This window comes from Sporosarcina sp. P34, assembly GCF_002743375.1.
Taxonomy (GTDB): Bacteria; Bacillota; Bacilli; order Bacillales_A; family Planococcaceae; genus Sporosarcina.
Genome location: NZ_PDZC01000015.1, coordinates 1 through 57,671, shown reverse-complemented (window position 1 = coordinate 57,671; position 57,671 = coordinate 1). Strand labels below are relative to the sequence as shown.

At 42.2% G+C, this 57,671-nt stretch carries 45 protein-coding genes and 1 riboswitch (1 of these 46 running past the window's edge); of the genes, 17 read left to right on the top strand and 28 right to left on the bottom strand.

The features are described 5' to 3' along the window. A protein-coding gene (locus CSV63_RS15600; protein WP_099696635.1) for an ABC transporter substrate-binding protein crosses the window boundary here: on the top strand, window positions 1–493 show its 3' portion. 548 nt of this gene lie to the left of the window's left edge; the window shows 493 of its 1,041 coding nt (coding positions 549–1,041); the start codon falls outside the window, past its left edge; its stop codon occupies window positions 491–493. Window positions 494–560: 67 nt separating this feature from the next. Here the strand turns inward: CSV63_RS15600 and CSV63_RS15595 are convergent, their stop codons facing one another. After that, a complete protein-coding gene (locus CSV63_RS15595) occupies window positions 561–2,075 on the bottom strand; it encodes a S8 family peptidase (protein WP_099696634.1) in 1,515 nt (504 codons plus the stop codon). 286 nt (window positions 2,076–2,361) lie between these two features. On the opposite strand from CSV63_RS15595, the gene CSV63_RS15590 reads away from it, so the two are divergent. After that, window positions 2,362–3,435 (top strand): YARHG domain-containing protein, encoded by a 1,074-nt coding sequence (locus CSV63_RS15590; RefSeq protein ID WP_099696633.1) that lies wholly within the window; start codon window positions 2,362–2,364, stop codon window positions 3,433–3,435. A gap of 341 nt (window positions 3,436–3,776) precedes the next feature. Here CSV63_RS15590 and CSV63_RS15585 read toward each other — a convergent pair whose 3' ends face one another. Together CSV63_RS15585 and grpE are read right to left on the bottom strand one after the other, a co-directional pair. After that, complete coding sequence (locus tag CSV63_RS15585) at window positions 3,777–4,994, bottom strand: tetratricopeptide repeat protein (protein ID WP_099696632.1); 1,218 nt, start codon at window positions 4,992–4,994, stop codon at window positions 3,777–3,779. A gap of 84 nt (window positions 4,995–5,078) precedes the next feature. Further along, window positions 5,079–5,669 (bottom strand): nucleotide exchange factor GrpE, encoded by a 591-nt coding sequence (gene grpE, locus CSV63_RS15580; RefSeq protein ID WP_158233186.1) that lies wholly within the window; start codon window positions 5,667–5,669, stop codon window positions 5,079–5,081. A 287-nt stretch (window positions 5,670–5,956) separates the two neighbouring features. Further along, window positions 5,957–6,134: riboswitch (Lysine riboswitch) on the top strand. A gap of 115 nt (window positions 6,135–6,249) precedes the next feature. Here grpE and dapA point away from each other — a divergent pair. From dapA to CSV63_RS15555, 5 genes are all read left to right on the top strand, one after another. Further along, on the top strand, window positions 6,250–7,143 hold the full coding sequence (gene dapA / locus CSV63_RS15575; RefSeq protein WP_099696631.1) for a 4-hydroxy-tetrahydrodipicolinate synthase: 894 nt from the start codon (window positions 6,250–6,252) through the stop codon (window positions 7,141–7,143). Window positions 7,144–7,706: 563 nt separating this feature from the next. Continuing rightward, complete coding sequence (locus CSV63_RS15570) at window positions 7,707–9,428, top strand: sigma-54-dependent Fis family transcriptional regulator (RefSeq protein WP_099696630.1); 1,722 nt, start codon at window positions 7,707–7,709, stop codon at window positions 9,426–9,428. 122 nt (window positions 9,429–9,550) lie between these two features. Beyond that, on the top strand, window positions 9,551–10,726 hold the full coding sequence (locus tag CSV63_RS15565; RefSeq protein WP_099696629.1) for an iron-containing alcohol dehydrogenase: 1,176 nt from the start codon (window positions 9,551–9,553) through the stop codon (window positions 10,724–10,726). A gap of 33 nt (window positions 10,727–10,759) precedes the next feature. Then, on the top strand, window positions 10,760–12,220 hold the full coding sequence (locus CSV63_RS15560) for a CoA-acylating methylmalonate-semialdehyde dehydrogenase (protein WP_099696628.1): 1,461 nt from the start codon (window positions 10,760–10,762) through the stop codon (window positions 12,218–12,220). Window positions 12,221–12,473: 253 nt separating this feature from the next. After that, window positions 12,474–13,079, top strand: a complete 606-nt coding sequence (locus CSV63_RS15555; protein ID WP_099696627.1) for a transposase — start codon at window positions 12,474–12,476, stop codon at window positions 13,077–13,079. 329 nt (window positions 13,080–13,408) lie between these two features. Here CSV63_RS15555 and CSV63_RS15550 read toward each other — a convergent pair whose 3' ends face one another. The 3 genes from CSV63_RS15550 to CSV63_RS15540 form a co-directional block, all read right to left on the bottom strand. Further along, window positions 13,409–14,692 (bottom strand): GntP family permease, encoded by a 1,284-nt coding sequence (locus CSV63_RS15550; RefSeq protein WP_099696626.1) that lies wholly within the window; start codon window positions 14,690–14,692, stop codon window positions 13,409–13,411. 108 nt (window positions 14,693–14,800) lie between these two features. After that, a complete protein-coding gene (locus CSV63_RS15545) occupies window positions 14,801–16,315 on the bottom strand; it encodes a CoA-acylating methylmalonate-semialdehyde dehydrogenase (RefSeq protein WP_099696625.1) in 1,515 nt (504 codons plus the stop codon). 33 nt (window positions 16,316–16,348) lie between these two features. Next, window positions 16,349–17,257: an NAD(P)-dependent oxidoreductase gene (locus CSV63_RS15540; RefSeq protein WP_158233979.1), complete on the bottom strand. Its 909-nt coding sequence runs from the start codon at window positions 17,255–17,257 to the stop codon at window positions 16,349–16,351. A gap of 249 nt (window positions 17,258–17,506) precedes the next feature. Between CSV63_RS15540 and CSV63_RS15535 the strand changes: the two genes are divergently transcribed. From CSV63_RS15535 to CSV63_RS15520, 4 genes are all read left to right on the top strand, one after another. Beyond that, the gene (locus CSV63_RS15535; RefSeq protein ID WP_099696623.1) at window positions 17,507–18,115 is read left to right on the top strand and encodes a TetR/AcrR family transcriptional regulator; all 609 of its coding nucleotides are present in this window, start codon (window positions 17,507–17,509) and stop codon (window positions 18,113–18,115) included. Between the two features lie 224 nt (window positions 18,116–18,339). After that, complete coding sequence (gene adhP, locus CSV63_RS15530; protein WP_099696642.1) at window positions 18,340–19,353, top strand: alcohol dehydrogenase AdhP; 1,014 nt, start codon at window positions 18,340–18,342, stop codon at window positions 19,351–19,353. Window positions 19,354–19,570: 217 nt separating this feature from the next. Further along, complete coding sequence (locus CSV63_RS15525) at window positions 19,571–19,801, top strand: hypothetical protein (protein WP_099637407.1); 231 nt, start codon at window positions 19,571–19,573, stop codon at window positions 19,799–19,801. A 183-nt stretch (window positions 19,802–19,984) separates the two neighbouring features. After that, entirely contained in the window at window positions 19,985–21,376 is a 1,392-nt protein-coding gene (locus CSV63_RS15520) for an SGNH/GDSL hydrolase family protein (RefSeq protein WP_099696622.1), read from the top strand. A gap of 176 nt (window positions 21,377–21,552) precedes the next feature. Here the strand turns inward: CSV63_RS15520 and CSV63_RS15515 are convergent, their stop codons facing one another. The 7 genes from CSV63_RS15515 to CSV63_RS15485 all read right to left on the bottom strand — a co-directional run bounded on the left by CSV63_RS15515 (window position 21,553) and on the right by CSV63_RS15485 (window position 28,346). After that, window positions 21,553–21,939, bottom strand: a complete 387-nt coding sequence (locus tag CSV63_RS15515) for an STAS domain-containing protein (protein WP_099696621.1) — start codon at window positions 21,937–21,939, stop codon at window positions 21,553–21,555. Between the two features lie 14 nt (window positions 21,940–21,953). Beyond that, window positions 21,954–23,648 (bottom strand): methyl-accepting chemotaxis protein, encoded by a 1,695-nt coding sequence (locus CSV63_RS15510; protein WP_099696620.1) that lies wholly within the window; start codon window positions 23,646–23,648, stop codon window positions 21,954–21,956. Continuing rightward, a complete protein-coding gene (locus tag CSV63_RS15505; RefSeq protein ID WP_099696619.1) occupies window positions 23,645–24,073 on the bottom strand; it encodes an ATP-binding protein in 429 nt (142 codons plus the stop codon). The genes CSV63_RS15510 and CSV63_RS15505 overlap by 4 nt, the downstream gene beginning before the upstream one ends. A 15-nt stretch (window positions 24,074–24,088) precedes the next feature. Next, window positions 24,089–25,210 (bottom strand): PP2C family protein-serine/threonine phosphatase, encoded by a 1,122-nt coding sequence (locus CSV63_RS15500; RefSeq protein ID WP_099696618.1) that lies wholly within the window; start codon window positions 25,208–25,210, stop codon window positions 24,089–24,091. Window positions 25,211–25,419: 209 nt separating this feature from the next. Further along, window positions 25,420–26,394, bottom strand: a complete 975-nt coding sequence (locus CSV63_RS15495) for a sensor domain-containing diguanylate cyclase (protein ID WP_099696617.1) — start codon at window positions 26,392–26,394, stop codon at window positions 25,420–25,422. After that, a complete protein-coding gene (locus CSV63_RS15490) occupies window positions 26,387–27,217 on the bottom strand; it encodes an alpha/beta fold hydrolase (RefSeq protein ID WP_099696616.1) in 831 nt (276 codons plus the stop codon). Before CSV63_RS15490 ends, CSV63_RS15495 begins: the two co-directional genes overlap by 8 nt. 328 nt (window positions 27,218–27,545) lie before the next feature. After that, complete coding sequence (locus CSV63_RS15485; protein ID WP_369823871.1) at window positions 27,546–28,346, bottom strand: DUF2935 domain-containing protein; 801 nt, start codon at window positions 28,344–28,346, stop codon at window positions 27,546–27,548. Window positions 28,347–28,774: 428 nt separating this feature from the next. Here CSV63_RS15485 and CSV63_RS16825 point away from each other — a divergent pair, with 428 nt between their 5' ends. Beyond that, window positions 28,775–29,050: a YqhV family protein gene (locus CSV63_RS16825; RefSeq protein WP_233192159.1), complete on the top strand. Its 276-nt coding sequence runs from the start codon at window positions 28,775–28,777 to the stop codon at window positions 29,048–29,050. A 67-nt stretch (window positions 29,051–29,117) separates the two neighbouring features. Here the strand turns inward: CSV63_RS16825 and CSV63_RS15475 are convergent, their stop codons facing one another. Together CSV63_RS15475 and CSV63_RS15470 are read right to left on the bottom strand one after the other, a co-directional pair. After that, complete coding sequence (locus CSV63_RS15475; protein ID WP_099696615.1) at window positions 29,118–30,350, bottom strand: MFS transporter; 1,233 nt, start codon at window positions 30,348–30,350, stop codon at window positions 29,118–29,120. Window positions 30,351–30,490: 140 nt separating this feature from the next. After that, complete coding sequence (locus CSV63_RS15470) at window positions 30,491–31,117, bottom strand: LysE family transporter (RefSeq protein WP_099631322.1); 627 nt, start codon at window positions 31,115–31,117, stop codon at window positions 30,491–30,493. 243 nt (window positions 31,118–31,360) lie between these two features. Between CSV63_RS15470 and CSV63_RS15465 the strand changes: the two genes are divergently transcribed. The 3 genes from CSV63_RS15465 (at window position 31,361) to CSV63_RS15455 (ending at window position 33,949) form a co-directional block, all read left to right on the top strand. Further along, a complete protein-coding gene (locus CSV63_RS15465) occupies window positions 31,361–32,221 on the top strand; it encodes an MBL fold metallo-hydrolase (protein ID WP_099696614.1) in 861 nt (286 codons plus the stop codon). Between the two features lie 207 nt (window positions 32,222–32,428). Then, complete coding sequence (locus tag CSV63_RS15460) at window positions 32,429–32,872, top strand: hypothetical protein (protein ID WP_099696613.1); 444 nt, start codon at window positions 32,429–32,431, stop codon at window positions 32,870–32,872. A 252-nt stretch (window positions 32,873–33,124) separates the two neighbouring features. After that, the gene (locus tag CSV63_RS15455; RefSeq protein ID WP_099696612.1) at window positions 33,125–33,949 is read left to right on the top strand and encodes a conserved phage C-terminal domain-containing protein; all 825 of its coding nucleotides are present in this window, start codon (window positions 33,125–33,127) and stop codon (window positions 33,947–33,949) included. A gap of 411 nt (window positions 33,950–34,360) precedes the next feature. On the opposite strand, the gene darG is transcribed toward CSV63_RS15455, so the two are convergent. Further along, window positions 34,361–35,395 (bottom strand): type II toxin-antitoxin system antitoxin DNA ADP-ribosyl glycohydrolase DarG, encoded by a 1,035-nt coding sequence (gene darG / locus CSV63_RS15450; protein WP_083035009.1) that lies wholly within the window; start codon window positions 35,393–35,395, stop codon window positions 34,361–34,363. Between the two features lie 11 nt (window positions 35,396–35,406). Next, window positions 35,407–35,997, bottom strand: a complete 591-nt coding sequence (darT, locus tag CSV63_RS15445) for a type II toxin-antitoxin system toxin DNA ADP-ribosyl transferase DarT (protein ID WP_233192158.1) — start codon at window positions 35,995–35,997, stop codon at window positions 35,407–35,409. Between the two features lie 267 nt (window positions 35,998–36,264). Here darT and CSV63_RS16565 point away from each other — a divergent pair, with 267 nt between their 5' ends. Continuing rightward, entirely contained in the window at window positions 36,265–36,405 is a 141-nt protein-coding gene (locus CSV63_RS16565; RefSeq protein WP_158233977.1) for a hypothetical protein, read from the top strand. Between the two features lie 270 nt (window positions 36,406–36,675). On the opposite strand, the gene CSV63_RS15440 is transcribed toward CSV63_RS16565, so the two are convergent. From CSV63_RS15440 to CSV63_RS15425, 4 genes are all read right to left on the bottom strand, one after another. Next, window positions 36,676–38,562 (bottom strand): hypothetical protein, encoded by a 1,887-nt coding sequence (locus tag CSV63_RS15440; RefSeq protein ID WP_099696610.1) that lies wholly within the window; start codon window positions 38,560–38,562, stop codon window positions 36,676–36,678. Then, window positions 38,483–39,157: an Ig-like domain-containing domain gene (locus CSV63_RS15435; RefSeq protein WP_099696609.1), complete on the bottom strand. Its 675-nt coding sequence runs from the start codon at window positions 39,155–39,157 to the stop codon at window positions 38,483–38,485. Before CSV63_RS15435 ends, CSV63_RS15440 begins: the two co-directional genes overlap by 80 nt. A 715-nt stretch (window positions 39,158–39,872) precedes the next feature. Next, window positions 39,873–40,259, bottom strand: coding sequence for a hypothetical protein (locus tag CSV63_RS15430; protein WP_099696608.1), 387 nt, complete (start codon window positions 40,257–40,259; stop codon window positions 39,873–39,875). Window positions 40,260–40,874: 615 nt separating this feature from the next. Next, the gene (locus CSV63_RS15425) at window positions 40,875–41,165 is read right to left on the bottom strand and encodes a hypothetical protein (RefSeq protein WP_099696607.1); all 291 of its coding nucleotides are present in this window, start codon (window positions 41,163–41,165) and stop codon (window positions 40,875–40,877) included. A gap of 453 nt (window positions 41,166–41,618) precedes the next feature. Here CSV63_RS15425 and CSV63_RS15420 point away from each other — a divergent pair, with 453 nt between their 5' ends. After that, window positions 41,619–42,725 carry an integrase core domain-containing protein gene (locus CSV63_RS15420; RefSeq protein ID WP_099696606.1) on the top strand — a complete coding sequence of 369 codons (1,107 nt, stop codon included), beginning with the start codon at window positions 41,619–41,621 and terminating at the stop codon, window positions 42,723–42,725. 531 nt (window positions 42,726–43,256) lie between these two features. On the opposite strand, the gene CSV63_RS15415 is transcribed toward CSV63_RS15420, so the two are convergent. From CSV63_RS15415 to CSV63_RS15380, 7 genes are all read right to left on the bottom strand, one after another. Further along, window positions 43,257–45,635, bottom strand: coding sequence for a pectate lyase-like adhesive domain-containing protein (locus tag CSV63_RS15415; RefSeq protein ID WP_099696605.1), 2,379 nt, complete (start codon window positions 45,633–45,635; stop codon window positions 43,257–43,259). A gap of 81 nt (window positions 45,636–45,716) precedes the next feature. Continuing rightward, on the bottom strand, window positions 45,717–49,169 hold the full coding sequence (locus tag CSV63_RS15410) for an S-layer homology domain-containing protein (RefSeq protein WP_099696604.1): 3,453 nt from the start codon (window positions 49,167–49,169) through the stop codon (window positions 45,717–45,719). 898 nt (window positions 49,170–50,067) lie between these two features. Then, entirely contained in the window at window positions 50,068–50,778 is a 711-nt protein-coding gene (locus tag CSV63_RS15405) for a WecB/TagA/CpsF family glycosyltransferase (protein ID WP_099696603.1), read from the bottom strand. Beyond that, entirely contained in the window at window positions 50,775–52,067 is a 1,293-nt protein-coding gene (locus CSV63_RS15400) for a nucleotide sugar dehydrogenase (RefSeq protein WP_099696602.1), read from the bottom strand. The genes CSV63_RS15405 and CSV63_RS15400 overlap by 4 nt, the downstream gene beginning before the upstream one ends. 685 nt (window positions 52,068–52,752) lie before the next feature. Further along, window positions 52,753–53,940 (bottom strand): S41 family peptidase, encoded by a 1,188-nt coding sequence (locus tag CSV63_RS15395; protein WP_099696601.1) that lies wholly within the window; start codon window positions 53,938–53,940, stop codon window positions 52,753–52,755. A gap of 89 nt (window positions 53,941–54,029) precedes the next feature. After that, window positions 54,030–55,301 carry a CAP and S-layer homology domain-containing protein gene (locus CSV63_RS15390; RefSeq protein WP_099696600.1) on the bottom strand — a complete coding sequence of 424 codons (1,272 nt, stop codon included), beginning with the start codon at window positions 55,299–55,301 and terminating at the stop codon, window positions 54,030–54,032. Between the two features lie 892 nt (window positions 55,302–56,193). Continuing rightward, window positions 56,194–57,081, bottom strand: coding sequence for a nuclease-related domain-containing protein (locus tag CSV63_RS15380; RefSeq protein ID WP_255408951.1), 888 nt, complete (start codon window positions 57,079–57,081; stop codon window positions 56,194–56,196). Between the last annotated feature and the right edge of the window lie 590 nt (window positions 57,082–57,671).

The window sequence follows — 57,671 nt, the reverse complement described above, 5'->3', positions numbered from 1 at the left end:
CGTTTCAAAACGCGTCGATGCCGTGACAGGAACATTTATTAACCACGAAGTGCCTGTCATGGACTCCAAAGGATTCAAAACGCGCTACTTTAATCCAGTAGACTATGGCGTGCCGAATTATAGTGAAATCGTGTTATTGACGAGTAATGATACATGGGATAAAGAACAAGACGCAATCCAGGCTTTCTGGCGAGCAGCACAAAAGGGCTATGAATTTATGGTAGAACAGCCCGAAGAAGCCCTCGATCTCTTGCTGAACAACCAAGATCAAGCAAACTTCCCGTTAGACAAAGCAATCGAAACGGAAAGCTTACAAATTCTATTGCCTAAGATGGATACAAACGGTGAAGCATTTGGCGCTCTGGATGAAACATCGTGGGAAGATGTGCGGGACTGGCTCCATGAAATGGAAATGATTAAGACGAAACCTGAAGTGGACGATATGATCTTAGATGTTAGTACGGATGAAATGTTTTCTAAAGTAACGAAGTAAAGTACTCAAAAGGCTATTGCGAGAGTCTCCATGACTGATCGCAATAGCCTTTTTCGATTGTATGGGATTAGTCAGCATATACAGTAAACTTCACAGCAAAGGACTTCTTCATCGCAATCCCATTTTTATTCTGTAGCCCTCGATCCACCCGTAAATAATGAACACCTGGCTGCCATTCTGTAGTTGGTGTAATGAATAATTGCTTACTATTCATAGTATCCACTCTCGCTGTAAAACTTTCGATACGTTCTGCACTATTTGGCGTACGGGTAATAAAAATATGTGAAGCTTGCTCTTTTCCAATTGGTAATTCGCTTGTAAATTTGATGGTGAATACTTTATTCGGTAGTACCTCCAATTCTGGAAAATCACCGGTAAATTCATTAGGTGGAGCAGGTGTAGTGACAGCAGGCAGCGCGTTGCTAAGTCGTTCTATATTGACTAAACCTGCACCGAAATACATATCTTTACCCGGTGTCCCTAAGTCCGTCGCTGTCATTTCAAGTAGGCGACTAATTTCCGCAGGCGTTGCTTCAGGTTTCAAAGACCTCACTAAAGCCGCGGCACCTGCTACCATAGGTCCTGAAAAAGAGGTTCCACTGACTGATAGATAACTATTCTTGATTGAAGTCGTATAGATGGCTGCGCCCGGAGCAACTAAGCTCACGTGAGAGTTATAGTTTGAAAAGGAAGCGCGTTGATTATCTCTTTCCGTTGCCCCAACTGAAATGACAGATGGATAAGAAGCGGGAAACATAGTGGCATTCCCCTTCGTTGCATCGTTTCCTGCTGACGCAACGACCGTGATACCCGATTCCACTGCACGCTGAATCGCTCTCTCCTCAAATTGGGAGTATTGGCTACCGCCGTAACTCATATTGATCACATCGACTTGCTTTAAGATGGCGTAATCAATCGCCTTGATGCTATCAGACACTTTACTAAGACCGTCCAGGTGCGAGATTTTCAACGGCAATACGTTGGTGTCAAATCCTCCCGCAATTCCCACTCCCCCTAAATTATTCCCAGCCCTAGAGGCAATGACTCCCGCGACAGCCGTTCCATGACCGTTGACGTCCTGAACATTTGAATTATCTGCGTAGAAATTATAACCGCCTGGCTGAATTCGCTCCTGTAAGTCTTCATGATACAGATCAATGCCAGAATCAATGACGGCTACGACAGTCTTTTTCTTTTGCTCTTTCACCCGAGACCACATCAACTGCGGCTTCATTTGTGGAATCCACCACTGCTTCACAAGAATAGGATCGTTGAATTGGACATGCGAATAACGCGCATGATTCGTTTCAACATGCAAGACGTTTGGATCTTCAAGAAGTTGTTCTTTCATTAATAGCATCTCAGCTGAATCTGTGAAACTCCATAACTCTACATCGTCTGTGATCGATTCACGACTTTCTACACCTGGTAAGTTTCCGTCTACCGAAAATGACTGACGAGTTTCTTCATACTCTACCAATAACTCATGTGAAACGGCTTCTGCACTGACGATCCCTTGAAATCCAAGTACCGCCAGCAAACCAATACATACCGTCAAAAATATACGATGCTGTCCTTTCATTCGCGCCTCTTTTCTTCCCTGTCACACTTTAGCAATATGGGAATCTTTTAAACCATTATAACTTACCATTTACCATCTTCATACATCCTATACGTTATATAGGACTATTTTATATGACGAATCTTGAATAATCCACTTTCCTGCATATTCAGTGCTCCACTTCCTTTACGCCACAACCCTCCTTACATCTAGAATAATCCCGTCAGTCATAGTATAATCTTGACTACATTGGTATCTATACTTGCATTCAAAAGATAGAACCGTAGCATGAAGTAGGAGAATTCACATGAAAAAATGTCCGATATGTAATGAATTGAATAGAAACCAGCAAGAGTACTGTACAAACTGCAAAACGTTTCTCGTATCACGTAATTTGAATAAAAAACGGTCGTTACTGAAAACCCCATTGTATCCGATTGTATTACTAGTTATTGTGCTAGCCGCGATTTCGAGCTATTACGCTATGGAAACGAAATACGGTCGAAAGGCAACAACAGAGCACTTCATTTCAGCGCTGATCGAGCAAGATCAAGACGCATTGCATGAATTGATTGTGCCGAAAGATAGTCGTATTTCAATTAACGCAGAAAGTATCGGAGCATTACTTACGTTGGTTGAGAAAAATCCTTCTATCGTTCAAGTAATAGAAACCAATTTAAAAGAAAAGACCGACGAAGGCATGTTCTCAATGCATGTAACAGGAAAGCGTTTCGGCCTCTTCCCCCACTATACGATTAATCCGGCGGGCTATATTCTCAAAGTGAAATCTATCGGGGAGGAAACCGTACTATCGATCCACGATACAGAGATAGGCTATATTAAAAAAAGTAATGAACAAGCGGAATTTGGCCCGTATATGGCAGGAATTTATCCTATCAAAATGACCACAACTTTACAGGACGAAAGCGTACGTGAAGAAATTCAAGCGAACGTATTCGGCGCAAAGCAATCGGTTCATCTCGCTTTTGATTCCATCAAAGAATTGGCCATCGCAACCAACGTGGAAACCGACAATGATTTGCCAGTTGTACAAAACGACGTCGTGAAGGAAGAACCTGTCGAAACCGTTATTGTCAAAGAAGTAATTAAAGAAGTTCCAGCTAACGAGTCCAACGACCAGTTCATCATCTCGTATAGCGGTGACGTGTTCCTCGATACATCCGATCTAAAAGGACTGTCAAAAGAGGAATTGCGTCTAGCCCGCAATGAAATCTATGCACGGCACGGCTATGTATTCAAATCTAAAGAACTGCAAAACTACTTTGGCTCACAGTCTTGGTACGAACCGAACCCGTCTTTTGACGGAAAGATGACCAAGTGGGAGAAACATAATATTGAATTGATTCAATCACTGGAATAACAGAAGGAGCAATCCGCGAAGTCAGTTGACTTCGTGGATTGCTCCTGTTTTTTTGTGGTTTAGGTGGGTTGGCGCGGTTTGGCGTGGAAATTGCGCAGTTCGGATGCACAATGGCGCGGTATGGACGCGCAATTGCGCGGTCCGCCCTAACTTTCGCGCGGTCTGAACACACAATGGCGCGGTGTAGACGCACAATAGCGCGGTCTGCTCCGACTTTTGCGCGGTGTGAACACACAATGGCGCGGTCCGCCCTGACTTTGGCGCGGTGTATACGCACAATTGCGCGGTGCGTACACACAATAGCGCGGTATTCACACTCAATCCCCCAACCCAAAGCCAACTCAGCTAGCGGCCTCGTCGTCCTCTCCACTCTCACCATCCACTACCAACTTCTTCATAGCCCTCGCTTCATACGTCACCCAATCTTCATTCGACTTATGAATCAATTCATCCAGAATCGACACGGCTTGAGTCTCCTTACCTAGCTGCCACAAAGCGCGGCTTTCTTGAAGACGGATGCCTTCTCGATAAGGTGATTCCAGATAATTCACGTCTTGTTCTTTATGGAAAGCTTTCGCGATTTCCACTACATCTTCATATTTCTGCTCGCGCAAATAACTTGAAGCTAGGAAGTACGAGGCATCATCTGTGAAGTAATCACTTTCTTCCGTACGCACAGCATATTCAAAGTACGCAACAGCTGCTGGGAAGTCTTCTTTTAAAAATTGCCTGTAGCCTTCATTATAATATGTTTTCGCCGCTTCATTTGAAACGAATTCAAGCGTGGCTTCCTCTTTAGGTTTTGTGACTACCTTTTCAACCGGCTTGTCTTTCTTCGGCACAGTCTCCGTCATAACGGGCTTTTTCACCGGTGCTGGAGTTGGCGACTCCGTAGCGGTTTCAGGCTGTGCTAGGAGATTGGCTAGTAGCCAGACGACGGATACCAAGAGGACGGTCGCAACACTAGCAAGGAATACTACCGCCTCTTTTTTCAGCTTGCGCTTTCGCTTAGGCTTTGGAACCGGGCGTGGGATATCTGGACGCGGAGGCTCTGCCGCCACGACACGTTTAATTGTCGAATCATCGAGCGCATACAAAGGTAACCCCGCCGTATAGCGAGATAATATGCCGCTTTCATAACGTGCCAACAAGATCGTTTTCATACGATATAATTCAATCGGGATGGGCAATTTTCCTTCTAGTTGCATCGCGTGATCTATGATATGTAATGCTTTTTCGCCAAATCCTAGCTGAATTTCCGATACTGCATCGTTATATTTAGCGATGATCTGCGTGTACGTATCCCAATTGTCGGTAATCGTTTGTTGTAACTTGACGGCATGTAGCTCATCGCTATCTAGTTCCTTCAAGTAGGCCAATGCCACATGCAAATTTCCGACCTTGCTCTCAAGCAATGCTTTATGCCACAGAATCTGCTTGCGGCTCACATTTAGCTTTTCCAGTTCACGTATCGTATCAAGCGCTAATGTATAACGTTTCTGTCGTATTTCTTGTTGCATTTGTTGAACTAACATGGGAACGTTAGTGAATGAACTCATTGAATCACCTCCACCTACTAAACGGGCTTGCGTAGTGACTCACCCATTGATCAATTGTTATGCTCGTCATACACGTTCCCCCTTTTACGAAACCGTTTTCACTAGTGCATCTTGAATGACTTGACCTTCGATTGAAAAGGCTCTGCGGAATACAGCCGCCACTTTAAAACGCTCAATCCCTTGCGCTTCTTCTTCGGGGATTGTGCCAACCGCTTCCATATAGCTTTCATCGAAATACTCATCGTACACCGGCAGCTCTGTTATGCCGATTTCTTCCAGTAATAAATGCGCTTGATCCAACACTGCATCCAACTGTGCGATCAAATCGACCGATTCGGGATCAACCGTTTGACGTACATCTTCAAATAAACTAAAGATCTGCACTGCACGTTTAGCCATTTGAACACGGTCTTCCTGTGCTTCATCTTGCAAACGCGTGATTGCCTCGTCTACGGGCAAAACGGCTTGATTGCTCTCAAACAATTCTTCTAGAGAGCGGAAACTCGTCGAGGTAAATTGCTGAAATTGCTTTAAATCTTCTTGCGTGACAGGCTTCTCGATAGGATCTACTTCGAAATCATCAATCGTAATTTTCTCCAACTGTAATAATTCTTTGTCTAGTATACGCTGTAACTCTTCCGGCCTGTTATTCGCGGACTCATGTATAGTACTCATCGAATTCCCCTTTTCAGAAAACATATGTAATGCATAAATCAAGCAAGAAAAGCCCAGTTTACTCTTAGGCTATTATACTGATAAGATAGCACTTTTTGGTGGCTAACACAATACTGGGCGATGAATTGTCGAAGGAATGAGGCGACTTCCGTACACTTGTAGACGCATTGTTGCACGAAGTGTCATTGATAGACAAAACAATCATCTAAAAAACTAAAGGTTGCTATTTCTTCAGATACCAAGTACAGTAGGGGTAATTAAACTTTCACTTATTTCGATAATTCGGAAATAAGGATAGAGGCGCAAAAACCATTAGTACGCAATTAGAGGATCATGAGGTCCTGTGAAGATTGTGGAAAGGGGAATTTGCCGAAGCGGCGAGACTCTCATGACCTCCAAGCTGATTCTGGACTGAACAAGTGCAGGATTGTCATATGGGAAACTGTATGGTGGGCTATCTCGTGCAAAGAAATAATTCATTATTTCAACGCAACAGCGAGCCCTCGTTGTTGCTTTTTGCGTTCAATTATATCGCCCCCACCTCTATGTTTTTTAATAAAATGATAGGATGTGGAGAATAATGAATTTCGGATCAATTATGACAGCGATGGTAACTCCGTTTGATGAAAGAGGAGACATCGATTACCCAGCAACAAAAACCTTAATCAATCACTTACTAGCCAATGGAACAGACGCACTAGTTGTCGCAGGTACGACAGGAGAATCCCCTACTCTTACCGCACAAGAGAAAGTGGATCTATTCAAATTCACCGTGCAAACAGTTGCAGGACGTGCCCCGGTTATTGCAGGTACAGGAACGAACAGCACAAGAGAATCCATTGATTTGACGATCCAAGCAGAAGAAGCTGGCGTCGACGGAATCATGCTCGTCGTCCCGTACTATAATAAGCCTTGTCAAGAAGGGTTGTACCAACACTTCAAGACGGTTGCCCAAACGACTACACTACCGATCATGCTGTACAACATTCCGGGACGTAGCGCTGTAAACATGTTGCCGGAAACGATTATCCGACTGGCTAACAATATATCGAATATTACTTCTGTCAAAGAAGCGAGTGGTGACCTAGAAGCCGTAGCTGCGATTATTGAACATACTGGAGATGACTTCTTTGTCTACACAGGTGATGACGCGTCTACACTGCCTGTACTAGCTATCGGTGGAACAGGCATCGTGTCCGTTTCTGCTCACATTATAGGAAATGAAATGGCGGAAATGGTGCGCCACTTCAAAACGGGCAATACAAAGCAAGCCGCGACCATCTACCGTGGTCTATTGCCAATCATGCACGCAATGTTTGCTGCACCGAACCCTTCTCCAACTAAAGCTGCGTTGAACTTGTTGGGCGTACCGGTTGGTGGCGTTCGCTTGCCGATGATGGCGTTGCCTAACGAACAAGTAGAATCGTTGAAAGAACTTCTAGCGCATCGAAACCAAACTGCAATCGGTCTTTGATTAACATAGAGAAAATACTTTTAGCTGCTGCGAGACGACTATGTCATTTGGTCGACTTGCGGCAGCTTTTTTGTGGGTACCAGGCTTTTTGGTACCAGGTCCCCACACAATTCTCACACAATTTGGCGGGGACGGTACCAGGTCCCCACACAATTCAAGTCCCAAAATATATAGAAATTGAAATCCTCTACTGAAATAGCGGTAAGGATTTAATTCTTCAAACGTAAAATAGGACTCATATGCACTTTCTGTTTTCTAACTACCATTCTCCAACCCGGTCCCCTTATCCTTATCTCGATACATCAAAACTCCTGGACTGCCTACGAAACTCCACTACTAGAAGTTTCGTTTCAAGAAAACCACTACCCTGTTGGACAGAAGTCTATTTGAATTTTGTGTAAGTTTTTCCGAATTGTTCTTGAATTGTGTAGGGACCTGGTACCTTCCAGTGAATTGTGTGGGGACCTGGTACCTTCCCGAATTGAATTGTGCGGGGACCTGGTACCTCTTTTGAGCTATAATAAAGCAACACAAAGTAAAATAGATATCTTCTGGAGGCTCTCATGTTTAAAGACGCATTTATTAATACACTCATACAATTTGAAAGCGATAAAAAGTGGATGTCTGTAGCCAATTGGATGAATGAAAACCCGACAGTCATTCAAGTCGGTAAAACTTTGCTCGAAGCGGCTAAAGTTCTGAAGGAATGGAAAGTCGAGTTTCTTCCGATTGTCGATTCGCACCATAGACCGATTGGCATGTTGACTCTCCATCATATACTCGAAGTATTTGTGGCTGGGCACGACAAGCATATATTGCTTGAGACGCTGTTGCCGATGCCGATAGCGGAAGTGGATGAACAGACATTGCTGAGTGAACTTCCTTTTGACTCCAACGATGCACGGATCTTCGTTGTGACAAATCAACAAGGCGAACTCACTGGTCTATTAACTCAAAAGGAAATTTTCAACGGACTGTCAGCATTAATGGAAAGTTATATACAAAATGAAAAAGTTTCGGATATTTTAACTGTCATACTTGAAAAAGCGTTTGAAGGAATTGCTGTCGTGGACGAAAATGGGATGATTGTTGAATTCAATAATGCATATAGTAAATTTACAGGTGTTCCCCGATCTGAGGCAATCGGAAAACATGTGACGGATGTCATCGAAAACACCAATTTACATGAAACCGTCAAAAAAGGGATGCCCGAAAGAGGCGTTCTACAAAATATACAAGGACAGGACATGGTCGTGCATCGAATCCCTGTCTGGAAGAACGGCAAAGTAGTCGCAGCCATTGGAATGCTGATTTTTGAAGGGGTTTCGGATATTTACCGAATCTATGAACGATTGCAATTGCAGAAAGTCATGAACGATACAGAACTTCCTCCCCTATCATCCGACGGCTTTTCGAGTCTCAATCAAATTATCGGAACGAGTGAAGCCATATCCGACTTAAAAAGAAAAGCTCGGACTGCCGCACGAACGCAAGCCGTAGTTTTATTGTCAGGCGAAAAAGGCACGGGGAAAAACGCTTTCGCAGAAAGTATTCACCAGTTAAGCCCCCTCGCCTCCAAACCTTTCACGATCATTCACTGTGCGGTACAGGGACCGAAAAAAGTGGAGGAACAGCTTTTCGGTAAGGGTGGAATTCTCGCTTCCGGAGAGCCAAGCACACTGTACTTGCAAGATATAGATCGGTTATCCATGGCGATTCAATTGAAGCTACTGGCATTTTTAAAACAAGCTTCCGATGACTTCTCCATTCAACTCATTATTTCCTCTACACAGAATTTGCATGAATTAGCGGAAAGAGATGCGTTCAGTTCGGAATTATACGCTCAATTAAATCCATTGCAACTGTCTATTCCGGCACTTCGTAACAGGAAAGAAGATATCCCGTACTTACTGTCGCATTATATGCAGGAAGTCTGCTTTTCCCATAAAATAGCCGAAAAGTCTTTTACAACGTCAGCTATTTCCTGCTTGATGAATTACCAATGGATAGGCAATATCGAAGAATTGATCGATGTGGTGGAAGACTTAATAAGTGTAGTAGGCTCCGCTAGTATTGACGTGACAGACTTGCCAAAAACGATTCTAGATGAACAAAGTATTTACACTTTGGAAACCGTCAGAGAAAAACAAGACGTGGAAGAAAAAAAGATGATTCTTGATTTATTGGAGAAAACAGAAGGCAATAAGTCAAAAACTGCCGAGCTACTTGGAATTCATAGAACGACTTTATACAAAAAATTAAAAAAATTTAATATCTTGACCTGAGTGTAGCGCAAGTGCTACACTCGGTTTATTGATAAAAGTGTAGCCTTGACGCTACACTTTTATTTTACTCATTTCAAAAGCACTACTCTAGTACAAATAATAGTAGATGAGGAGCTGACTGAATGGAATCTTGCAAAACGTTTCATATGCCGTCGACGATACTGTATCAACAACATGCTTTTGAACAGGTCGGTGAAAGAGCAGTAGTTCTCGGTAAAAAAGCCTTGATCATCAGTGATCAAATTATGCAGACGCTCGGTTACGTTGCCAATTGCCAAGATAAATTATCGGAACATTCCGTTAAGAGTACCGTATTTCTCGGTGTAGCCTCTGAACCAAATGATCAATACGTAGAAGAGGCATTGCAATTGTATCAAGACGAAAATTGCGACTTGATCATTTCATTAGGCGGCGGAAGCTGTATCGATACAGCTAAAGCGGTTGCAGTCGTTGCGACTAACGGTGGAAACATTGCAGAATACGTAGGCATGAAGAAAATTGCGCACATCACACCCGTACCTCATATCGCCATTCCGACTACTGCAGGAACCGGTTCAGAAGCAACTGACGTAACAGTGATCACCAATTCGACAACGACTGTCAAGATGATGATTAAACAACCTGCTTTCATGCCGAATATAGCCATCGTTGATCCCTTGCTGACTCTCTCATCTCCTCAAAAGGTTACAGCTGCGACGGGTGTAGACGCACTGAGTCATGCAATCGAAGCCTACATATCCAAAAAGTCTCATCCGATGACAGATATGATGGCTTTGTCGGCAATCCAGTTAATTTCAAAGAACTTGCAGGCAGCATTCACAGACGGTCAAAATATTGAAGCGCGAGAAGGCATGTCACTCGCTGCCCTCCAAGCCGGAAGTGCCTTTTCCAATGCATCTGTCTGTTTAGTCCATGGCATGTCTCGACCTATTGGTGCTCTATTTGACGTACCGCACGGTTTCTCGAATGCGATGCTATTGCCTGCCATACTGGAATATAGCAAAGATTCATGTATTAATAGACTGGCTGATATCGGTCGAATCTTCTCTTCCGAAGCATTAGAATTATCCAATGAAGAGGCTGCAGACATCGCAGTACAATCCGTTAAAAACTTATGCAAATCATTAGATATCCCGAATCTCGAAAAATGGGGAATACCTCGCGAAGAATTTGTAAGCGCTCTCACTAAAATGTCGAAAGATGCAATCGATAGCGGAAGTCCCGGCAATAATCCTAAAACACCTTCACAAGAAACCATCGCGGACTTGTATCAAGTATGTTATGAATACCAATTTTAATTTGACAAATCATTACACTAGGAGGTCATTTATATGACAACGAATTCGACACTAACAGTACAAAACTATATTAACGGTGAATGGGTATCTGCTTCGACTGATCAGACAGAGCCTGTATTTAATCCCGCAACTGGAGAGATAGTGGCATATGTTCCGATCTCGACAAAAGAAGATGTAGATACTGCAGTACAAGCTGCAAGCGAGGCATTCGTTACGTGGAAAGAAGTAGCTGTTCCACGTCGCGCACGTATTCTCTTCAAATACCAACAACTATTAGTAGACAACTGGGATGAACTCGCTAGAATCATCACTGTCGAAAACGGAAAAAACTTTACAGAAGCGCACGGCGAAGTACTACGCGGAATTGAATGTGTAGAATTTGCTACAGGAGCCCCTACATTGATGATGGGCGATAACTTACCGTCCGTCGCGGTAGGTTTGGAATCGGGAACCTATCGCTATCCGATTGGTGTCATCGGTGGAATCACACCATTTAACTTCCCGATGATGGTACCTTGCTGGATGTTCCCGATGGCCATCGCAACAGGTAATACATTTGTACTCAAGCCGTCCGAGCGCACACCGATACTAGCAAACCGCTTAGCTGAACTACTTGAAGAAGCTGGCTTACCTAAAGGTGTCTTCAATATTGTACACGGAGCACATGACGTAGTGAATAGCATACTAGATCACGAACAAGTCGCTGCCATTTCATTCGTGGGATCTCAGCCTGTTGCCGAGTATGTGTACAAACGTGGAACAGATAACTTAAAACGCGTGCAAGCACTCGCTGGAGCAAAAAACCACTCCATCGTATTAAAAGATGCGAACTTGGATAATGCCGCCACACAAATTATCAACGCAGCGTTCGGTTCAGCAGGAGAACGTTGCATGGCTTGTTCAGTCGTTGCAGTTGAAGATGCGATTGCGGATGAATTCGTTGAAACATTACGTAACAAAGCGAATGAACTGACAATCGGTAACGGTTTAGATGAGGGAATCTTCCTTGGGCCTGTTATTCGCGACGCACATAAAGAAAAAACAGAGCAATACATCGCAACAGGAGAAAACGAAGGCGCTACTCTGATTCGCGACGGTAGAGAAGACAGCGAAGCTAAAGGAAAAGGATACTTTGTCGGCCCGACGATCTTTGATCATGTAACGAGCGAAATGAAGATTTGGCAAGACGAAATTTTCGCACCAGTTTTATCGATCAGCCGCGTGAAAAACTTGGATGAGGCGATCCAATTATCCAACAAATCCAGATTCGCTAACGGTGCTTGTATCTTTACAAAAGACGGCGGAAATGTGCGCAACTTCCGCGAAAACATCGATGCCGGAATGCTCGGATTAAATATCGGCGTCCCTGCACCGATGGCCTTCTTCCCGTTCTCCGGTTGGAAAGATTCCTTCTATGGTGATCTTCATGCGAACGGTAAAGACGGATTGAATTTCTATACACGCCAGAAAGTGCTTACGGGTCGTTGGGAATAAGAGGTTTGTTGGGATGGTGGTGGGGACGTGGGGATGGTACCAGGTCCCCACACAATTCTCACACAATTCAAGTCTCAAAATATATAAAAATTGAAATCATCTGCTGAAATAGCGGCAAAGATTCAATTCTTCAAACTCGCAACAGGATTCGTATGCACTTTCTGTTTTCCAAAATTCAATAATGCCCTTTTGACCAAAATGAAACTTCTCCACTATACTCAATAGATTCACAAACTACTAGGAGGAGAGCTCAATGGCAAGACGTAAACGGAATTGGCGGCCAAATGCATACTACCATGTCGTCATGCGCGGCAATAACCGACAGAATATCTACGCTACCGAAGAGGATATGCTCCATCTGATGCGCTGCATAGGCCATGCATCGATCGATTATCATTTTACTGTTGTAGCGTTCTGTATCATGACAAATCATTATCACATTCTACTTCAATCTGAAGACAACCTATCCAACATCATGCGGCATATCAATCGGAAATACAGCGATTATTACGCTAAACGTTACGACTATGTTGGACAGCTTTATCAAGGTCGATATTATTCTAAGGAAGTAAAATCTACTTATGCAATGTTGGCCGTAAGCCGCTATATTCACCGAAATCCGATTGCAACAAAAACACCTATGGTTAAACATTTGGTTGAATACCCATTCAGTACATTCCCCTACTACCATTCTTCTACTTCGTCACCTTATCCTTATCTAGATATATCAAAACTTCCACACTGCCTACCTCCACCATTCGAGAAAACCACAGAAGCCTACGTTACCTATTGTTTGATGGGAACAGAAGAAATATTGCATATCTACAATAGTCGTGACATTCTAGAAGTGCCTACGTAACTCTATCAACAAAAATTCTGATACAACAGCATTTAAAAAGACTTCTAACCCATTGGTCAAGAAGTTTTTTTGGCAATAATCAAAAAGTTGCCTGAATAGTTCTTGAATTGTGTGAGGACCTGGTACGCCCCCAATACCTAGACAATTATCTGAATAGTTCCTGAATTGTGTGGGGACCTGGTACGCCCCCAATACCTAGACAATTATCTGAATAGTTCCTGAATTGTGTGGGGACCTGGTACGCCCCCCATGGTGCATAATTGTCTGAATAGTTCTCAAATTGTGTGGGGACCTGGTACGCTCTCAAGGACCTGGTACACCCCCACAAATCAATAAATCCCCATAATCCCAAGCGCAATCGCCGGGATCAATGACAACATCGGGAAGACAATCGCAATGACACCCATCTCTCTATACGATTCCTTATGCGTCATCCCTGTCACAATCAATATTGTCAAAATCGCACCGTTGTGAGGAAGGGAATCCAATCCCCCTGAAGCAATAGATGCAATGCGGTGAAAGGCTTCAGGTGCTGGACCCGTAGTGGTCGCAACCTCATAGTAATGCGAGCCTAGCGCTTCTAATGTAATACCTAAACCTCCAGAAGCCGATCCCGTCGCTCCTGCCAATACGTTTACCGCAATGGCTTCAGAGATTAATGGGTTCGCGTTGATTCCTAAAATTGCGTCGCTTAACTTTTCAAAGCCTGGAACCGATCGGACGATCGTTCCAAATCCTACTGCCGCACTCGTGTTGATCATCGCCATGACCGAATCGCTGGCGCCACTATTGACTGCTTTTGTGAAGCCTTTGAATTCTCTAATAGAAATGAGTAAAATGAGAACAATACCCGTTATCAACGCTATGACAATATCCCACTTTAAAAAGTTCAATGTACTAATGACAGCCAGTAAAGGTAGTAATGAAAGAATGATATGTGGATACTTCGTGCGTGGTTTTGCATTCAAATCCTCTGCACGTTCTTCGAAGACTTCCCCAGCTTCCCTTAACACGCGTACTCTCTGATTCAAATACACAATCGAACAGATAATCATGAATGCGGATGAAACAAGTCCGATAATCGGAGCGGCTGCCGCTGTCGTATGAAAGTACTGTGTTGGAATTAAATTTTGGATTTGCGGTGTACCCGGTAGTGCCGTCATGGCGAATGTCATCATTCCCGCCACAATCGTTCCTGGAAGAAGACGTCTGCTTATATTCGCTTCGCGGAACATATTAAGTGCCAATGGATAGACCGCGAACACGACAACGAACACACTCACGCCACCGTAAGCTAAAACACTTGCTGCCACTATGACCCCAATGACGGCACGCTCTTTACCAAAAACGCGGGATATTCCGATAGCTACTGAGTGGGCCATTCCACTATACTCCATCAACTTCCCGAAAATCGCCCCTAGCAAAAATACCGGGAACCATTGCTTAGCAAAGTTCACGAAACCTGTCATATAAGTGTCTGTATAGGCGTCAAGCAAATTCAATCCACCGAACAAAGCAACGATTCCTGCACAAATAGGTGCAATCCAAATGATCGACCAACCTCTATAAGCTAATACCATCAGTAACACTAAGCCTATGAATATCCCTAGCATACTACCCCTCCTCCAACTGGCAATGTACGACGTAAAGTGAAACTACTTTAGTATAGAAAAATAGCAGGATCGGAGTTAATTAGTCACTACGATCCTGCGTATGGTTAATCAGCTACTTGGGAAATCGAAATCGGTTTGGCTTTCTTCATTATAGGCAGTGTCGAACCATCTCTCAGACACCGTTTTCGTTTTCGTGAAGAAACGGACCGTATCGGGACCGAACATTTGCCCTTCGCCAAATCTGGAGCGTTTCCATCCACCGAAGTTATGGTAGCCAACCGGAATCGGAATTGGCACATTCACTCCGACCATTCCCACTTCAATTTGATCGGTAAACGTTCGTGCGGCTTTACCACTGTCGGTAAAGATTGTCACACCGTTTCCGTATTCATGTTCATTGATCAAGTCGATTGCTTCTTCAAGCGTATCCACTCTCACTACAATGCGTGCAGGGCCGAACACTTCTTCTTTATAGACATTCATATCTGCCGTCACATGATCAAGCAATGTCGGCGCCAAGTAATAGCCGTCTTCATTCGCCACGTTAGGGTTTCGTCCGTCCGCTGCTAGAACGGCTCCTTCTTCTACCGCCAAATCAATGGATTTTATAACGTTCGCTTTTGCTTCTGCACTGATCAATGGGCCGAAGTCTGCTCCTTTGTCATCGAATTTTCCGACTTTCAGTTCGTTTACTTTTTCCGTTAGCTTCGCAACAAACGCATCTGCTGTTTTCTTACCTACAGGAATCGCAGTAGAAATCGCCATACATCTTTGTGATGCGGCACCGTATGCTGCGCCTAGGAATGAATTCACTGCTGTGTCAATATCTGCATCCGGCATGATGACCATATTATTCTTTCCGCCACCAAATGCCTGGACGCGCTTATGATGTTTTGTTCCTTTTTCATAAACCGCTTCTGCTACTCTCGTCGAACCGACAAAACTCACAGCCATCACATCTTTGTTCGTAAGCAATGCATCCACTGCCTCTTTATCACCATTAACCACATTCCAAACACCCGCTGGCAATCCTGCTTTTGACCAAAGCTCTGACAGAATCAATGCAGAATGAGGTACTTTTTCTGAAGGTTTCAAAATCATAGCATTTCCTACCGCTACTGCCATCGTACTCATCGCAACAGGTACCATGACTGGGAAGTTAAATGGTGAAATACATGTCACGACACCTAAAGGCTTGTGCATAGAATAGGAGTTGATCTCGCCACCCACATCCACGGAATGCTCACCTTTTAATAGGTGTGGAGCGCCAAGCGCAAAATCCACCGACTCAATCCCGCGTGTGATTTCGCCTGTTGCATCGGAGAGCGTTTTTCCGTTCTCTTCACCTATCGCATAGGCTAGTCTATCTGTGTTTTCCAGAAGTAACGCACGGAACTTATGAAGGACTTCCATTCGTTTGCCAACCGAAACCTTCGACCAATGAGTAAACCCTTCTTTCGCTAGCTTCACCACTTCATTCACTTCTTCTGTGGATGCGAGTGGTACTTGTGCAATCTTCTCTCCAGTAGACGGATTAAACACATCTCCAAATCGTCCGCTTTTACCTTCTACTTCTTCTCCATTAATAAAATGAGTCAATGTCTGTACATCTGTTTTTTGCATAGGTCCATTCCTCCCAATTTATAGTAAATTTTCTTATACGTTTTGCTTTTGCTTATTCAACTTATCTTGGATCATCAAATACGAAGAAGACATATCTTCATGCGCATGACCCTTTTCTACTTCCGCTTCATAATACTCAATAAGTTGCGACGCAATCGGTAGCTCGCCGTCAAGAGAATCCGATACGTGTTTCGCAAGCTTCAAATCTTTTAATAATAATGAAGTCGTGAATGCACCTTTCGTATACTCATCCTGTGAAATATACGTCTTGTAGTTCCGTGTAAGAATGGTACTTGCGCCCGAGCTGACGTTGACGATGTCATAGACGATGTCCTGATCCACACCCGCAAGCCTCGCAAGTGAAAGCGCTTCCGCAACGGCTTGATTATGGATACCGGCCATCATATTATTGATGAGCTTTACAATCGTACCCACACCCGGATCGTTCCCTACATGGAAGACGTTCGACCCAATAGCCTCTAAATAAGGCAGTATCGATTCAAACGTATCTTTTTCACCCCCGACCATGATCGATAACGAAGCGTTCTCCGCTCCACTGACACTACCGCTAACCGGAGCGCCTAGATATTCAAGACCCAGCTTCAGCGCCTCTTGCTCAATCTTTCTGTTCAGTTCAGGTGAAATCGTACTCAAATCCACTAATACCAATGGCTTGGTGCTTTTATGAACAATTCCGTCCTCCCCTAAATACACACTTTCCGCAATAGCAGGAGTAGGTAAACTAGTGAAAACCAGATCTACTTCTTCTAGCAGCGAAGCAGTTGTCATTCCTACATGCCCACCCAGTTCTGCAAATCGTTTTTCGGATTCCTTATTGATATCCAATGCAAATATCGTGTAGCCATGTCCCAATAAATTCTTTGCCATCGGAAACCCCATATTTCCAAGACCGATAAATCCAATCTTTTTTCCGTTCGCCATACATACTCCCCCTTTTTTTGATTGCCCATTAAATGAAAGCGTTGTCATTCATCTTTAAAAAAATAAAAACCAAACTACCGAACTGCAAATCAATGAAAATAGGAACGTGTTTATTTCACATACCGTAGTCACATACTATGGTCACTCAATAATAAATAGTATTGTCTAAATAGTCAACCAATTTATTTAATTTAATAAAATATGCTATCATGGTCATAGTGAACAAGCATCGTAGAGGAGGAATCGAGTATGACAGAACTTACTTCTAGACAGATAAAAGCGCTAGAAACTAAACAAAACCTCCTTGAAAAAGGCTTGGAGCTTTTCCATGAGAAAGGTTTTGACAACGTAACCGTTGAGAGCATTGCGAAAGCATGTAATGTCTCAAAGGGAGCATTCTATGTTCACTATAGTTCGAAATATGATATTTTCTTGGAGAAATTTAAAGACATTGATGAATTCTATTTATCCTTTATCCCAAGCATACCAACGAATCTAAGCGCTTCAGAAAAAATCCTTCTTTTTTACAAAGGCCAAATGACGTATTTACGAGACGTATTGGGAAAAGACTTTGTCCATACCATTTACACAAGTGCACTAGCCTTAACAATGAATGAGGATCACTATTTAACCAATCAAAATCGACAACTTTACCAAATCATTCATTCGTATGTGGAAGAAGGAATCGAGCGCAAGGAATTTAAACAAGAGTTCTCGGCTGATTATATATCGATGCTCATCACACGTTGCATGCGTGGGACAATTTATGATTGGATTATTTTTAGAGAACGATTGGATCCTGTCGTAGAAATTCACCATATGACTTCTATTGTTTTGGATGGTTTGAAGGTTAAATAGTGTTCTAACCCCTAGCGGTCATACAATGTAGTTCTCTGATGATATAAAACACCTTCTTCTCTTTTGAAAGAAGGCGTTTTGCATACGGTAGTATTTTTCACGTAACGTGTACTAATCTGTAATCCTCCCACGTATAGATAGTCCGTAAGAGAAAAAGGGAGGAATCATTCATGAAACCAGCAATTCAAAACAGTAACGTAAGAGGGACTACAAAACAGACCACAATGAAAGCAGCGATCGTAAAAGAATTCCAGACAAAGTTGCAGATTGAAGACACACAAAAACCAACACCTGGCGCGGGTCAGGCATTAGTCAAACTAGAGGCATGCGGCGTCTGTCATACAGACTTACACGCAATCAACGGCGACTGGCCTGTCAAACCGAAACTTCCTCTCATTCCAGGTCATGAAGGCGTAGGAATTGTGGAAGCTATTGGACCGAACGTCACGGCTGTAAAAGTCGGAGATCGTGTCGGTATACCTTGGCTCTACTCTGCATGCGGTGAATGTGATTATTGTCTACAAGGAAAAGAAACGCTGTGCCACAGTCAAGAAAACGGTGGCTATTCAGTGGACGGTGGATACGCGGAGTATTGCCTCGCAGCGGCGGATTATGTCGCGAAAATTCCAGAAAACCTCAGCTCTGTTGAAGCTGCACCTATCCTCTGCGCAGGTGTGACAACATATAAAGCGTTGAAAGTATCCGGTGCAAAACCAGGAGACTGGGTCGCGATTTACGGTATCGGCGGATTGGGCCACGTAGCGCTCCAGTATGCGAAAGCTATGGGATTCAATGTAGTGGCAGTAGATATTGCGGATGAAAAGTTAGAGCTTGCGAAGAAACTCGGCGCTGACATTACAGTGAACGGCAAAAAGGAAGATCCTGCCGAAGCCATCCAACAACAAATCGGTGGCGTACAGGCGGCTATTAGCGTAGCTGTTGCTCAAGTACCTTTTGAGCAAGCGTATCGTTCCGTCAAACGTGGCGGCACGTTGGTCGCTGTCGGATTGCCACACGAAGATTTACCGATCCCTATTTTCAACACCGTGTTAAACGGAATCACAGTAAAAGGTTCCATCGTAGGCACACGAATCGACATGAAAGAAGCGCTTGATTTTGCGGCGCGCGGAAAAGTGAAAGCACAGATTGAAACGGCTCCCCTTTCCGATGTGAATGCAATTCTTGAAAAGATGGAAAAAGGTCAAATCAATGGACGTATTGTATTGACGTTTGATTGAATGTAAGTAAAGTCGTCTCTAGATCATCGCATATCGAGAGCATCACAACGAGGCTTCCCATCGGTTAATCGATGGGAAGCCTCGTTTTTTATAAATGATGTGGTTGGTCGAATCGCACGTTCTATATATAAACATTCTTTTATTATCGCAAACTGAGTGTATTGCATTACATCGCCTTGCTGAACGCGACATATAGTACAGCAAGGAGGTGAAATATATGTCGAAATGTGCAAAACTAAGCAATGAATGGCTTTTCTTCTTCGGGATTTTAGCCGGATATGCTTTGCTCGGTTTATTTTTAATCGTTCCGGGCTTATTGGCAACTCTCGCTGGAAGCTTATTGTTGTTTGCTCTTGCTGTGATTTTGGTGATCACTATCGTCTTGTTCGCCTTGGCGATCATATTCAAAGGCCTTTCCAGGCTGTTTCATATTCGTAAACACAAATAAGAGAACAACCGTCACTTTAGTAGTGGCGGTTGTTTATACATAGACAATAAAATGAATTGGTACCGGTTTCGAATTTTGCAGACTTTTCAGTATTCATGCTATAGTATTCTAGTACGAAAAAGTCAGAAAACTTTTTCGTGCACACAATGCATCACAATTCTTACTATCAGACAGGGGGATTCAATGAAAATCAAATCATGGGCAGCACTACTTTTTGCATTCTTTTTAAGTGTAGCGGTTGCTACAACAGGATTCGCGGCACAACCGGCTGAAGGGTATGATCCGGAAGACGGCATCTATGTAAAAGCGGAAAATGAGTACTATTATAAAGGACGCTACTCTAACGGGCGTGTCTTCTCCGAATATCTGGCAAAGGAATTGACCGGGGATTATGACAACTTGACAAACTATGCAGTTGGCGGTGCTTTTTCAGGTGTGTTATTTGGAACAGAAGGCAGCGAAGATGAACGTTCTAACTATTCTACTTTCCTAAAAGGTTGGAGCGCTGACCAGCAGGTGAAGACGTTTCTCGCAGAACATAACGGGAAAATTGATCCAGACGCTCTGTACATCATCAGCGTAGGTGGAAATGATGGCTATGCAGTAGAAGATCTTGGCGTAGATCGCACCGCAGAACTCGCGAGCGACTATTCTTTAAAGATGGTGCAAAATCTACTAGAAGGCGGTGCGAAATACATACTACTGCCCAATCGCTATGAGGATGACCGTAAAGGATTAACCGATTTTGAAGACATAAGAAATCAGCAAACCGTCCAAAAAATCAATGACTACTTGGCGCTGGATTCTACTCCAGACGATGTCCATGTTCTATATGGACATAATCAGCAGCTCAAAGAAAACATCGACGAACAAGGTTTTGAAAAATTCGGCTACAAAAGTATGGGATTCTATTTAATTTCCGACTGGGTCCCAGCATATGGCTATGCATTGGCCTCTGAAGATAACAGCGATGTTTTCCCGACTACAGAAAATGAGGAAACATACGGCGGCTATGGTCTCTACTCTACCGATAGCAAATACTACACGCCCGAAACTGCAGGATTTGAGCCAAATGATTTTTACTTGTATGACGAATATCATGTAAGCAACAAAACGCACCGCCACATGGCAGCCTATCTACTAAATAAAGATATAGAAACCGAAGACGGCCAGTTCAAGAACATCTACAACGGCGAACCCAATCCATTTGCCGAAGCACTTGCAGATGGCACCATCCCGTCTAAGTATTCAACGGTCTATACATTCGGTGACAGCAGTATCGACTCCGGTCGCGGCCTCAGTATAACGACCGAACTTGTAAACAATCGCGATAAACAAACATCAACTTCAAATGAAGAATCACAACATACACAACAGCAAAGCCCGTCAGCCTATACAGTAAAACGAGGCGACAATTTGTGGACAATCGTCAAAACCCACTATCCTAATATGCAGACCAACCAAGATATTTCACGGCAAGTTCAAGAAGTGTATGATGCAAACAAAGTTCAAATTGCACATCCCGATTTGATTTACCCAAACCAAACGTTTACACTTCCGGCTGCCAACGACTAATTAATCTATCGTGATAATTTAATTGTGTCGGGACTTGGTAACTGTTATAAAACTAAAAAAGGTTTTCTGATCATTACCATGGTCAGAAAACCTTTTAATTATATAGGAACCGTATCTCTTCTTGATGACACTATCCGCGACTGTACACTTCAATCTAGTTTTACCACCGCCACCATTCAATAATCCGTAATAGACAATTCCGTTTCAATCGGCTGTTTAATAATCCCTAACGCTGCCGCTTCACTTTCGACAATCGGGAAAATTTTATCGCATTGGGAAATGGAGAATAATCTGCGGACAAATGTATCGACGACAATGATGGCGATTTTCTTATTGTTTTGAGAAACTTTTTTGGCAAAGTTGACGATCATGCCAAATCCTGTACTGTCGATATTTTGTACGTTGCTCATGTCGAGAATGAAGTTCCGTCCTTCTGTGAACGGTGTCGTCTGTAACTGTTTTTTTACCTCTTCTATCAAACCGTATTGCAAATGACCTGAAAACTTGATGATCATATACGTATCTTTTTCTTCTACTTGCAATGTTGCCGTTTTCTGTTCCATTCTATATCCCTCCATTACATGCTAAACTTATTCACTTCTTCACGTAAATGATCAGCAACCTCTGCCAAACTGGTAGTATTGTCAGCAATTTCAGCTACTGTAGCATATTGTTCTTCAGATGAAGCGGCAATTTGCTCTGTTGCTGCGGCAGACTCCTCAATGATTGCGGAAATATGATGGATCGCGTCTTGAACATTCTGTGAATTGGTATTAACCGCATCGAACGCATCTTTTATATGCAACATGCTCGACTCCGTCACGCTAACTTTCTCCACGATATGCTTAAGCGCTTCTCCACCTTGATTAATAATGACCACTTGTTCTTCCACTGCCGTTAAATTACTTTCCATCGTTCGCACAGTCACCGATGTCTCCGCTTGAATGTCCGTAATCAAATCGGTAATTTGCTGGGCAGCTCCTGTTGATTGTTCAGCTAGTTTGCGAACTTCTGCTGCAACGACCGCAAACCCTTTTCCGTGCTCTCCTGCTCTGGCCGCTTCAATGGCAGCGTTTAGTGCGAGAAGATTGGTCTGCTCCGATATGGCTGTAATGACGGTAATAATACCGCCGATTTCTTCCGAACGCATACCTAACTTTTGAATCGAATCCGTTGCATAGCTAACCGTTTCAGTTACCGTGCCTAAATGGGCAATCGCTTTGCTAATTGCCTGCTCACCTTCATGCGCAATAATTGTAGATTCCTGTGCATTCAATAAACTCTGTTCTACATTCTCTACATTTCCTACTACTTCTAAGATCGTATCACGCATCATACCCGCGATTCGTTCCGCTTGTTCTGATTGATTCGTCACACCTGACGCAATTTCATTCATTGTCGAAGCGATTTGACTAGCAGTTTCATTCGTCTGCTGAGATGATTCCGCTAATGCGACCGATGAATGAGCAATTTCATTGGCATTACGCGCAACGTTTTGCATCGTTTCGGTTAACTGCTCTTTCATATTCCGAAAAGACATGGATAGTTCAGCAATTTCGTCCGTTCCTTTCGCTTCGTAAAGCTCGACGTTCAAATTCAAATGGGCCAATTCATCCGCATTATCACGCAACCGATTGATCGGCTTAATAAGCATACGCTGGATGATAAAGCTCGCGATCAGAATAATAAGCAACGCAAGCGCTAGCGAAATAACGATGGTCTGCATGGCGGAAGACGTCGCAATTTTTATATAAGGCGCTGTAGGAACCGCTACCGCGATAATCCCAATCACTTCTCCGTCTTTATCGAGAATCGGATCATAGGCTGCTTGAAATGACTGCCCGAGAACATCTGCCGTACCGATAAAACGTTCTTTTTTCCCGAGTACGACATCTCCCACTTCCTTCGCTACCTGTGTCCCTAAGCGTCGCTCCCCATTTTCTATAATATTTGTCGCAATCCGTGTATCCCCTTGGAAAATGGACATCGTATTCCCGTCCGTTAATTCTCCTAACTGATCAGGAATGTCATATGCTTCGTACATATCCATCTTGCCTTTATGCAATGAACCATTTGTAATGGACCACTCGCCCGGCACGGAAGCATCCAATAACTCCAAACTTAACATCAAGTCAGATCGCAGCTTTGTTTCTGCCGCCTCCAATAGATTGTTTTTTGTCGCATTATAATTCAGGACACTTAAAATGCCTGAAAGAAGTAAAATGGCTAGTAAAATAACTGCGTTAACTTTTTTCCCAATGGACCACTTCATGTAACTTCCCCCGCTGTCACTAATTTTTTCTCCACACCAACTAAAAACTGTACATCTGACACTTGTTCAAACCACAGCTGATCCACCATATGCTGAATGAACAAAAAACCGCGGCCACGCTCACAAAAATTGTCACCGTCCGCACTCATATCGAGCACAACCGGCCACTGCTCTTGCGGAATTCCTTTCGCAAAATCAGTCACTGTAATCCGCAATTTTTCGTCTTCATTTCGCATATGTACTTCAATTGACTCCGACCGTCCCTCTTTCTCCATTGCCTCCACTGCATTAATGACCAGTTCGTGCATCACAAAACACATGTCTCTGGCATATGGAATTGAATACAGCTCCGAATAACTCTCCATCAATTGGTCAATCAACAGGACCGATTGCTTGCTTGGTGTAATAGCGAACGTGAATTCCATAATTGTTTCCCTCACTTATAATGAAGTAGTGATCGATACTACTGTAATATCATCTTCCAATGGCAAATGTGACAATCCGTACTCTTCGGTGAACTTCCGCAACATGACGCGACTAGTTTGTGAACTGTACGAATGAAAAAAGCTCCAGTCAATTTTTTGACTAGGATATAACGTAACCAATCCGTCCGTATACAAAATAATGCGGTGCCAACCCGTCAGACGGATACTTTTCGCTTGCACTTGAATCGATGGAAACAGCCCGAGAATAGGAGAATTCGCATGCAACATCACAGTCTCGCCATATTTCCCGAACATGACCCCTTCAGGATGTGACGCGTTTACATATTGCAACGTGCCGTTTTTCTTATCTATTACCGCGTAGATCGCCGTCACTAAAAATGAATCCAACCCGTCTGTGGAAAACAGCTCATAAATTTTCCGGTTTACTTCCTTCATTACACTAACGGGATCGATCAATTTCACGATGATCTCCTTCAATAAAGAACGAATCGACATCGTAACAAGTGATGCCGCCACCCCGTGCCCCATCACATCAAACAGCATGACCGCTGTTAAATTATGATCGAGCTGGAACCAGCAATACATATCTCCGCCAAGGGACTGGGAAGTAAAATAAATACCATTCACTTCAATATGAGATAGCGATAATTCAGGCGTCAATGCGCTTTTCTGAACATTCCTCGCTATAGCTAAATCCAATGCAAGCTGAAACTCATGCTCTTTCCGCTTCTTCGTTTCTTCATAATATTTGAGCGCAATGCGAATCCGCGTCTTGAGCTGAAAAAAGTCAAACGGCTTCAGAATGAAATCAAATATCCCAACCTCCAATAAGCGCTCAAAGATAATCGGCCTCTCATAAGACGTCGACAACAAAATGGGCACATCTCGCCATACACATAGCGCTTCAATTTCCCGGCAATGCGCTTCACAATTATCTACATCTAAATTGGCATCATATATAATGAGCCTAATCTCTTCTTGTAAAAATAAATGTTCGTATTGAATCGCTGTATAGGCACTTTGAAATACATGAATCGTATGCAAGTCTAGTTGTTGTAAGTTTTTCTGGATTTTAAGGACATCATTACCTACGTCACCGATAATTAAAATCGTCATGATTCAGTGGCTCCTTAAAACTAGTAATTTATTGGTTCAAATAGATTATACTTTATACCCATGCAGAAAGATACAGAACTTTTACAAAAAAAGCCCTCCAAATCGTTTTTACGAGTGGAAGGCTTTACTTTTTAACCATATTTCATTGTGTACTTCATTCAAGAGGTTGTAGTAATGTGATAGGATTTGTGTGGGGAGTGGCACCTCCCTCACTTTTCCGCCCCAAAAGTAACTCGATTCCGTCCATGATCTTTTGAGTAATACAATGCCCAATCTGCCCTAGACTGCAAGGAATTTTCTGTATCTCCTGGCACTTTGGTCGCTACCCCGATACTGACTGTAACACCGTAAGTATTCCAGTCCGCAATCTCGACTTGGAGTCGAATTCTCTCAGCTATTTCTAACGCCTCCACTTTCCCTGTTGCGGGGAGAACTAACGCAAATTCTTCTCCCCCGTAACGAGCAGCCACATCGTCTTTTCTCGTCCCATCCCTCAACAAACTCCCCAACTTCCGCAATATACTGTCGCCTGTCAAATGACCATATGTATCATTGATCTTTTTAAAAAAGTCTATATCGATCAACAGGAAAGAAAGAGTCAGGGACTGTTCAGTGTCCGGTATGAAATAAGGAGAAAGACAATCTTGTAGATAGTGACGGTTCCTGAGACCTGTCAGTCCATCCGTATTAGCCATCACCAAAAGCGATTCATTTACTTCCAATAACTTTTTCTGCTTAGACTCCAATTCGATTCGCAAACGCTCCAACTCTGCTATTTGCTCCGCCTTCAATAGATTGCGTGTTTCGGTGTCTTTTTTGGCCGCCAAAATCACTTCCTCATACTCGATCCTTCTCTTCATATGTAGACATGCACAGTCATTGAACACCTTTCCATCACGTTCATTACGCAGCGCATTTAATAGTACGGGAATTTCCTGCCCATCTTTAGACTTAAATGAAAAATACATCTCTTCTACTTTATTCTGCAATCGAATCATCGGAAAAAAGTACAGCTGGTAAAAAGACCGACTTGCGTTCGGCAATATCAAATTGATGTGTTGACCCTGTACTTCATGAAGCTGATAACCGAGTAAACGAAGCAGCGTTTGATTGACTTCCAACATCATCCCCGCATCATCAAGTGTGAAATAACCGAACGGCGCAGAATCTAGCTGTCTATCCATTTATGACAAGTTCTTTGTATGCGGAAGTCAAATAATTAGTAATCAACTGAATGGTTTCTTCAGGATGACTCATATGCGGGCAGTGTCCTGTCGCTTCCATCATTTGAAGCGTGCTGTTCTGTAAGTGACGATGCATATAACGCCCTACTTCAACAGGTGCAATACTATCATCCGCACATTGGAGAATGAGCGATGGCACCCGTACTTTCTTTACATCATCCCGATGATCAGAGAAAAATGTCGCCATCGCAAAACGGCGCGCAACTTCCGGATCCGTCGAGCAGAAGTTATCCTCCAATTGCTGTGAAAGTTCCGGCCTTTCAGGGTTCTTCATAATGACTTGTGCCAGATAATTCGCCCAGCCGATATAATTCATATCCATCATCTGAATCAAACCTTCTAAATCTTCCTTCTCAAATCCACCGAAATAATCGGGTACTTCATTGAGGTAATAAGGAGATGGACCTATTAATATGAGATGTTCAAATAAATCAGGTTGTTGAATAGACGCTAGCATACCGATAATACCTCCGACAGAATGTCCGACGAATATCGCTTCCTTCAATTCTAAAGCATTACACACATCGAGCACGTCTTGCGCATAGCCATGGAGATCTTGATATTTTTCCGCCCGGTACGCTTGATAATCTGACTGTCCCGAACCGACATAATCGAATAAAACCACTTGGAAATGTTCTTCAAAGTAAGGCGCTGTCAAACTCCACACATTCAGATCACATCCGAAACCCGGCGCAAATAGTATGGTCTTTTCACCTTTCCCCATAACTTTCACGTTATTGCGTAAAAGAATATCTTGATTCATAGCACAACCCCCATTTTTCAATTTACTATACTTAGTTATATAGTCGTTATATATATATAGTTCATTAATCCCAACTTTAGTATATAGTAATTATCGGTCTATTTCAATTTAGTATATTTATTGAGTTCATTACTTGTCAATGAATCATCATGTGGTTTTATTCCTGATGGTTCGTACACTGCGCGACTTCTTTCGCTAGTATGCGGGGAGCTATACATCACATATAAAAAAGCGTCTACTCCGAAATTACGGAATGGGCGCTTTCTTCTATCTAACGGTTTTATTTATCTCATGTTTAACTAACCAAATTATGTGGGGACCTGGTACGTCATATTCGTGATTTCGTCGGATCTCCCTTTGGCGCTGGAATATCCGTCAACTCAGCTAATTTCGTTAAATAATATATTTCTTCACGTGCCATATGATCAGCCATTAAAGGAGTGAGGGTTCCGAGCGTTTCTTTCTTCAAATCCATCTCTTCCAACTCTTTCAAAAACGCTTTGAAAATCGTCATTTCTAAGTTAATGTCCTGGTGGAATCTATTTAACGCAGGGAACTCCATCAGATTCGTCCGTACATAACCCGCCATCTCAATCGCTTTTAAATAAAAGGCTTCCCACTCTTTAGTAAATCTTTCACTTTTCTTTTTCAGCTGCGTTTCCACACGGTCTAAATTTGTATCCAGAGCGTTTGCATGCCCCGCGGCATCTAGCAACCAAAGCAAGTCATGATGAAGAGGATGCACAGTCGGCGGCTTCTCTCCTTTCGCAAAACATGCAAATAGACGTATAGCTTCTTCTACTTCATTCACCATATGATTAATAAAGGTAGGCGGCAACGAAATTTTGATGTTTCCGACTAAATGCCGCTCGATCAATAGCAATTTAAACTTGCGGATGTCTTCAGCAGCTTTCTGGGTTTCTTGCGCTACTGCTTGTAGAGCATGTGTGTCGGCACCTTCCTTTGCTTTAGCTAGAAGACCATCAAATACCTGTATAAAATAACTGGCTGTCTGAATAGTTTCCACTTCATCCGGCGCTAATGAATCATGAATGAAGCGTGCGTGATCTCCTAATATCTGCAACCAAAAACGCAGTTCAAATGACATCTCTTCCTGTAAACTCTTCAATATATTCCCTCCCTATTCGTCGAGGTTCCTGACAACAGACCTTCTCATCACACTAAAAAGTACGAGAAGCTTTCCATTTTCAGTCACCTGCCGCCTTCTTCCCTATTCATAATATGTTGCGTTGTGGATTTTATGTATGTTTGACCAGTGTGCTCATGCCAGCAGTTGAGCATGCAATGGAGCATATGACCGATCTAAATTCGGGGTACAAATAACACATGAACGTCTTGCATATAGATAGTATGAATACACTTAAAGGGCGTGATTTCCGTAATAGAAAGGGCACTACCTGCACTGGTACCGCAACCGAATTGCGTGAGAATTGTGTGGGGACCTGGCACCGCAACCGAATTGTGCGGGAATTGTGTGGGGACCTGGTACCACCCACCCCACCCACCGGTACCGCCCACCAAATACAACCAAAGGAAGTGATCCCCATCATAGAAAGAGCGCTACTTTTCATCATCATCTTACGAATCATTTCAGGAAGCATCGAAATATCCGCTGCCGCACTGATGTTCAAATTCAATGACCTGGAAAAGGCGTTTTATATTAACTCTCTACTTGCACTAGTCGGTCCATTTATACTAATTGTGACGACTGGAATCGCCTTACATGGTCTCACGGAAAAAGTATCTTTGTTGCGTATGATTTGCCTATTCGCAGGAATTTTCCTCATTCTTTTTAGTTTAAAGTCCAAGTAACTTCTTCCTCTTGTACATACCTGCAAACGATAAAGAACCTGACAGCAATAATCTGTCAGGTCCTTTTTCAATTTTTTTCATTTGATTCTTCAATTTCCTCAACTTGTATGAACTTAAAAACCAGCCAAGTCAAAATAACTCCCAGTACAGCAGCCAAGATATAACTGCCGTTTAGAAAATCTTTCATGGCAATCGACATCAACGGAGGACCCGCTGCTACACCGATAAATCTAGCTGAACTGTAAAATGAGGAAACCGTTCCGCGCAGTTCTTTTTCAATATTTTCGGTAATAATGGCATCCAATGCGGGCAATAATGCACCAATGGCTATTCCCACGATACTCGTCACGATCAATAAAAAGATTAATTTTTTGCTTGTGAATCCAACAAAAATGACGCTGACAGACATGGCGATTAAGCAAATGACCATGACCCTCTTTATCGTTTTTAGCTCACCTTTAATTTTCCGGCCCGATAAAAAGGAAGCGATACATAAGAATAATAACGGAATAGCCAACACAAAGCCTTTCTTAATCCCCTCAATATCATGGGTTTTCTCCAGGTTTTCCGATAAAAAAAACAACATACTGAATAATACTAGCATGACCAGGACACCATTCAAGAACACGGTATACAACCATTTACCTTCTGACGCAAATATGTCTTTCGTGTTCTGAAGAAATGCCTTAAACTTTACTGGTTCATCTTTTTCTTTCGGGACTTTAACAAAGATCCAGATCAGAACAAATGAAATGACACTGAGTGCAGAAATAGAGAAGAATGGCAGGAACCATAACGCGGCCGCTAATGCTGAACCTAAGATTGGCGCTAATACTTTTCCAAACGTGTTCGACGTTTCGATAATTCCTAAACAGCTACTGCTTTTCTCGCCGTCATCTTTATACAAGTCACCCACGAGCGGTAAAACGATTGGCATAGCACCGGCCGCTCCTATACCTTGTAATACCCGTCCGATAATAATCATCGTATACGGGTCATCCATCTTCCACGACGCAAATCCTGCAATTAGCCCCCCAATCAACGCAAAGACCAAGCTTGGCAATATGACCATCTTCCGTCCGAAACGGTCTGACAAATACCCTGCTACCGGTATAAGAAATATAGCCGCTACCGAATAACTAGTAATGATCATACTCGATTGAAACGATGAAATACCCACTTTATCTTCCAATAAAGGAAGCACGGGTATCAGCATAGAATTCCCAAGCGTCATAATTAGGGGAATTGAAGCCAGACTAACAATGCACCAGACACTTACTTTGTCCGCACCTTTTTCCATTACCACACCTCGTCTTATTGTGTTCAAATAATTACAGGTATGGTCTCCTAACTTGATCTTTTTATACTTCATGACTTATTTTTCATCGTCGCTAACCGTATAGTATGTAAAAAATTACGCAAACAACCAGTGGTAATGGATTAAAATAACGCTTGATACGCTTGAATGCCGAAGTATAGTCCAAAACCGATCATAGATAGAGAAGAAATAAGGGTAACGATGATTAACAGCCTGACAGATAAGAACTTACGTGCTCCACTGGATAAACAGGCCATCATCACATCCACAATGATGATTCCCAACATAATCGCACCACTGTTAAGGATGATTTGATATCCCGTTGATCCACCAGCAGTTTTAGCAAGAATCGAACCATAAATACCTAACCAAAAAATAATCGTAAGCGGATTCATTAAGGACATCAAAAAACCGGTCAACATAGAAGTTCTCAGTCTCACTCGTTTACCGAATTTCAAACTCATTTCCACTTTATTCAACGTGAGTAAATTTTCTATCCCCGTGTACAATAACACAAAACACCCAAACGACCAGAGGATGATTTTAATTAAAGGGGATTCAATAAATTGTCCCACTCCAAAGTAGACGATGAACATATACAGTATATCCGCTGCCACCGAACCCAAACTAAAAGCCCAGGCATGAAAAAAACCTCTTTTAATTCCCGTATTTAACAGAACCGTTTTAACAGGACCGATCGGCGCGGCTAAAGATGCGCCCAGGAACATATAGACAACTAGTGAATTCACAAATCAACCTCCTTAAAAATGATATCCTTGCATTTTATTCGGAGAAATTGACTAATAGGACTTTTTAAGAAGAAATATTTTAGAATGCATAACTCGTCGTCATAGTAGTAATTTTTCGTGATGAGAATTGTATGGGGACCTGGCACCGGACTGCATAATCACTCCCCTTTCGTGAATACTACAATCGAAAAAGGGTATGCATAAGGCAAGTGACTTTTTAAAAACAATGAAAGAGGTGTTTTCTTGGATAAACAATTATCTAACGGGGAAGATTATAAATATATTCCCGCTACGTCGATTGGAAGTGGAAAAGGACTAGAAGTGTTACCGGATCTCTATTGCCACACTATACAAATTGTCAATATTGTTTTAGTGGGTCATCCGGACTCAGAGGACTTTGTGTTAATTGATACGGGCATGCCGTACTCCGCCGAGAAAATTATAGCGGTTGTAGAAGAGCGTTTCGGTGTGAAGAGTCGGCCGAAAGCTATTCTGTTAACGCATGGACATTTTGATCACGTCGGCGCAGTCATTGATCTAGTGGAACATTGGAATGTGCCCGTGTATGCCCATGAATTGGAGCTGCCGTTTTTAACCGGCGTATCCAGTTATCCAGACCCCGATACGAGTGTAGAAGGCGGCATGATTGCCAAAATGTCTTCTATTTTCCCAACCGATCCCATTCAATTAGGGAGCCATATCCAAAGCTTACCGCCAGACGGCAGTGTACCTTTTTTGCCGGAATTTACATGGATTCACACACCGGGTCATGCACCGGGCCATGTCTCGTTCTTCAGGCAGAAAGATGGTGCGTTGATTGCGGGAGATGCATTTGTGACCGTTAAGCAAGAGTACCTCTATAAAGTGCTTACGCAAGAACAAGAAATCAGTGGTCCACCGCGCTATTTAACTACAGATTGGGACGCCGCCCTACAATCCGTTATCAAACTAGAAGCCTTACAACCATCTGTCGCCATAACGGGCCATGGATTGCCTATGAAGGGAGAGGAACTTGCCACTAACCTAAAAAAATTAGTCGATGAATTTGATCGTATTGCCATGCCGGATTACGGGAAGTTTGTCGACGAAGATACGGATCGATAAGTCATCTTCTGTATAATGAAAATTACATGCGTACAGGCATAGTGATTTCATTATACAGGAGGTTTTTTATGGCTACTTAAGATCAGTGTCCTTTTTTATCCTTATAGAACCCCAACTAAAGCGCTAAAGGACTATTGCACCTTTCATTAAATATCTAAACTATTAGACTAGTGTGGGAACAAGTAATGAAGAGAAGGAGCATGTCTAATGAAAACGTTGAAAAGAAATTGGATGATGATCATTGCGTTTGCGGTCATCATTAGTGGTATCGGTGGTTTGGTTTCACCTAAGGCAGAAGCAAATTGGCTTTATAAAAACAGAAGTGGCAATTTCACTAATTACGTCGAGACACAAAATTATCAAGGTACTTATGGCAGTGGTGTAAAAAGTTTCACTGTAATGGAAGGTGCCATCACAGCGAATAGTACAGCGAGTGGATCATTCATGCTATACATACAGAAGAGACCATATGGTACTGCCAACTGGCAAACAATTAAAACAGTCATAGCCAATAAAAACGGTACCACTCGTTTCGAATCCCCTAAATTCTCACCAAAGGATGGATACAGATTCAAGTTAGTGAATCTTGGAATAAAAAATAGAGTCAATTACAAAATGCACTGGATTCCATGGGCTTCTGCTTATAAATAAGCAGCAAGTTATCACATGCGCTAAAGACTAATAGTAAAAAGGATCAACCGTATCGAAATGGTTGATCCTTTTGTTATGAAAAATTCTAGTTGCTTATTGGATTCATAATGTTTTGTAACCCGGCACTCGAAACAAACCATGACCTTTTACCTTCTTTTAAAAACAATGTATCCTTTTCGAGAAATCTCTCTATATGGAGTATAAGAAGTACAAATTGAGTACTCCAAAACTTTTCTCTAGGGGGACAACGATATGAAATTATTAATTAACGAAGAGCCGATTCCATTATTACCTTCACTCGCAATGAAAGTTGGATTAAATGCTGCGTTATTCCTGCAACAACTGCACTACCGCTTGAACATTTCAAAAAACATTCGTGAAGGTCATAAATGGGTATTCAACTCATACGACGACTGGAAGGAGGAATTTCCATTTTGGTCACTAAACACGATCAAACGCATTACATATGACTTAGAACAAAAAGGATATTTGGTTTCCACTTCGAAGCACAATAAGATGAAAATCGACAACACGAAATGGTATCGAATCGATTATGAAAATCTGCCTTTTTCCTATAAACCAAACGAGATACCGGCTGACTCAAAATGGGACGGAGCACCACCCCAACTTGAGACGACTACCTACCCACAATTGGACGCTGTGCCAACTCACATTGAGACGGTGGCGTATCCCACTATGGGACGGCCAATAACCAAAGAACTTAAGAAGTTAAAGAATAAACCCATTGTCGAGAAGAATCTCGACGTCGCACAATCTGTGATTCAGTACCTGAATGACAAAACCGGAAAACAGTTCAAAGCGGAGTCCGCTGCTACCCGTAAATTCATCAACGGTCGAATCAAAGAAGGCTACACACAAGATGACTTCATCCGTGTCATCGATCTAAAGACCAAGCAATGGTTGAACCGTCATGATTTTAGCACGTTCCTGCGACCATCGACTTTGTTTAACGCAACGAACTTTGAAAACTATGTCAATGAGCTAGTCGTGTCACAGAAACCGAAAAAACAGCTACTTGTTATGCCTGTGCTTGATTTTAGCAGGGGTGATGAGTAAGGTGCACATAGTATTCTAGTGGATAAAATTTACCTTGATACAGCAAAGTCTTGTATCACTTGTCAGTAGAATGTAAGCTTTTTGGAGTAGCCAGTGCATCATTGTGTAAAAATTAAAGTGTTAGCCGGACAATCGTTAGCTTTTCACAAAACATGAAAATGCACCTCCTGAAATTGATACATGGACTGTACCCAGGAGGTGCTGATTTTTATTAGCGTTACTTGATGAGAGCTTTACAGTTTTTCGTTGATGGACGCTTCTAGTTCATAGTCTAAAGTATTACGTAGCATCTGACGTCTACTGTTGCGGTTCGAAAGCCGCTATAGTTATCTCTTGTATCTCCCTTTTTCAACTACCCAAATTGTGTGGTAATTGTGTGGGGACCTGGTACCCTCCACTCGAACCTCCTTTTCACGATGCAAACTTCGCTTCATGAATTAAATAGTTCCACACTTGTTCAATGTCGCTAACTGGGAACATCTTTTTCTTTCGATCATTCCATTGCTGAACAGATTGGACAATGAATTCCTTGTTAGTTGCTTTGGACGCATTTTCTTTTAGCACCCAACAGACAGTCGACAGTAACTCCATGTCATAAGGCGTTTCAAAACCATAAATCAATTCAGATACACGATTTAAGTAAGGCTTAGCTTCAGGATGTTTATCTAAAAACTGCTTCGCTTCTTTAATCGCACCATCCAATAGATAGATTTCTGCACCCGTTGTTCGATCTCCATACCCCCGAATCCAATGACCTTCCATGTTTTGTAATACATGATTGAGCGCTTCAGCGTAAGGACCAAAACGATTCTTCTCAAACTGTAGTTTGGGTAAAGCTCCTACTTCGTGCAAGAAGTATGCAATTTTCTGTACCTCTAGCAAAGACATTCTATATCCTGGACCAGCATATTGTTCCATAGCGCTCAGTAGTAAAGCTCTTCCCATTGTCATATTAGGGCGCTTCGTTCGGATAATCATTTCATCTAGTGGCGGTGCACCTACCGGTTCATACAAATGTACGTCAATCGAAAGTGGCTGTAGCGCTTCAATAATGTAAGGTCTAACATTGGACCAGTCCAACCCACCATTTCCACATCCTAATGGAGGTAAGGCAATCGACTGAATGTTAAGCTCTTGGATCACTTGGACTAAATCTTGAAGGCCATCCAGTATATAATCAAGTGTAGACGGATTGCGCCAATGTTCTTTTGTTGGGAAGTTAATGACAAACTTTGGAGAAGCTAAACCATGGACAGGAACCACATGCATCTTCCCGACTTGTACGCTACCTGCCTTACAATCTTTAGCATACTGCTTAAACACATCTGGAAATGCTTGTTTAAACTGCAAGGCAATTCCTTTTCCCATGACCCCTACCGTATTTACCGTATTTACATACGCTTCCGCTTGGTCTTCCAGTAAGTTCCCTTTCATTGAATAGATCATTCCATCACCTCCTAATAGTAGAAATGTCTTCGAACGGCAACCGGTAATGTACTGCCTGCATCTTGCAAGATTTTCTCTAGCTTTTCTTTCGCTCGCTTATTAAAAACTGCAAAACCTAAACATGCTGAGAGGGGTACTGCTTCATGGATTAGAAACTCAGCCTGTCTTCTAGCTTTTCGACTCAAGTCTTCATCTATGTCATGCCAATAATCTGAGGCCATGACTTTCCAATCAATTTGATTTAAATGAATTGGATCAGTAAAGAATTTCGTCAAGCGTCTAATAGCATGTGCATCTGTAAATACAAAATCTAATGCATGTTCTTGGATAGACGCTATACTTGTCATGAAATAAACAACTTCTTCTTGTTGAAGTTGTTGCTTGTGCAAGTAATACAGCATAGGCGAACGCGGTGCAAAGTAGAAAGGAACATAGTCATGTAATGTTCCGCCTTTACCTACAGGTATCCTGATTCGATCTCTCCGTGCTTGGACATCTTGATTTGCAATGTTCTGATGTTTTAGTTGATTCATCTGCATCGCCGCATGTGACTGTAATCCTCCACATTTGAGAATGGGGGGTAGATTAGTTATGTGTGTCATATGATATAGGAGCTGATTTCTCGCCACATCCGTCACTCCGTTCATTCGCTCAATACATTTATTTTACCACATTCCATCGTGTACTCATAGAAACATACGACATTAGAATTAGAATAATGCCGGTACTAGCGGTACTCTCTTTACCTGTAAGCCAATAGTAATTGTGTGGGACCTGATACCTTCTTAATGCCAATGCTACGCACACCAAAAAGTCCCTCTAATCATTTTCGCGATTAGAACACCTTTCGACTGTTACGATTGAATTGTGTGAGAATTGTGTGGGGACCTGGTACCGTCTTTAACGCAACGAATTTTGAAAACTATGTCAATGAGCTAGTCACTTCAACGAAACCAAAGAGACGCCCTCTCGTTACAACCGTGCTCGATTTCAACAGCGGTGATGCGTAAGCAATAAATAGAGAATGAGTATTCTTAGTTTCAATCGGATTGCAATGAATAGAACGATTGACCATTTATATCCATAACGCTTACACTCTCATCGCTAGAGGAATATTTGTCGATGCTTGCGGTAGTTCTTCAGACTACTCCATTGATGCGGCTTCTGTAACTGACAATTGCCACGCTACCAATAAAAAAGAGTCTTCATGATCGGAAGGCCTCAGCCATGTCTTGAATGAATTGTGTCTATATTTTTGGAGGTCTGGTACCGCCTTTATATTACTTTTCATTCAGCACAGTGGAACCGTCATGCGCATAAAATTTAACTTTATATTGACTATAAATCGTTTGCGCAGTAAACAGATAATACTTCCGTTCATCATATGAGCCTGCTGGTTGATTATATATTCTTTCGATTCCTGTTGAAATATATGCTATTCGGGCATCTTCGAAATAGCTAGTCTGTAAATACTCATGTATCTGATCTACTGATGGATTGATTGGTGAATCTACAAATGATTCACTGTCGACAGCATCTAATAACCACTTCTGACCTTCCTTTACAAACGTATATATTACATTAGTGCCTGAACTTAATCCGCGGTTCGGTATAACTGTTTTCAATACTAGTCTTGTAGAGCTCGACTCGATTATTTCAAATTTCAATACTGTGGATACAGGTTCTGCAAACAGCGAGATATCTAGACTCGGATGCATCCATTCTTCATAATAACGTCTTAGTTCTTCTAGATAAGTAGGCGTGACTAGCGTCTTCAAATCATTTTCAATATAAGAAAAATCTCTGTAAGCGCCATTGACAATTTCTGCTGTTTCAAAAACCTTTCGTATAGCTGGTCCTATCGTTTCGACCATCTTTTTCTTTTCATCTAGAAAAGCTGGGTCTGCAATTCGAACCGGAACCATCACTTTTATTATGGCATCCCGATCATTATTATATGTAACGGTAATGAATGTTTGGTCACCAGTTTTTGCGTTTGCTCTTGCGCGTACTTCACCAAGATAATTAACCGTAGCCACATTCAAATTTTCCATTTTTAACTTCATATTACTGTCTGGCAGCATCAGAGGATGTGTTTCCTGCTTATAATCAACTCCGCTGATTCCTAATTCGGCCGTCTCGCCTGGCGCTAGCACAAGGGGGTCTGCTATCAATTCCTTATAACTGCACGTGGATCTCTGTCGATGTGGGATACTGAGAAATGGATAGGTTATATCCCAAAACGTATTTTTCGTCGATCCTATGCGTGCTGTTGATTCAAAATATATTTCACCTTTTTCACTAAAACATGCTCTATCTTTGTCAATTTCACCAGCTGCTTTAACTTTATAACCGCCCGTAATATCTACACCTGCAAGTGTAAACTGCAGAACCTCGGCATTTACATTTAAACCTAGACCAAGCTTCGCTTCCGCCTCACCTTTCAACGATAAAAAGTCAGCGGACAAATTACTAGTTGAACGATTGAAAGGAGTGTAGTCACTTCCCTCTTTCTTCACTCCAAGGTTATAAGAGCTGTCTTCGACAATTTCAAATTCAATAAATATCTTTCCGCTTGCCTCATAGTTTATAAATAATTGAATTTCGGCACCTGCCAACCCATATGCCTTGACAGGAATCGAGATGCCAAGCGGAATTCTCAACGGTTCTGTTTCATAACTTGCCAATTTAAATTCTACGTTCATCTCATTTTTCAAGCCACTGTCTACTTCTAGCCAATCCAACACGAACCCTTTAAAATCAAAATTCACAACAGGCTTGATGAGTTGGACCTTCCCGCCAACTGTCACCGGTCCAACTCTCTCTCCTTCAGGAATTAATTGAACGTCACTGTACTCCACATAAGGATTTCCATTTTCACTCCCTATTTCAATTTTACCTATGGAATGAGCCACTGGATTTTCAACTTCAAAAATACGTCTATCTCCTTTATTTGTTTCATTTGACACACGAGAATGGACATCAGGATCTAGCTTGAAATCATTTGCTGTTATTGTTAACACGCTCGAAATATCTATATCTTTTATGACATCTTCTAGCTTAGGCTCCTTCGTGATTAAGACCGTATTATTTCTTTCGTTTATGACATCGACAATTTCTTTTGACCAGCCGAAAGGATGTTGTTCTGTTTTTAGGGAAAATGACAATATCCCCATTGGTTAATTTTTTTAACACTTCGGGTAGACCTTTAAAAACAAATCTATCACTTTCATAATTCAAATCTTCTATTGAGTGCATGATATTAGTAGGCAAACTGGTAACTCGCTCTTGATAGATTATGGTATCTTCACTATCTTCACGCGGTACAAATACATTCGACTCGTCCCGCTGCTTACTTGTTTGAAACTTCATTTTGACAGGAGTGCCTAATAATCTGCGCTTTGCAGAAGATACTTCGTTCGCAACAAACAGCGTATAAGAAGTATTCGGACGATAGCCTTCTTTTGGTGGCTGTACCCTTACTTTATTTCCGTTATCTAGTAATACAGCGGTCGTCTGAACTACTTGACCAACTTCATCTGTTACGTATACATGTGTATTGGTAATAGATGAAATTTCAACACTTTCGCTAAACGTAATGGTCCATTCTTTGTTTAATGGAACGTTGTGTTGATCAGGTAAGGATTTCCAATCGGTTTCAGCTTGTACTTTAAGATGAGTCCAAGTCACGCTCTCCATAAATACAATAGTAACCAACAGTATAAAGATGACTACAGACTTTCGTCTTACGGATCTTAGCATAAAATCCCCTCCTATACATTTTAGGCAGTCATTTATATAGTACCACTCTATAACGCGTTTTTTGGCACAGCGCCATTTAAATTACTCAGATACTTCATTACGTAACTTCAGCATTGCACTCTACTTATCTTTTTAACTATATTATTTGAATAATTTATATGACTACCTAGTACGCTCCCCTAAGAGTAAACGTAACTTTCTTTATAAGTGCTTTTTTAGTTATATTCGACTCTTGCTTATCAACTCACATCCAAACAGAAAAAGCCTCCCGACCGTTTTCACGATAGCTTTCGCAACTGAAGGCTTATTTGTGTTAGCTATTATGAATAGTGCTGGAGTTGTGCGATATAATAGGTACGCATTTTTTCACCTACACGTCTCACCTTTTGTATAATCTATAATTGGAATAATACATAGCTTTAAATCATTTTTGCTTCTGTCAACTCTCCTATATACTGAAAACGATGTTTTTTTGTGTTTTACTCAATTCATTTCATATAATAGGTACCTTCCACTCAAATAAAAATCTTCAAATCGATTGCTCGATTTGAAGATTATCTATTTCTTGCATATATCGAATTGTCATTCCAGTTTCTGAATTGTTTGGTGCACAATGTACCTGTATTGATACCTGGCTTATTTTTTCACTAATATAATTATTAACTTAACAAGTAATGCTTATAGAGACAGGTAAAGGCGTAGATAATTTAAACTGTTATTCGATTGATTCAACCTCAAATGAAGTTGCATCCGGCTTTGGAGAAATAGAACCATCAGATTCTATTTGTACATCCATTTGATCTTCTAGTTGAGTTACGGTAATTTTACTTGCATCTAATTTTTCATTTGACTTTGTTAGGATATCTAAAGTTTTATAAGCGTTACCATTAAGAATCAAATAATAATTATCTGTAAGAATAGAGACTTTTCCTTTTAAGTTTTTCCCTGTGAACCTATCTAATGAAATGTATTCCTGCTTTTCACTAAATTTATAAAGACCATTCGGTGCATCGCCATTCGCCGCATCCGCGGAATTAGCTAAAAAGAATACAGAAAAGCCTAAAACTAAACATGTAATTACTAAAGAAACAATCTTCTTCACTATTAACTCCCCCTACATTCTATCATCTAGTACAAGTATATAAGAATAGGAGAATCATATCAATACGAATTGTTTATTAATGTTAATTATTTTAATAAGGCCTATTGTAGAATCAAATTAGCCATTTGTACTCAAAACAAAAATGCCACAAATAAGCCGCGTAAGAAAGTATGACGGAATAGATGGGGATGTAGCTAAAATCCTATTTCATCTAATATAATTTAGAACCATCTTCTAACCGAATTCCGATGTAATTTTGGACTTCTTGACTCACCAACAGATATTCACTCTCCGCAAACTTTGACTGCATACGCCCATCTTCCTGATAGTCATTCACCAAGGACAATACATTCTACCACAGACTGATTTCCCTGATACGATTGCCTTTCCCTTGGACTGTCAACGTGCCTTTCAAAAGGTCTAGATCTCCAATTTTGATATGAATCAATTCGCTGACCTAAACACCCGTATACAGAAGCAGATATGCAATCAGTTTGTTCCGCTTGCTTACCTTGCTCGTATTTTCCACATAGAACAGCAGCTGCTCCACTTCCTCTTCGGGCAGGGAAGTCACCACATGCTCGCTTCCAGCAACAATCTGTACCTCGTCCTTTTTCAGTTAAATGAAATTGTCTTCAACCAATACCTTTTGTCTGTGAGAAGTCGTTTGTAGACCTTCAGAATGTTCACCGCCTTGTTGATTGTGCTGACAGCCAGCTGCCGTCCCTGTAGGTCCTGCTTATATCGAACAAAAAGGAAACAGGATAGCAACTGACCTTCATCAGCTACTCTCTCCATTACATAGAGTTGAATCTGCTTTACATCATACACATACGATTCCATCATCTGCAGACTCTCTCCTTCTTCAAGCAGCCAGTTTTGAAACTCCTTTAGTACCTCATCCATGATTGTCCCTCCAAAACAAAAAGAAGCCATAAACGCATTTACTCGCATTCATGACTACTTCTCTTACATTTTCCGTCGCAACGGCAATCACAATTGGAACTATAATTTTCTCCTACGCCATTAGTTTTACCCCCTTTTAAGACTTTCAAGAAATTCTTTACTCACTCGCGACTATTATATGATAAGGCTCTGAACCGTCTTCACCATCAATACTTCCAGCTGTTCAACGTTACATTTATACTTCTTCATTTATACTTCTTCATCTACAATCCTTCCAATAGAAATAGCCCTACCTCTGTATAGGGAAGTAAGGCCTCAGCTATTATTTTAATATAGTAATATGTAGATGACAATGGAGTTGTTACGACTATCAACTTTCTCTTAATCTAGCGATCAAATTGAATTTTTTGATTTATTTGCTAGAATGATTAAAAAAACTAGGAGGCGTTTAATATGAGATTTCTTAAAGCATTGTATCGTCATTTGAAGAACTGGTGTGAAATTTTAAGGAGGTTTATCTTTTCTTTTTTCGTATCTAACAGTATCATTCGTTTAGAAAACTTAGCTTTACAGAGTCAGTTAATGGAACAGATAGAGAAGCAAAGAAAATACAAACTACCTAAAAAGCAACAAAATACTGTTTTCAAGCAGTTATGGGTTATTCTGTCGAAAGTATTACCAAATTGGAAGGAACTATTATTTAAAGTACAACCTGAAACCGTAATTCGTTGGCATCGAACTGCTTTTAAAATTTACTGGAAAAAGAAATCGAAGAAAATGGGGAGACCAACATTAAAAAAGGAAACGATTGACCTTATTTTGAAGATACATGAGGAAAATCAACATCTTTCTCCTGAAAAGATTCGAGAGAGTTTACTATTAAAAGGTGTAACTAATCCACCTGCTCCTAACACGATTGCAAAATATATAAGACAGCATTCAAATCCTCCTAAACTACCTACTACCAAACAAAAACAATCGTGGAGGACATTTCTGAAAATCCATGCAGATGTCACATGGGCAACAGACTTTTTTACCATACCCACATTCACGATGAAAATACTTCATGTACTTGTCATCATTCACCATAAGTCTAGAAAAATCGTTTATTTTAATGTGACAACGAATCCTAATGCCGAATGGGTTGTGCAACAATTTAGAAATGCAACACCTTACGGAAAAGTACCTAAGTATTTGATTCATGATAATGATCCATTATTCACATCTAAAAAGTTTCAACGTTTCTTAAAATCATCGAGCATTGAATCCAAAAGAACTGCATATAAATCACCTTGGCAGAATGCTTATGCTGAAAGAGTAATAGGTACGATAAAGCGTGAATGTACTGATCATCTAATTCCGATTAACAGAAAACACATTCACAATCATTTATCCGGTTATATTCATGACTATTACAATACGCATCGACCACATCAAGGACTTGATGGACAAACGCCAATTCCTACTCCAACACATTTACCAGTAAAAGTGGAAGAGGTAAAACTGAAACCTACTCCTGTAATGAATGGAATCTATCATACTTACGAGCGAGTTGCTTAAAAGTTAGAAGTTGAATAGATTTTGAGTAAGCCTTTTTTAAAAAATTGCCTTGAAAAGGCTTTTTTGTCATGTCTATATTTATATCCGCATCAATGATCTCAACCCCCCATGATTTCTTCCCGACCATTTACCTAACATTTCAATGCAAAAAAGTAGCCCATCCAAGAGATTTCTTTGAAGTATCTTCTCGGATGGACTTTTTGAAGTGGACAGTATTCTTCATTAGTATTGTATGCAATTCAGAATAGTGTCTGAATTGTGTGTCGCACAGGTACCTTCAGTCATAGAAATAGCCCTACCTCCGTTAGAGGAAGTAGGGTATTCATGATTTGTATTCAAGATGATAATATATGGCTGAAAGATCGGTAGAAACGGAAAACAGCCAACAATCCCGAAAGAGTGTTGGCTGTTCTCTTTATTGAATTTTAGATTCTACCACTAGATTACTAGTCCCACATAAAAAAATAATGAATGACTTGTCCAATAGTGTTAGAATCTGATAGCTAAACGCACTTAACTAAGATGGCTAAATTACTTTACGATTTTAGTCCATTTCCATTGTGTTTGTTTAACTGAACCATCTTGATTCTTATCAACAACTAGGTCTTTCTTGTAGCCGTCTAGGCCATTAACTTCATATTGACCCTTATATTTATTAACGTCATCTGTATATACTGCCACAGATTCTCCAAATGAATTTGTTCCTGAGAAGTTTGCTACAACTTTACTACCAATATTTTGTGAAATTAATCCGATTCCAGCATCCCAAGCATTTCCACCTGTAGTGATGTCTTTGAAGTTGACTGTAATCGTATCAGTTCCATCATTGTTTACATAAATACCAGCTTTTTTACCACCAATAACAATAACGTTATCTAGTGTGGCACTACCGTAGATTTCAACTAGGTTGTCACCGTGAGTTCCTCTAACTTCTAGGTTTTTAATTACTACGTCTTTGGCACCTTTAGCGACGCTTAACCCTTCGGCAGTAGTAGATCCTGCATCTCCTGCAGTTCCACCTACGTATAATGTATGGTTGTTACCATCAATTGTAACGCCAGATGTTAATACAATTGTGTTGTTATCAACTTCAATGCTTTTTTCTAAAGTAATTGTTTTTAACTTCGAATCTTCTTTAGCAGCTTCAGTAAGAGCAGCTAGAAGTTCTTCTTTAGTATCAACAATTCCGTTTAGAGCATCTTGAGCTTTGTTAACATCACCGATTAGATCGTTCACTTCTTCTGCAGTAGGAGCAGTTTCCCCAACCAGACCAGTATCTGCCGCAAGAGCTGCTGTCTTGTAAGCTTCAGCATATGCAGTGTTTACTTTATTAACTGTAGCTTCAGCAGCCTTTAGATCGTCTGCATGTACTTCCTGGCTTTTTTCAAGAAGTGCAACAACAGTTGCTGCAGAAGTTTTGCTATCTACTTTATTAAGGTCAGCAAGAACTTTTCCTTTTGCCGAATCTACCGCTACTTCATTGGCATCAGTTACGATTTTTTGAATATCTTTACGTTGGTTTTTAGCTCCAACTTCAGCTTCAAAAATTGCAGTTCGATATGCTGTTAGGTTAGCATCTTCAACTGTTTTGATATCAAAGTCGTTAGTTTTATTAAATCCTGCTACATCTTTATACTTCTCTAGAAGAGAGTTTTCAAGTGTATCAAGGTTTGTCAAAGCAGACTTTAATGCACTGTTTGTTTTTGCATTGTTTACAGCGATTAGGGCATCTTCAAGTGCTAGACCATCAAGAGTTAGAGCTTTTTCTGGTGTCACATCTTCCTCGTCCGCTGGAATCCACTTAGTAACCAATTCTCTTGCTTCAGCAACTTTTTTGCTGTCTAATGACATATTAGCTGCTTCAACTTTTGGTGCTACTTGTGCCAAGTTTGTAGTGTCGATAGCCGTTTGAATTGTTGTAAAGTCAGTTGCTTCATTTCCTGCACCAGTTCCAGGGAAATCAAGAAGAGCTCCTTCTCCAGCGACTGAATAGTTAACAACCCATGCAGAGTTCACACGCGCAAAATTAGCTTGCAAAGCAGATAATAATTGTGATTGAGTCTTAGCATCTACAACAGCTTTAACTGCTGCCGCTTTATCTGTTGCAGTAGCAGCATCTTCATCAACCTTTGTGATTGCTTTTTGAACAGCATCAAGTGATTTTAGTGCATCAGCATCAAGTGCTTCCAAGTATTTACCGATTCTTAGCTCGTCAGCATATGTAATTCCTGCCGCATCTAGAGCTGCCTGTAAATCGATTTCATTGTTCGCTTTTACTGCTTCATCGATATCAGCCAATTGGTTAATAGCATCGAAGTTGTATTTTTCGCCGTTTACATCCCAAACACCAGTAAATTTGTGGTCAACTGGGAACGGTGTAACAAATTCAAAATCAGCTTGTGTTGTGCCTTCAGCAAGTAACATTGGCTTAGTTTCTACAACTTTACCTTCGCCGTCTTTAACAACAACGTTAGCATCTTCGATAGCTTCAGTCACTTCTGGGAATGTAACAGTTACAGCATTATTGTTAATCGCACTTACCGACTCAACAGTAACAGCTTCTCCAGGTACGACTACTTCACCTTCAGGAGTCAAGATAACACCATTGTCTTTTTCAAATACATCTTGTTGAACGCCTGAGTTTGGTAGCTCTTCGTTTTCTTTTGTAAGAATATCTGTGCCCTTGTAGACAACGCCATTAGTAGCTAGGTATACATCTTTGTTTTTTAACAAAGCTAACTTTTCTTTTAAAGTTTTGCCTGACAATGCATCTACGGAAACAAATTCCTTAGTAGCAAGGTTGTATAGACCATTTGCTGCAACATCATTTTCAGCTGCGAATGCAGCTACCGGAGTCAACGCTGAAGTAGCAAGCACGGCAGCTAGTGACAATTTAAATCCTTTTTTCATCAAGTCTTACCCCCATTGTAGTATTTATAAATATTACGAGTCTTATATAAGACTCGTAATATAAAAGGTCGTTAATTTTTATTATTTTCTTGCAGTTAGATCTACTGTTACTGATTTCACTTCACCGTTTACTGTGTATTCAGCTTTAAGTTTATTCTGTGGCTTGTTAACCAAGATAGTTTGAGAGAACTTACCATCTTTAACGTCTACCACAGTGTTATCTTGATCTGCTTCTTCAGGTAGTGCAATTAGTGTTACTTCTGTAACTTTTCCGATATCGCTAGTAGCAATTGTTCCAGCAACATCAACAGACTTGATTCCTAGTGCTTGAGTAATATCATTTGTGTAATAAGACTCAGCAGAAGTGAATGCGAATTCTACCGGTGCAGCAGCTTCTAATTCAGCAATTTTTGCTTCAGCAGCAACTAGTGCAGCAACAGTAGCTGGTGCTACTAATTTTTGTTGAGCTGGAGTCAATGCATCGTATGCTGTTCTAGCTTCTTTTACAGCGTCAGTGTTAGCAAGTGTAAGATCTGCTACAGCTGGAAGTGCAGTGATTTTATCAGCAGCAGCTTGTGCTTTCTTACCGTCTTCAGAAGCAGCAACTAACTCAGCGATTTTCGCTTCAGCGTTTTTAAGTGTTTCTAGTGTAGGAGCTGAAACAAGACCTTTTTGAGTTGCAGTCAATGCTTCGTACGCAGCTCTTGCAGCATCTACGTTAGCTTTATCAGCAAGTGCCAAGCTTCCAACAGCAGGAAGTGCAGTTACTTTTGCAGTCGCAGCATCAGCAGCAGCTTTGTCAGCAGCAGATGTAGCAGCAGTATCAGCTGGACCTACTTTTGTAGTATCTTGCTCAATGATATAGAACGAAGTTGTGCTACCTTTCACTTCGCGAGTGATAGTAACTTTACCTTTTTTCAATTCATTGATGAAGTCTTCAGCAGTAGCAATTGGTGTGTTACCAAGACCTTTGTATTCATAAGTAACGTCTTTTTCGCCAGCGTATTTAACTGCATCTTTTCCGTCGAAAGTAAGTTCTTTCTTCTCGGAATCATAAGATACAACTTCGCCAGTGTAAAGATCGGATACTGCTTTTGTAGCTGTGAATGTAGCAGTAGCTTCTTTCGCAGTGAATGCATAGTCCTTGCCATCTGTATCAATAGCAACGCCAGTAGCCACTACGCGTACTGAAGTGTTTTTGTCCATAGTCGGCTTCACATCAAGATCTCTATTTCCTGTTTCTTTAGTAACTGTATAGCTACGGTTAGGAGAAACGATTTGGCCTTCAACAGTTACATCGTTAGCGCCTGTATTGAATACAGTGTAAGATGCTTTTTTGATTGAAGTGTTTGCAACCTTTTTGTTTGATTGGTTAACTAGTTCTGCTTTAAACGTTGCAGTTTCGCTACCTTTGAATTCTTTTGTTTCTTTACCAGTAGCGTTGTAAACTTTCAATGCAGCTCCATCTAGGTAAGCAGCTTGGAAGTAAGAGATTTGACCAATTGCATATGGCTCGCCTTGATCAAAGTTCCCTTCTACAGCGTTTGGAGTGTTTACATCGATCCAAGCGATAGGTGTTGCATAGTCATTCACTTTATCAGAACCGATAACGAATGTTGCTTGACCTTTGCTGTCTGTTTTCACAGAAATTTGCTTAGCTTTGTTTCCAGTGAAGTACTGTTGAGTATCGTCTTTATTTACTTCGATGAATTTAGCTTCAGTGTTAGTAGAGATCACACGGTCTAAGTCTTCATTGAATGCAACGTTAACAATTTCATTCACTGCAATGTTGCCGTCTTTGTTTTTAACAGTCAACGTGTATTTACGGCCGTTAGTTCCACCAGTTGCTGCAACTTCACCGTTTTCACGAACGATTTCAAGAGTATATTCTGCTTGGTTAGCTGAGAATGTTACTTTTGAAGCAGTTGCTTGAAGATCAGATGCATCATATTTGTAGTCAGTAGTTGTTGCAGTGTTGTTAGCAACGAATACTACTGGAGTTACTGATGTGTTTTTACCAGAAACTGTGAAAGTAGCTTCACCTTTTGAGTCAGTAGTGATTTGTGCAGCTTTTGTAACTGTACCGTTTGACAATTGAGCAACTTCAACGCCGTTAACTGTAGCGTCTTTCAATTGATCAGGTGTTACTTCAATGTTCTCTTTGAAAGAAACGTTCAACGTTTGGTTAGCTACTGGCTTACCAGTTGTAGCATCTTTAGAAACTACTTTGTAAGTTTTGTTAGCGCCATTGCTGATTGTATTTCCAGCAGTTACATCTTCAACTGCAAGGATTGTGTCAACGCCCCAGAATACATAACCGATGCTGCGTACTGTTGGCGCACCTGTTGGGTAAGCTGTTACTTGATCTTGTCCTGCAGAGTATTGAGTGTAAGAGAATGTTGCGATTCCATCTTCGTTAGTCAATGCTTCGAAGACTTGGTCTTTGTTAGTTGTGCCGATAGTGTTAGCTTTCACGTTGAAAGTTACAGGAATACCAGCTTTTTTCACGCCAGTGTCAGCAGAAAGGATAACCTGTTGTCCAGTTTTACCTTGTACTGATTGGTTAGTGATTTTGATAGTTGTTGGAACAGTTGCTTCGATACCAGTGAATGATCCGATAGCTTTGCCGTCCAACTGTACTGTGTACTTTTCTCCACCCTTTTGAGTAGCAGTAGTCAATACAACAGTTTTGTTATCAGTTTGTTTAACCGCTGCGTTAGAAACAGTCAAACCATCGATAGAGAATTTCAAAGAATCAATGTTTTTCACTTCGTCTTTGAAAGTTACTTCTACTGTAGTAGCGTTGATGCCTTTAACAGTAGCAACTCCAGGAGCTACAACTCCGCCACCAATTTCATCGAAGTCTACTAAAGTAGTCTTGTAAAGGAATGAAGCGAATTGTCCACGAGTTGTTGTTGATTTAGGGTTGAATTCTGGTGCAGCTGGGTTTGTGATGTCGAAGAAGTCTAGAACGTCGATAGCAGGACGAGCTTCAGCTTTCGCTTTACCTAGATCTGTAACGTCTTTCTTGAAATCTTGGTCTTTCACGTAAGATGTTAGGTCAACGTCATGTACGCGGTCGAATGCACGAACAAGAACGATTGCCATGTTTTCACGAGTGATGTCGCCTGCTGGATCAAGTGAACCGTCTGGTTTACCAACGAATACGCCGTTGTCATAAACTAGTGCAGACATTTTTAGAAGCTCATCGTTAGATGTAGTCTTCAAGTCTGAGAAACGTGGTTTAGTTTTGTAGTCTGTAGGTACTTTATATCCTTCAGATACTAACCATTTACCCATCAATTTTACTACGTCAGAACGAGTAAGTGTTTTGTTAGGTTTGAATGTTCCGTCTTCATAACCTGAAATTACACCTGCATTAGAAAGAGCGTCGATTGCCTCTTTGTGTGAGTTGTTGTCTTTTACATCCGTGAAAGTTGCAGCCATTGCTACTGGTGCTACTGCTGATGCAACTAGTGCAGCTGAAGCAGCCCCTACTACAAACTTACGGTATTTCGTTGGTTGGTTAGCCATTAAATAATTTCCTCCTCGTAATATCTCTTGTTTTTGCCAGAAACTACCTATGTATGAAAGTAGTAGGCATTACAACTTAAAGTATAGATAAGAAAGTGCTAAAAGTCAATTGAATGTTAGATAATTTACTAGTCTAATAGCACAGTGTGACAAAATATTTATGTCCCGTCTATTATTGTATCGAAAGAATAATAAAATACAAGTATTTTCCAAAGCGTTTTAAAAAGAGAGTCTCTTAGACATGCAAGGGATTTTTGCCAAACAAAAAGGCTTGAACAGATGGGAACTGTTCAAGCCTTTTTGTTTGCGGTCAACCAACCGTAACGCTTTGCACGTATTGTGCTATATGCTAAAGAGAAAATTACCTTACACTTTCGTATTCTACCACCTAATTCACTAGATTACAAGATAGTAAGTTACTAGTAGAAAATTTCCTAATTAACTTTTGTTAGTAGGTTTAAGTTATTACTAGATTTACTTTGGAATAGTAGAGAGATAGGTTTGTGGGTTAGGATGGAAGCTCCAGCGAGGGAAGCGCTTTTGAACGCCCTCACTGGTGCTTCTAACCTACGTTGAAAGTGGAAGTACTTGAATCACTTACTGGAGAAAGTGTGTTATTTATTTTGATCTTCGAGCTTGGTAAAGTTCACGTTCAGATTCTAGTACAATACCAATTCTACATTCAATGAACATCAATATTTATGACCCGCCAACTCCGTAAGGGATTAGCGCGTAGGAGGGGCGACTCCCAGAGGATCATCTCGACAGGTGAGATAACCGAAAGGGAGTTTACGACCTGGTTGGCTCACCGCGAGTCCTCAGGAACGCGTCCCTTCCGAAGCGCAAATCCCCAACCCCTAACCTCGTCTCCCCTAATCTGTTCATGCACTGTCTCAAATTACCTCTTCCGATACACCTCAACCAAAAACTTCGGCAAATTCATTTGACGTTTAATCCGGCTCGGTTCCAGCAATAATCGATACAACCATTCCGCCCCTGCCTTTTGGAACACTGCCGGTGCGCGTTTGATATTGCCCGCCAGCACGTCGAACGATCCGCCTACTCCTTGAAACAACATCGGATGTAACTGATCGCGGTGTTGTTCAATCCACTGCTCTTGCTTCGGTGAACCCATCGCCACAAATAATATATCTGGTTTTGCTTGATTAATCGTGTCGAGTACGACTTGTACGTCTTTTTCATAGCCGTGCTGGACGCCAGCGATTTGAATGTTCGGATGCATGACTTGCAATCTCGCTGCCGCTTCTTGCGCCACGCCAGGTTTCGCGCCATAGAGGAAAATGCGCTTTCCGCGTGTAGCGGCTTCTTGTACGACGCGGTCCATCATGTCGATTCCTGTCACACGTGAACGAATCTGACCTTTTTTCAGCTTGGATGCCAATATGACACCGATGCCATCTGGGATTTGGAATTCTGCTCGGTTCAGCAATGCCTTCAGTTCTGGATCTTCTTTAGCTTTCATTAGCTTTTCCGGATTGATTGCGACGATGAGTGATTTCTTTCCTTCTTCGATATTCTCAAAGACTTTCGGAATGAGTTCATCATAGTTCTCGGTGTTAACGGAGACGCCTAGTATTTCTTCTTTCATTTATATAGCTGCCCCTCTTTTTTGCCATCTCCTAATTTGAAGAAGCGATATTCCGCTTCTTCCCATGCATCTGCTGGGAGAGCGTTTTTCGTATCCAATATAATTGGTCTTGGCTGTTTAGTCTGCAAGTCTGCCGGATTCAGTTGTTTGAATTGGTCATGGTCAGTAGTTAATAGAAGAAGATCCGCTGTGCCGATTGCTTCTTCAAGCGTTGCAACTTGCGTCGAATGCTGTAATTCTTTGATGTGTGGATCGAATGATACGACGTCTAGACCCAAATCTTGCAGCGAATCAATTACTTTCGTTGACGGGCTTTCACGCATGTCGTCGACGTTTCCTTTGAATGCCAAACCGAGAACCGCCACTTTACCGTTTTCGATATTGTATTCTTGAAGCAAACGCTGTGCGCGTTTCGCTGTATACATCGGCATGCCATCGTTCGTTAGACGTGCTTTTTTGATAATGTCTGCTTTTTCAGGTGCCAATTCCACTAAGAACCATGGATCAACTGCGATACAGTGACCACCGACGCCTGGGCCTGGTGTATGAATATTGACGCGTGGATGGAAGTTTGCAAATTTGATTGCTTCCCAAATATCCACATCGATACCTTCCGCAATTTTTGCGAGTTCATTGGCAAAGGCAATGTTAACGTCACGGTACGTGTTTTCCATCACTTTAACCAATTCCGCCGTTGTAGCGTCCGTTAAGTGGATCGTTCCTTTGACGAACACTTCGTAAAGCTCCTTTGTCATTTCCGCTGATTTCGCATTGATACCGCCAACGATGCGGTCGTTGTGTACTAGTTCTTCGAAGATCTTACCTGGAATTACGCGTTCAGGTGAGTGAGAGACGAATAGTTCTTCTCCGATAATGAGATCCGTTTTACGCAATTCAGGCAACATGACGTTTTCGACCGTCTTTGGTGGAACTGTTGATTCCAAGATCACTAGTGCGCCTTTTTTGACGAACGGCACGATCGATGCGGTCGCCGCACGGATGAATTCTAAGTTCGCTGTGTTGTCCGGATTGATCGGTGACGGAACTGCGATGATATAGACATCCGCTTCTACTGGTGTAGTAGAGGCTTGGAAGTGTCCTTCGTCTACCGCTTTCTCCAAACGCTCTTGCAAACCGTTTTCTTCTATATGTAATTGTTTATTGTTGATCAGTTGAACGACGTGTTCATTACGGTCGACGCCGTGTACTTGCAAGCCGCTGTTTGCGAACATAACGGCAGTCGGAAGACCGATATAACCTAGGCCTACTACGCATAATTTCTTTTCCATAGTGTATGATACCTTCGCTTTCTTGTTTTAGGTTGTGGTGATGTGTCTATGTGAAACTTTGTGAGACTTTGTGTTGGGGTTTGGGATCTGCACTACAGGCGGACGCTTTCCTGCGGGCATGGCTTGAGCCAAGCGAACAACGAAGAGTTCGCTTTGCCGTATTTCTGTGTACTTTGCAGAAATTAAGGCATCTGGCCGGGGTCTCAAGGCTCATGCTCATAACGCTTCGCTTTTAATCGCAGAAGTAATTGCTTTTCCCGCGGGAGTCGCCGCCTTTCGTTCCGATCCTACCTGGAATGTGGTGGCACAAAGCAACCGCTTTTATCACTGTGTTGAGATCTTCCGTTCAAGACCTTGGAATTCAAGTGCCCAACACAAGTAAGTTCAAAGAGAAAGGATGAATTTCTTCATCCCTAAACTTGTAAATACAATTTAATTAATAATAGAGTACTTTAGGTTTTAGGCACTTCCGTACAAACTCCAGAAGGAAACACAGTGGATCGTAAGCGGAAGGCGGTGACTCCCGATGGATCAGCGAAAGCCTTGAGACCCTGGACGAAGCGAAGCGTAGGAAGCGGCTCAAGCCGAGCCCATGGGAAAGCGTCCGCCTGCAGCGTCGATCCACGTTGCCTCCACCCCTACTCCATCCATAACAGTATACCAACTTCTCTTACTCATCACCAATTTATTTAGCTCGTACCAGCGCTCGTGCTTGCACAGTAAAAGGCGTATACGTCCCCTTCACCACACTCAAGCCGTTAGCCCCTGCTATGCCCGGATGCACAATGAGCATATACTCTGCCCCAAGCGCCATAGGTTTCGCTGGCTGGATCGTCATCGTTTTATCATTACTAGCCTTTTTAGCCGTTTGTATAGAGACGCTTCCAAACTTCACAAGTTCCATCTTGTTAAAATCTTTCGCTGGCCCAAAGTTCATTTTCTGCGTGAACTCGACGTTGAATACTTTTGACTGCGCTACGCCTGTTGGTCCTTTGATGAACTGGTAGCCCCGCGCGGCCAAATCAGACGTGACAAGGCGCTTGTGCATACCTGCGTGCTCCGTGCCTGATTTCAATTTGATATTCGGCTCGACGCCTTTGTGTTGTACAGGCGTTCCTTTAGGTCCTGTATAGTGACCCGTCGTGAGTTTCAGTGCGCCCCCGTTTTCTAATTCAAATAACGACTGGACGCTACCTTTTCCTTTTGTCGTCTCCCCTACTATGTTCGCTGCGCTTTGATCTTTAAGGCTGACTGCCACAATTTCCGAAGCGGAAGCCGAGTAGCGGTTGACGAGTACGTACGTGTCTACGGGGAATTGATTTTTCGCCGGGACGACTTTCCCTGCCTGTGTCCCCATGCGCGTTTGCAGTTTATACGCTTCTTTTACTCTCGGAAAGAAGCCTAGTAATTGTTCAGCGCTGTCTACGTAGCCGCCACCGTTAAAACGTAAATCAAGAATCAATCTCTTCGCTCCCGCCGCTTTCAGACGTGACCAGTGAGCGTTGACGTCTTCTTGTAAATGCGCAGAGAATGCCTTAATTTTCAAATATCCGACGTTTCCGTACATCATATTCGAACTCACATTGTCCGGATTGTGCGGCGCCGTAAGAGTAGCGACTTGTGCCGGTGCTTCAGCGCTTGCGTATTGATTGAGATAGTCAGTATATTCAGCGGGCGTCATGTACACCGAGTATTCATCGAGCTGACGTACGACTTCGGTAACGTTTCTCGCATTATGAAGATTCGTAGGCCTCTCGCCATAATAGTACAATTCGACAATTTCTTTCACTTCATCAAGAGTCGCGGCCTCGGTGGCGGGTGTTAAGCAGAGCCAAGCGAAAACAGCTACTACTGCAATAAGGGTTTGTTTCATTGCGCTTCCTCCTTTATTCGGTGGGATTGGTAAAAGTATGTATCTATCCACTATACCCTATACACCAGCGCTTAAGCGGCTACCTGTACTTATTTTTTCGAATATAGTGTAACCCAATAGATTTTACCATTTGAATCGGGTGCCGTGCCTGCTCCCATATGCGTAAACACTGGACTTAGTAAATTTTCCTTATGCGCAGGTGACGCTAACCAAGCGTTGGTAATTTCAAGCGCATCATGAAAACCAGCTCCAATGTTTTCACCGTATGCCGTCCATTTATAATCAAATTTCTCAAGCATCTCCGCAGCCGTGCCATACGTCGGCGTGATATGCGATAATTCCCCAAGCTTAGCCAAGTCTTCTGCCCTCGCGCTAGCAATGCGGTTAAGTGCTGGATCTGCCCGTAGATTGCCAATTTTAGAATTTTGTCGTTTAACGTTCACGTTGATAATCACCTGTGCCGCTAATGAAGGCTGTTCAGGTTCAGGCTTTGGCGGAACGGGTGCAGGCTTCGGTGGCTCCGGTTTTGTTGCTGGCGGTATCGGTGTTGGTTTTGGCGGAACTGGCTTTGGCGGTGCCGGTGCCGGTGCCGGTTTCGGTGGTACTGGTTTTGGCTTTTCAGGTGCTGGCTTTTGATTATCAGGGTTCGGCTTAATCAATTTTTGATCTTGATCGACATAGCCTTTCTTTTGATTATCATACGTAATTAGACCATTCTTGCGATTTTCGTCGAATTGCATCGTGCGGTACAAGAAAGCCGCCATTTGGCCCCGTGTAACAGGTTCATTCGGATTAAACTTCCCACCTGGACGCGTCGTGGTGATATTGAGTTCGGCAATTGTAATAATGTATGCATATGCCCCACTGCTCTTCTGGACATCATCAAAAATAATGAAATCATTGTCGTCCGTGACGATGTGGTAGCCAAGAACTAGTAGTTTTGCCATCTGTCCGCGAGTCAGCGGTTTATTCGGATTAAATTTATCCGCATTCTTGAACAGCCCCCGCTGCGTCAACGCACGAATATGATCATACGACCCGTTGTCCTTCGCTACATCCTTGAAATCCATTTTATACGCATGGCTCGGTTTCGCCCCAATAGAAACCGCGATCATCTTAGCGGCTTGAGCCCGCGTGACAGGCTTATTCAGGCGATACGTCTTGTCGGCATAACCTTTGATAATTTCATTGGCCGCCATATACATGACTGCATCGTAAGCATAATGTTTCTCCGGCACATCCTTAAACGCCACCCGTTTCGCCGCTTCCACCGGCACCGGTGCAGATACTCCCACCGCAGACACCGCCACGGCCATCGCCATAGTACTTAAGAATATTTTTTTGTCGCGAGATAGATTCATATAAACGTCCCCCTTTTGTTAGAGTATACGGGATTTGGCCTGTGTTTTGGTAGAGGTATTGTTGAAATTTGTTAGATCATTTTGTTTTTTGGGGGTTGGGGGTGGATTATGGGAGATTATGGGCGGTTGAGTGATAAGGATTGAGCGGATATTGGTCTGCATAGAGCGGAGCATTGGCTTGATTGAGCGGGTATTGGGACAGATAGAGCGCTGCACGAGTTTTGTAGAGCGGTTGAGTGTGAGGATTGAGCGGATAGCACGAAACATTGAGCACGCAGAATTTTTGGGTAGCAGGGAACTTCTTATGGGTAGTTCGACCGTGGGTATGAGCGGATATTGGTCTACATAGAGCGGAGCATTGGCTTGATCGAGCGGTTATTGGGACAGATAGAGCGCTGCACGAGATTTATAGAGCGGGTGCGAGGGGAGATTGAGCGGATAGATAGAAACATTGAGCGCGTCGAATTCCTAGGTAGCGTGGATCTCCTATAGGTGGTTCCGCCGTGGTTATGAGCGAATATTGGTCTACATAGAGCGGAGCACAGGCTCGCTAGAGCGGTTATCAGGACAGATAGAGCGCTGCACGAGGTGGATAGAGCGGTTGTGCGGAGAGATTGAGCGGATAGATAGAAACATTGAGCGCGTTGAAATTTTGGGTAGCGTGGATCTCCATAATAGCGGTTCTGCGATGGGTAAGAGCGGATATTGGTCTACATAGAGCGGAGCATTGGCTCGATTGGGCGGTTATTGGGGCAGATAGAGCGCTGCACGGGGTTTATAGAGCGGGTGCGCGGGGTGATAGAGCGGATAGCGAGAAACATAGAGCGGAAGCGTTATTAAATTTCATTAAGAAACCAGCGCATGAAGAGCTTATGCGCTGGTTTGGTTGCATTTACAAATTTTGATTTTCCGTTTTGAGAAGTTGCGGGGAAAGTTGGTAGATGGCGTTGCCCTTTTTGCCGGACATTTCGGTGAAGGGGTTGGCTAGCATTCGTTTCGCTACGTGGCGGGAGTGGATATTGGTAAAGTGGCGGAATTGCCGGTTGGTGAGTTGTGCGCCACCGATGCAGTACCATTCCGCAAGCGTGGCATGATGGGCATGGCGATCGATATGACCACACGCTCGGCACTGCCAACTTCGAGTCCGCCACAGCATCGTCAGTTGTTCGCAATTTGGGCACGCGACACCGGTTGCCAGATCTTTTATGGAAAGTGCATATTTTTCGATTAGCGGAAATGGATCATAGTGGCGATGTGTATTTAAGAGTTCATTCGCCAATTTCTTGATCTGATTTGCACTCAAAATTACATCCTTCATTTCCATGTTTCTAAGGCGGTTCGGGATTTCATATGAAAATACGAGCCGGTGGGACGATGTGTTTTCAATGGTGAGTTCATTTTGGTAGGCGAAGACGATGTAGTCGACGAGCGGGATGTCGATGTGACGCGCTTGCAGCCAGCTGGCGAAGTAGTGTTTTTTGCGTTCCATTTCTTCGATTGGGCTTCTTAGGACGGTGCGTTCTCCGTTGATTGATTCGCGGATGAATTGGGTTGGATTTTGCTTGATGTGTAGTTTGCCTGCGATATTCTTGATTTCGAACAGAATAATGACGCTCGGGGTAATCAAAATAGAATCAATTTGGAAATAGGCATGCTCGTGTTTCAGGTAAATGTCGTGGAGGATTGCGTGCGGATATGGCGGGATGAAGTCACGTAATTGGTAGTCGAATTCCCTCTCCCCACCGTAGCCGGCTTTGCCGTTGTAAAAGTCAGTTCGGATTTTTTCATACTTGTCGTGATTAACTGGTAAGCGTTTTAGAAGCGCCTGTTGGCCGAGGATCAGTTTGGGGATTGTGCGAGTTTTGTAGAGTATATGGTTTCACCTCCTCATATGGATTGTTGTGGCGTATATACATTGTAGCAAGAGGGTTAGGAATTGGGAAGGATTAGGAGAAATTCGATTTTGTGTAGTTTTTCGGGGGTGAAATTGAATTTTAGGTGTATTTGTTTGGGAGAATTCAATTTTATGGGGTTAAAAAGTGAGATATGCTTTAATTTTGTTTAAAAATATGTCTTTAGTCATGTGGATGTTACGGGTTATGAGCGCTTGATTGGTTGGATAGAGCGCTAGTCGGTTGCGATAGAGCAGATAGATGGTCTGATAGAGCGCTCGAGCGTAGACATCGATCGGTTAGCCAAGGCGATTGAGCGCTTAAACAGATAGTATGAGCGGCGCGGCTCTGCCTTGCCTTATTTCAGAATGTAATAAGGCGTATGAGCGCTTGATTGGTTGGATAGAGCGCTAGTCGGTCCTGATAGAGCAGATAGATGGTCTGATAGAGCGCTCGAGCGTAGACATCGATCGGTTAG

Coding starts and splice junctions, on each gene's coding strand:
- CSV63_RS15515 (WP_099696621.1), bottom strand. CDS start 21,939: ATGGAACAGAAAACGGCAACATTGCAAGTAGAAGAAAAAGATACGTAT.
- adhP (WP_099696642.1), top strand. CDS start 18,340: ATGAAAGCAGCGATCGTAAAAGAATTCCAGACAAAGTTGCAGATTGAA.
- CSV63_RS15425 (WP_099696607.1), bottom strand. CDS start 41,165: ATGGATGAGGTACTAAAGGAGTTTCAAAACTGGCTGCTTGAAGAAGGA.
- CSV63_RS15540 (WP_158233979.1), bottom strand. CDS start 17,257: ATGGCGAACGGAAAAAAGATTGGATTTATCGGTCTTGGAAATATGGGG.
- CSV63_RS15545 (WP_099696625.1), bottom strand. CDS start 16,315: ATGCAAAAAACAGATGTACAGACATTGACTCATTTTATTAATGGAGAA.
- darG (WP_083035009.1), bottom strand. CDS start 35,395: ATGATCTATTCAATGAAAGGGAACTTACTGGAAGACCAAGCGGAAGCG.
- CSV63_RS15505 (WP_099696619.1), bottom strand. CDS start 24,073: ATGGAATTCACGTTCGCTATTACACCAAGCAAGCAATCGGTCCTGTTG.
- CSV63_RS15495 (WP_099696617.1), bottom strand. CDS start 26,394: ATGGATAGACAGCTAGATTCTGCGCCGTTCGGTTATTTCACACTTGAT.
- CSV63_RS15435 (WP_099696609.1), bottom strand. CDS start 39,157: ATGCTAAGATCCGTAAGACGAAAGTCTGTAGTCATCTTTATACTGTTG.
- CSV63_RS15555 (WP_099696627.1), top strand. CDS start 12,474: ATGGCAAGACGTAAACGGAATTGGCGGCCAAATGCATACTACCATGTC.
- CSV63_RS15490 (WP_099696616.1), bottom strand. CDS start 27,217: ATGAATCAAGATATTCTTTTACGCAATAACGTGAAAGTTATGGGGAAA.
- CSV63_RS15550 (WP_099696626.1), bottom strand. CDS start 14,692: ATGCTAGGGATATTCATAGGCTTAGTGTTACTGATGGTATTAGCTTAT.
- CSV63_RS15460 (WP_099696613.1), top strand. CDS start 32,429: ATGAAAACGTTGAAAAGAAATTGGATGATGATCATTGCGTTTGCGGTC.
- CSV63_RS15535 (WP_099696623.1), top strand. CDS start 17,507: ATGACAGAACTTACTTCTAGACAGATAAAAGCGCTAGAAACTAAACAA.
- CSV63_RS15520 (WP_099696622.1), top strand. CDS start 19,985: ATGAAAATCAAATCATGGGCAGCACTACTTTTTGCATTCTTTTTAAGT.
- darT (WP_233192158.1), bottom strand. CDS start 35,997: ATGACACACATAACTAATCTACCCCCCATTCTCAAATGTGGAGGATTA.
- CSV63_RS15420 (WP_099696606.1), top strand. CDS start 41,619: ATGAGATTTCTTAAAGCATTGTATCGTCATTTGAAGAACTGGTGTGAA.
- dapA (WP_099696631.1), top strand. CDS start 6,250: ATGAATTTCGGATCAATTATGACAGCGATGGTAACTCCGTTTGATGAA.
- CSV63_RS15585 (WP_099696632.1), bottom strand. CDS start 4,994: ATGAGTTCATTCACTAACGTTCCCATGTTAGTTCAACAAATGCAACAA.
- CSV63_RS15510 (WP_099696620.1), bottom strand. CDS start 23,648: ATGAAGTGGTCCATTGGGAAAAAAGTTAACGCAGTTATTTTACTAGCC.
- CSV63_RS15565 (WP_099696629.1), top strand. CDS start 9,551: ATGGAATCTTGCAAAACGTTTCATATGCCGTCGACGATACTGTATCAA.
- CSV63_RS15570 (WP_099696630.1), top strand. CDS start 7,707: ATGTTTAAAGACGCATTTATTAATACACTCATACAATTTGAAAGCGAT.
- CSV63_RS15525 (WP_099637407.1), top strand. CDS start 19,571: ATGTCGAAATGTGCAAAACTAAGCAATGAATGGCTTTTCTTCTTCGGG.
- CSV63_RS15405 (WP_099696603.1), bottom strand. CDS start 50,778: ATGAAAGAAGAAATACTAGGCGTCTCCGTTAACACCGAGAACTATGAT.
- CSV63_RS15400 (WP_099696602.1), bottom strand. CDS start 52,067: ATGGAAAAGAAATTATGCGTAGTAGGCCTAGGTTATATCGGTCTTCCG.
- grpE (WP_158233186.1), bottom strand. CDS start 5,669: ATGAGTACTATACATGAGTCCGCGAATAACAGGCCGGAAGAGTTACAG.
- CSV63_RS15475 (WP_099696615.1), bottom strand. CDS start 30,350: ATGGAAAAAGGTGCGGACAAAGTAAGTGTCTGGTGCATTGTTAGTCTG.
- CSV63_RS15395 (WP_099696601.1), bottom strand. CDS start 53,940: ATGAAACAAACCCTTATTGCAGTAGTAGCTGTTTTCGCTTGGCTCTGC.
- CSV63_RS15560 (WP_099696628.1), top strand. CDS start 10,760: ATGACAACGAATTCGACACTAACAGTACAAAACTATATTAACGGTGAA.
- CSV63_RS15595 (WP_099696634.1), bottom strand. CDS start 2,075: ATGAAAGGACAGCATCGTATATTTTTGACGGTATGTATTGGTTTGCTG.
- CSV63_RS15410 (WP_099696604.1), bottom strand. CDS start 49,169: ATGGCTAACCAACCAACGAAATACCGTAAGTTTGTAGTAGGGGCTGCT.
- CSV63_RS15590 (WP_099696633.1), top strand. CDS start 2,362: ATGAAAAAATGTCCGATATGTAATGAATTGAATAGAAACCAGCAAGAG.
- CSV63_RS15390 (WP_099696600.1), bottom strand. CDS start 55,301: ATGAATCTATCTCGCGACAAAAAAATATTCTTAAGTACTATGGCGATG.
- CSV63_RS15455 (WP_099696612.1), top strand. CDS start 33,125: ATGAAATTATTAATTAACGAAGAGCCGATTCCATTATTACCTTCACTC.
- CSV63_RS15500 (WP_099696618.1), bottom strand. CDS start 25,210: ATGACGATTTTAATTATCGGTGACGTAGGTAATGATGTCCTTAAAATC.
- CSV63_RS15415 (WP_099696605.1), bottom strand. CDS start 45,635: ATGAAAAAAGGATTTAAATTGTCACTAGCTGCCGTGCTTGCTACTTCA.